Origin of the sequence: Micromonospora sp. A200 (assembly GCF_029893845.1) — a bacterium.
In the GTDB taxonomy this organism is placed as follows: domain Bacteria; phylum Actinomycetota; class Actinomycetes; order Mycobacteriales; family Micromonosporaceae; genus Micromonospora; species Micromonospora purpureochromogenes.
Genome location: NZ_JARXXY010000027.1, coordinates 1 through 56,969 on the forward strand (window position 1 = coordinate 1; position 56,969 = coordinate 56,969).

A 56,969-nucleotide genomic window follows, 5' to 3' on the forward strand; every position below is an offset into this window, starting at 1 on the left:
GGATCAACGGCGCCGCGATCTCCCACAGATCATCCGGCGCCCAGGTACGGATCATGGCCTCGTCCACGGAAGCAGATCATGCCCGAGCTGAACGACCATCCAAATGAGACGCGCCCTAAGTGACCGCGCGAAGGTTGCGGTCGGGGTGGCGGCGCAGCCGCTCCATGGCCCGCGCCGTAGCGTCATCGGCCGGCAGGAGAATGACCAGCTCCTGCGCGTCGGTGCTGGGCAACTCGAGCTTCTCCCGCTGCCACCGAAGCTCGTACGCGATGGGGTGGTTGAGCCGAAGCGGGACGTGCGGTGGGGGCAGGTGGCGGTTGAGCCGTCGGGTGAACTCCTCCCCGGCCAGGGGGGCGAGCTCGGCCCTGAACCATTCGGAGGTCTCCGCGGACGGCCCGAGCCACAGTTCGAAGGCTCGTTCGTCGGCCACCTGGTCCCAGTCCGGGAAGAAAGTCCGGGCGTGCGGATTGGTGAACACGTAGCGCGTCAGGTTCGGCGTCCCGCTCTCGAGCAGCCCAGTCCCACGCATCAGCAGCTCGAACTGACTCGTGTACGCGAGCACGTCTCCGAGGCGGTTGGTCACGAATGCGATGCCGGGCTCAAGAAGCTGGAGGGTCTCCAACACGGTGGGCCGGACATGGCGGTTGGGCGGCGCTGGCCGCCCGCGCCCTGCACACCCTCCGCTGGTGATCTTGGCGAGGTGGCGCAGGTGGTTGCGCTCGGCGGCATCGAGGCTCAAGGCGTCCGCAAGAGCAATGACCACGGCAGGGGACGGGTTGCGGTCTCGTCCTTGCTCGATCCGGGTCAGGTATTCGACGCTGATCCCAGCACGCGTGGCGAGGTCTGAGCGTCGTAGTCCAGGGGACCGGCGGCGGCCACGATCAGGCAGGCCGAACGACTCCGGCTGGATGCTGTCGCGCTTGGCACGGATGTAGTCGCCCAGCGGCGTGCTCATGCTCGAAGCCTATCTCCGCAGCACCTCGAACCCCGCAGGGTGGCCCCACGGGGGCCAGCCTAAGCCCGGTCTGGTTGCCATCGTCCGGACGATGGACCGTGGAGTGCATGAGTGAGAAGCACAAGTTGGTCGTGATCGTCGGGAGCGTTCGAGAGGGCCGGTTCGGGCCTGTCGTCGCCTCCTGGGTCGCCGACCAAGCGCGCGAGCACGGCGGGTTCGACATCGACGTCGTCGATCTGGCCGACGCCGAGATCCCGCTGTCGTTGCCGGCAGTACCACCGAAGTTCGCCGGCGACTCATACCCGCGCCCCGACGGAATGGCGTCCTTGACGTCCAGCCTGGCGGACGCGGACGCGTTCATCATGGTCACGCCGGAGTACAACCACAGCTACCCCGCGTCCCTGAAGGCCGCCATCGACTGGCATTACACCCATTGGACGGCCAAGCCCGTCGCTTTTGTCAGCTACGGCGGTCCAGCTGGGGGCCGCCACGCCGTCCTGCACCTGGAAAACGTGCTCACCGAACTGCACGCGGTGACAATTCGCGATGGTCTGGCGTTCCCGAACTACCGCGCAGCGTGGGAAGACGGTCGGCCGCTGGACCCTCAGGCGCCCGGATATGCCAAGACCCTGCTGGACCAGCTCGCCTGGTGGGCCGCCGCCCTGGGTGCGGCGCGCGACTCGGTCCCGTACCCGGCCTGAAGGGATCGCTCGAGGAGCAGACCAGACTCGCCCGGCCAGCTGTGATGCCCGCCTCAGATGACCGAATCCCATGGCAGGCGAGCCCCGGTCGATCGCTGGTGGATCGACCGGGGCTCGTCGGCTGGAGCCGGGTCAGGCGAGGTCGAACCGGTCGAGTTCCATGACCTTGGTCCAGGCTGCGACGAAGTCGCCCACGAACTTGTCGCGCGCGTCCTGGCTGGCGTAGACCTCCGCGAGGGCCCGTAGCTGGGAGTTGGAGCCGAAGATGAGGTCCACCGCGGTGGCGGTCCACTTCACCTCATCGGTGGCCAGGTCCCGGATCTCGTACACGTGCTCGTCGGACTCCGACGCCTTCCACCGGGTGCCCGGGGAGAGCAGGTTGGTGAAGAAGTCGTTGGTGAGCACGCCGGGCCGGTCGGTGAGGACGCCGTGCCGCGTGCCGCCGACGTTGGCCCCGAGGGAGCGCAGGCCGCCGATGAGGACGGTCATCTCGGGCGCGGTCAGGTTGAGCAGGTAGGCACGGTCGAGAAGCAACACCTCCGGCTGGGTCTTCTCGCCGGGACGCAGGTAGTTGCGGAACCCGTCGGCCCGAGGCTCGAGGACCCGGAAGGACTCGACGTCGGTCTGCTCCTGACTGGCGTCGGTGCGGCCCGGGCGGAACGGCACGGTCACCTCGACGCCGGCGTCGTGCGCCGCCTTCTCGACGGCGGCCGAGCCGGCCAGCACGATCAGGTCCGCGAGCGAGATCTTCGCGCCGCCGGCGGAGTTGAACTCCCGCTGGATGCCCTCGAGGGTCGCCAGGACCGTCGCGAGCTGCTCGGGCTGGTTGACCTCCCAGCTGCGCTGCGGCTCGAGACGGAGCCGGGCGCCGTTGGCGCCGCCGCGCTTGTCCGTGGACCGGTAGCTCGCGGCGGAGGCCCAGGCGGTGGAGACCAACTGGGCGGTCGTGAGGCCGGATTCCAGGACCTTCGCCTTGAGGGCGGCGACGTCGGTGTCACCCACGAGCTCGTGGTCGACGGCCGGCACCGGGTCCTGCCACAGCTGGGGCTCCGGGACCCACGGCCCGAGGAAGCGGCTGACCGGACCCATGTCGCGGTGCAGCAGCTTGTACCAGGCCTTGGCGAAGGCCAGTGCGAACTCGTCGGGGTTCTCCAGGAAGCGGCGCGAGATTTTTTCGTACGTCGGGTCGACGCGCAGCGCCAGGTCGGTCGTGAGCATCGTCGGCTTGTGCTTCTTCGACGGGTCGTGGGCGTCCGGGATGATCGCCTCGGCATCCTTGGCGACCCACTGCTTCGCACCGCCGGGGCTCGTGGTGAGTTCCCACTCGTTGCCGAAGAGGATCTCGAAGAAACGGTTGCTCCACTGCGTCGGCCGGTCGGTCCACGTCACCTCGAGACCGCTGGTGATCGTGTCCCCGCCCTTGCCGCTGCCGTAGGTGCTCAGCCAGCCCAGGCCCTGCGCCTCCAGCGGGGCGGCCTCGGGCTCGGGGCCCACGTGGTCGTCGGCGACGCCGGCGCCGTGGGTCTTGCCGAAAGTGTGGCCGCCGGCGATGAGGGCGACGGTCTCCTCGTCGTTCATCGCCATCCGGGCGAAGGTCTCGCGGATGAAGTGCGCCGCCGCGGCCGGGTCCGCGTTGCCGTTGGGACCCTCAGGATTGACGTAGATGAGACCCATCTCGGTCGCGCCGACGCCTTCGGCCATCTCCTTCTCGGAGACGTAGCGCTCGTCACCCAGCCAGGTGTCCTCCGGACCCCAGAAGATCTCCTCGGGCTCCCAGACGTCCTCCCGGCCGAAGCCGAAGCCGAAGGTCTTGAAGCCCATCGACTCCAGGGCGACGTTGCCGGCGAGCACGAGCAGGTCGGCCCACGAGATCTTCTGGCCGTGCTTCTGCTTGACCGGCCACAGCAGCCGGCGGGCCTTGTCGAGGTTGGCGTTGTCCGGCCAGCTGTTGAGCGGGGCGAACCGCTGACCACCGTCGCCGGCGCCGCCGCGACCGTCGTGGATGCGGTAGGTGCCTGCGGCGTGCCAGCTCATCCGGATCATCAGGCCGCCGTAGTGGCCGAAGTCGGCCGGCCACCAGTCCTGCGAGGTGGTGAGGACCTTGGTGATGTCCTGCTTGAGAGCCTCCACGTCGAGCTTGGCGAACTCCTTGGCGTAGCTGAAGCTCTCCCCCAGCGGGTTGCCCTTGGCCGAATGGGCATGCAGCACCGAGAGGTCGAGCTGGTTGGGCCACCAGTCCCGGTTGGTGCGCGGACGACCACCGGTCTTCGGGGTCGGCGAGTCGATCGCCGGGTTCTCGCTCTCGCTGCCGTGCGCGGTCACGGAGTCGTGCGCGACCGGACAGCCGGCCGCCTCCTTCTTGTCCACGCCCTGCGCGCTGGAGGGGGTGTAGTCCTGGGTGTCGCTCATCTACTTCCTTCCGAGCTGGCGGATCACTGGGAGGTGCGTTCGGTTGCACAGTCGGGGCAGGTGCCCCAATACACAACCTCCGCCTCGTCGACCACGAAACCGTGGTCATCCGAGGCGGTGAGACAGGGAGCATGGCCGACAGCGCAATCGACATCGGCGATCGCACCGCACGAGCGGCACACGACATGGTGGTGGTTGTCCCCCACCCGCGACTCGTACCGAGCGGTCGCACCGGCAGGCTGGATGCGTCGCACCAGACCGGCGTCGGTGAGCGCCCGAAGCACGTCGTACACCGCCTGGTGGGAGACCGTGGGCTGATCCGTCCGTACCAGCGCGATCACCGTGTCGGTGTCGACGTGCGGATGGTCGCGCAGCGCAGTGAGCACCGCCAACCGGGGCCGGGTCACGCGCAACGAGACCGCCCGCAGCTGGGTCTCGAAGTCGGACGTCACGTGACGAACATAGTCCAGTTTTCTGGAACGAATCAAGTTCTTCGCCGGACTCCACCCGCACGCCTTCGACGCAGAGCTGGTCACTCAACTGGTCGACCACTCGCCTCATGGGCCGCCTCGCAGGACTAGGACATTACCGCCCAGAAGGCGTCCACCGAGTGAATCGGTTCGATCACGTCCGAAACGGCCAGAGCCTTCGCCAAACCGATGATCAACAAGCCGGCGCCCAGCGGCATGGGGTCGACCCGGGGCGTACTTCAGGTTCCTAAGCCTCTAAAGCTGGCTGCCACCTGGCGTTCGCACTCCTGACCACCACGCCCGCGGTCAGGATCGCGGTCAAGGCCAGCAGGAGCAGGCGATAGGTGGGTCGGGGATCAACCGTGTCGGTGCCGACGATGTAGAAGCCGCTGAGGGCGAAGCTCGGATAGACCGCCTGCAGGAGTGCGAACACGGCTCCGGTCCGGGCGGCATCTCGTCGTGCCGCCTGGTCACTCTCCCAGGCCGTCTGGATCACCACACAGCCGAAGACGACGATGAAGGGCAGGTAGACCAGGAACATACCCGCGTTGAGTACGACCCCGGCAACGGAGGCCAATATGGCAATACCGCCGAGCGTAAAGATCGCGCCCTTGGCGGACCATCCAATGTGGTGGCCCTTATCGCGTTTGCGATAGTTGACGACCAGCGCGCCTACGACCACCCCGACACAGCCAAGCACCAGAGCCATGAATGCGGCGCCGGAGACGTCCAGGTACCACACCGTTGTCGGCCAGGCCGCGATGACGGCGGGGACCATCGCCGTACCGGCAAACGTCCACCGCCTGCGCTGCAGCATCGGGACGATCGCCACGCACGCGGCGACGGGTACGGCCGCGTAGTCGGCCTTCGTCCAGAGGTCCCAATCCGGGTGGGTGAACAAGATATAGGCGCACAACGCCGCGGCGAGCGCCAGGAACAGTGACGCCGTCACCATGGCGGCGGTATTGAACCCCGCTGCGCGGGCGACCGTCGTTGGTACGCGCTCGGACGGCGACGTGGTCCGGGGTCCGCCGGCACCGTCATCCGCCGGCTGGCTCCACCCCTGCTGGGCCACGGTTGCGACCACTGCGGAGACGGCGAGCAGCGCGGTTGCCGCCCAAAGCCACGGCTTCCACTCATCCGATGGCCGCACCGTGCCCGTGGCCAGGTTCCCGACCAGCCCCAACATGACGGGCAGAGCCGCGTAAAGGATGGCCGTCATCAGCGAAGGCCGCCGCACTCGTCCTCCCCCACCTGTGCCGTTCAGTGCCCCCCGCTGCCGACCGTACCGTGGCGTGACCAGGTCGTCACTGCGCGATTTGGCCCGGTCGGGAACCCTCACGACATCCGCTTGTCGCAGATCTGCGGGTCCGGCAGCTTGCGGCCGTCCCAGCAGTTCCACGGGACGGCGCGTACCTCCAATGCGGCGATTGGCGGACGCCACGGTCCGGGGCGGCGGCGGCACACAGCCACCGCCCCGGACCCGCCCTGGGTCAGGCGATCCGTTGGGCCCGTTGGATCGTCTGCGTCACCCGCTGTGTTCACCGTGATCCGGACTCGCCGCAGGTACCTCCGGACGAGTCTTCACGGACGCGGTGAGTCCCGCTCGACCAGGGTTTCGAGCGGAGCGCGACACGGTGCCGGTGCGGCGTCCATGAGTTGATCGAGGGTCATCGCGGCCTTGATCAGTGCGAGGTGGCTGAAGGCTTGGGGAAAGTTGCCGACCTGCTCGCCGGTCGGGCCGATCTCCTCTGCGAAGAGACCGAGGCGGGTGCTGTAGGTGAGCATCTTCTCGAAGGTGATCAGCGCGTCGTTCAGCCGTCCCGAGCGGGCCAGGGCTTCGACGTACCAGAAGGTGCACATGCTGAAGGTGCCTTCGTTGCCGGGCAGGCCGTCGGGCGATGCGGTGGGGTTGTACCGGTAGACGAGGCTGTCCGAGACGAGTTCGTCGTCCATCGCCCGCAGTGTGGACTGCCACATCGGATCATCGGGCGCGATGAACCCCACGCTCGGCATCGTGAGCAGCGCCGCGTCCAGGACGTCGCTGTCGTAGTGCTGTACGAACGCCCGGCGTGCGGGGTGGTAACCCCGGTTCATGATCTGGTGGTAGATCCGGCCGCGCTCGGTGCTCCAGCGGTCGATTTCGCCGGGTACCCCGTACCGCTGAGCGAGGCGAATGGCCCGGTCGACAGCCACCCAGGACATGAGGCGGCCAAAGGTGAAGTCCTGGCGGCCGCCCCGGGTCTCCCAGATCCCTTCATCGGGTCTCTCCCAGTTCTCGCAGAGCCAGTCGATGAGCTTCACGGTGTTGAGCCACGCCTGATAGGAGCTGCGCAGTCCGTACGCGTCGGCGAAGTGGATGGCGCTCAGCGCTTCGCCGTAGATATCAAGCTGGAGCTGGTCGGCAGCGGCGTTGCCGATCCGCACCGGACGGGAGCGTCGATAGCCCTCGAGGTGATCGAGGACATCCTCGTCGAGGGCGGTCGAGCCGTCGACGCGGTACATGTGGTGCAGCGGCGTCGCACGGTCGGCCGCCTCGCAGATCCGATCATTGACCCACAGCAGGTATCGGCGCGCTTCCTCGGTGAAGCCGAGACCGAGCAGGGCGTGGACCGAGGCTGAGCCGTCACGGATCCAGGCGTAGCGGTAGTCCCAGTTCCGCATCCCGCCGATCTGCTCCGGCAGGCCCGCGGTCGGAGCGGCGATCAGAGCGCCGGTCGGCGCGTACGTGAGGAGTTTCAACGTCAGGCCGGATCGCTCCACCGCTTCCCGCCACCGTCCGCGATAGCAGGAGCCGCTGAGCCAGGCCCGCCAATAGTCCCGGGTCTGCTCGTACATGGCCCGTATTTCCCCAGGCCCGATGAGCCGGGGTGGCTCACCCGAGCCGGTTTCGACGAGGAGCCCGCCGGTGGCACCCTCACGAAGGGTGGCGAAGGCGCGCACCCCGTCGCCGTCGCGTTCGATCTCGACTTCGTCCGGGGGCTGGTCGGCGTGGCGGACCCGGTGCACCGTCATACTGAGCGTCCGGCTGCGGAAAACGGTGCCGTCGGCGTACATGTCGATTTCGTGCCGGTCGCGCCCGTAGTTGAATCGCGGCTGGCAATCGATCCGGAACCGTACGGTGCCCCGAACCACACTGATGAGCCGAACGACGCGATGACGATCGGTCGGCGTATCGCCGGCGACCGGCATGAAGTCGATGACTTCACCCACGCCGTCGGACGTCAGGAAGCGAGTGATCAGGATCGGTGTCCCCGGCAGGTACAACTGCTCCTTTCTGACGTGGTCGGGGCCATCGGGTGCGATACGGAAATACCCGCCCCTCTTGTGGTCCAGCAGTCCGGCGAACACGCTTGGCGAGTCGAACCGCGGCGCGCAGAACCAGTCAAGGGTGCCGTCGTCCGCGATCAGCGCCGCTGTCTGCAGGTCCCCGATCAGGCCATGTGACTCGATGATCGGATACGAATCCACTCACCGGCCTCCTGCCAGGACTCCTGCAACTGCTTTCACCGTAGGTGCGGGCGGGAGCTCAGCGGCGCACATTGGTCAGGACCAGCGCCATGATCACGCCGCATGTCGTCCTCACACCTCGAGACTGACCTGTCGTGGAAGTCCCGAGGTCGGGTATCGGTCGTGATCCAGCTGCGCACCACAGCGAGTGACCTGCTCCGCGCGACCGGGTACGAGCCGGAGACGGCCAACCGGATGGTGCGCGAGGCGGCCACTGCCTAGAACCGGCGGGCAACCCCGCTCGGGCGGATGGACAGCGGTCTTACGGGCGGACAGCGTCGAGCGCGGGTAAGGGCCGCAGGCAGATCTCGTGCGCGTCGTCGGGCGGAAGGCCGAGCATGCGCAGCACGTCCTCGGTGACCTGGTCGGTGGCTGCGGCGTCGTCGCGCTCGGGGTGATCGTGCAGCAGTTGCCCGAGGACCAACGCGGCCCCGGCGATGATCACCGTCGCGAGTTCGGGGTCGCGCACGCTGAACCGCCCGGCACGGACGCCGTCTTCGATGTCGCGCCGGGCCCGCGGTGCGAGTCCCTTGTCGGAACCAGCCAGGGCCAGGCCGTTGCTGAGCAGCACCTTGCTCAGCTCGGGACTCCGGCGGTGGAGACGTCCGGTCAGCCGGAAGCTCTGCGCAAAGACGTGGGCCGGGTCGTCCAGGCCCACGGTCAGCTCGTCGAGCAGGGCGCCGTAGCGCTCGAGGGCGTCCTCCACCGCGGCCTGGTAGAGCTGCTCCCTGCTGTCGAAGTGGTTGTAGAACGACCCCATCCCCACATCCGCGGCCTGGGTGAGCTCGAGGATCGGGACGTTCTGCTTGCCGGCCGCGATGAAGGTCTGGGCCGCGCGAACGAGCGCCGATCGGGTGTGCGCCTTCCGCCGTTCCAGGCGGTTAGGAGCCTGCCTGGTCTGTTGCGCCATGCCTACTTGTCCACCTCTCCCAGGTCGGTCTGCGCCTACCTTAACCCCGGCGACCCTCAGATATGACGGAATCGTCATTCGCTCTTGACTGACGCTACACTCGTAAGTGACGATTTCGTCAGCGTCGTGGGAGGGAGCGGGACATGATCGAGCGGCACGACCCGCACACGGGTCTGCACAGCGAGCAGGGTGCGCTGCGGGGCGAGCACCTGGGGAGGGCGCGCAACCCGCTTGTCAAGGTGCACGACCTGGCCTGGCTGGAGTTCGAGAAGCCCGATCTTGAGCGGGCTGAGTTGTTCGCCCGGGCCTTCGGCTTCACCCCGTCGTCGCGTACCGCCGACGAGCTGCACCTGCGGGGCACGGACCCGGGTTCGCCCTGCGTGCTCATCCGCCGGGGCCCCCGGTCACGGTTCATCGGCCCCGCCTTTCAGGCTGCCGACCGGAAGGACGTGCTGCGCCTCGCGGACGCGACCGGCACCAAGGTCGCCCCGCTGCCGGAGAGCCTCGGCGGGGTGACGGTGGATCTGGTCGACCCGAGCGGGGCGCGGGTCCGCGTAGTGACGGACACGCACGAACTTCCCGCGCTGCCCACCCAGGTGCCCCTGACGTTCAACGTCGGGCACGACGTGGCGCGGACGAACGCCACCCAGCGGCCACCGCGGGAGCCGGCCAAGGTGCAGCGGCTCGGTCACGTCGTGCTGCAGACGACCCGATACCTGGAGACGCTCAACTGGTATCTCGAGCACCTGGGCCTGATCGTCAGCGACTTCCTCTACCACCAGGGGCAGCGTGAGCGGGGCCCGGTGATGAGCTTCATCCGCTGCGACCGCGGCAGCACGCCCACCGACCATCACACGCTCGCCATGACCCTCGGCCCGGCCAACCGGTACGTGCACTCGGCCTACCAGGTTCCGGACCTCGACTCGCTGGCCGCCGGCGGGGAGTACCTGCTCGACCGGGGCTACCAGCGGTCCTGGGGAATCGGCCGGCACATCCAGGGCAGCCAGATCTTCGACTACTGGCGCGACCCGGACGACTTCCTGGTCGAGCACTTCACCGACGGCGACCTGTTCGACTGCACGCTCGAGCCCGGCTGGACCCCGATGAGCGCCTCCGGGCTCGCCCAGTGGGGTCCGCCCGCCACCAAGGACTTTCTCGGCATGAGACCCGGCCGGGAATCGCTTCGCGAGCTGCGCGCAGTCATCGGCGCGCTGCGCGAGGACAACGAATTCGACCTCCACCGCCTGCGCGGCCTGATGAAAGCGTTCACCTCTTGACGTCCTCCCCGCCCTGGCGGGCCGGGGTTCTCACGGTCGCCCGTGAGGCTTCCTGTTTCATTGCCGACTGCCCTGCCGGGAGGTCTCCCTTGAGGTCTTACATCAGCTCCGCAGGCGTTTTACCTCTCCGCAAGCCCGGCGGCGAGGATGTTGCGCGCGGCGTTGACGTCCCGGTCGTGCTCGGCCTCGCAGCCGGGGCACGCCCAGGCGCGGACGCCGAGGGTGAGGGTGGTGTTGATTCGTCGGCACGCCGAGCAGGTCTTGGACGACGGATACCACCGGTCGACGGGGATCACGTTGCGCCCGTACCAGGCAGCCTTGTACTCCAGCATGCGCCGCAGGTCGGACCAGGCCGCGTCGGAGATGACGCGGGCGAGCCGGTGGTGGCGGAGCATGTTGCGCACGCTGAGGTCTTCGACCACGACCGTTTGGTTCTCGCGGACGAGTCGGGTGGTCAGCTTGTGCAGGTGGTCCCGCCGCCGGTCGGCGATGCGGGCGTGGATGCGGGCCACCTTCATTCGGGCCTTGGCCCGGTTGTTGGAGCCTTTCTCCTTGCGGGACAGGTCCCGCTGCGCCTTGGCGAGCCGGCGCCGGTCGGTGCGCTCGTACCGCGGGTTGGTGATCTTCTTTCCGGTGGAGAGGGTGAGCAGGCTGGTGATGCCGGCGTCCACGCCGATCTCGGCATCCACGGGCGGCAGCGGCTCCACCGTCGGGTCCTCGACCAGGATGGAGACGAACCAGCGGCCCGCGGCATCCCGGGACACGGTGACCGTGGAGGGTTCCGCTCCCTCGGGCAGGGGCCGGGACCAAACGATGTTCAGTGGGGTGCCCATCTTGGCCAGGGTGAGCCGCCCGTTACGCCAGCGGAACGCCGACCGGGTGAATTCCGCCGACGCCCGCGACTTGCGCTTGGACTTGAACCGCGGGTACCGGGACCGCTTGTCCCAGAACGCCGCGAACCCGGCGTGAAGGTGGCGCAGTGTCTGCTGCAACGGCACGCACGACACCTCGTTGAGGAACGCCAACTCCTGCGTGCGCTTCCACTCCGTCAGCCACGCCGAGGACTGCGCATACGTGGTGCGCCGCCGATCAACCGCCCACTCCCGGGTACGCGCCTCCAGCGCAAGGTTGTACACCTTCCGCGCACAACCGAACGTGCGGGCCAGCAGCTCAGCCTGCTCACGGGACGGATAGAAGCGGTATTTGTACGCCCGCTTCACCACCCCACCCACGCCTCACATCCTAGTCGCCGTCTATGTAAGACAGTCACTGAAGGGGGGAAGCGGCGTCTCCTCCCGGCTCTAAGCCGCCGGGTTACCACGCCGCAGTTCTGATGAGCACCTCTGTCCTGCGTACCGCCGATGCCTGGTGGGTGCTCACCCCCACCGGCGCCGCCAAGGTGCAAACCAGCGCCACCACCACCAGCGAGCTGCTGGCCGACCGGCCGGCGATCCTCGCGGCCGCGACGAGCAGCGACACGGTTCCGGTGGACGACCTCGCGCTGGTCTCCCCGGTGACGGCGCCCTGCCGCGTCGTCGCCCAGATGACGAACTTCGCCTCGCACGTCAAGGACACCAACGGCAATCCCGAGACCGTCCCCCTGACGTTCTTCCGAAAGACCTCGGGCTCGATCAGCGGCCCGTTCGCCGACGTGGTCCGCCCCGGCCACGTGACGTTGCTGGACTACGAGGTCGAGATCGGGCTCGTCTTCGGCCGCGAGATGCCCGTCGGCACCACCATCACCGCGGACAACCTCGCCGAGTACGTCGCGGGCCTGGTGGTCACCAACGACGTTTCCGCCCGTGACGTCCAGCTCCCCAAGACCCAGTTCTACGAGGCCAAGAGCTACCCGACCTTCACCCCGGTCGGCCCCGCGCTGGTGCTGCTCGACGCCGACGAGCTCAAGCGGTTCACCGACCTGCGGCTCACGTTGTGGGTCAACGGCGAACTCCGGCAGAACATGCTCGCCACCGACATGATCTACACGCCGGTCCAGGCGCTGCAGACGCTGACCCGCTTCCAGCGGATCGACCCGGGTGACCTGCTGCTGACCGGGACGCCCGTCGGGACGGCGCTGAGCGCGCCGCCGAAGCCGGTCATGTTCCTCGTCTCGCTGCTGCCGCCCGCGGTGAAGTGGAAGATGTTCTTCAAGGGCCAGGTTCAGAACCCCAAGTACCTCAAGGACGGCGACGTCGTCGAGGCCACCATCGCCACCGACGACGGCGCGATCGACCTGGGCCGGCAGCGCACGGTTGTGAGGTACGCCCAGTGAGCGGGCCCCTGCTGTGGCCGGACTACGCCACGCCCGCCGACCTCGCCGCGATCGAGGCCGTGCCGCTCGATGCGCGGGGCCTGCCCGAATCGACGTACGCGCTGCTCGCCCGAGCAGCCACGCGCTGGCCGGACGGCACGGCACTCACCGTCCTGCCCGACGCCGCCCGCTGGCGAGAGCCGTTGCGCCGCACCTTCGCCGAGTTCCTGGCCGACGTCCACCGGTACGCGAACCTGCTCCACGACCTCGGAGTGCGGCGGGGTGACGCAGTCGCCCTGATGTCACCCAACTGCGCTGAGCTGATCACCGCGACGCTGGCCGCGCAGCTCGCTGGCATCGCGGCCCCCCTGGGCAGTGGACTGTCGCGGCCGCACCTCACCGAACTCCTCCGACGCTCAGGCGCGCGCGTGCTGGTCACGGCCGGGCCCGACCTCGCGCCGGACACCTGGGACACCGCGCAGGCGCTCGCCTGCGACGGCCTGCTCGACGCGATCCTCGTGCTCCGATCCACCGGGGCGGCGGGCACCTCCGAGCCGCTGCCCGCCATCGACGGCGTCCGCATCGGCTATCTCGGCGAGCTCGCCGCCGCCATGGAACCGTCCGCCTTCCACGGTGAGCCGCCCGGCCCGGGCGACCTGGCCGCGTTGTTCCACACCGGCGGCACCACCGGCGCCCCGAAACTGGCCGCGCACACGCACGCCAACGAGGTCGCCGACGCGTGGATGCTGTCCGCCAGCAACCTGTTCGACGAACGGACCGTGGTCTTCGCGGCGCTTCCGCTGTTCCACGTGAACGCGCTCGTCGTCACGCTGCTGGCGCCCCTGTTCAAGGGGCAGGCCGTGGTGTGGGCCGGTCCGCTCGGCTACCGCGACGCCGCGCTGTACGGCGCATTCTGGAAGATCGTCGGGCACTACCGGATCGCCGCCATGAGCGCGGTGCCCACCGTGTACGCCACGCTCGCGCAGTGCCCGGTCGACGCCGACATCAGTAGCCTGCGGTTCCCGATGGTGGGCGCCTCACCGCTGCCCGCCGCGGTCCGGGACGCCTTCCACGCCCACACCGGGACAGCCCTGATTGAGGGCTACGGGCTGACCGAAGCCACCTGCGCCAGCGCGCGCAGCTTCCCCGACGTGTCGCGGCCGGGCTCGGTCGGGCAGCGCCTGCCCTACCAGCGGATGCGGGTGGTCCGCACGGACGGCACGTGGGAGGACGTACCCCCTGGTGGAACGGGCCTGCTGGCGATCAGCGGCCCGACCGTCTTCCCCGGCTACGTCACCGGCCGCGACGAGAACGGCCGCGTCCTGGACGGCCTCGGCAAGCTCGTCGACGGCTGGCTGGACACCGGCGACCTTGCGCGCATCGACGAGGAGGGCTTCGTCTGCCTCGCCGGCCGGGCCAAGGACCTCATCATCCGCGGCGGGCACAACATCGACCCCGCCGTCATCGAGGACGCCCTGCTGGCCCACCCGCAGGTCACCGAGGCCAGCGCGGTCGGGCGCCCCGACATCCACGCCGGCGAGGTACCCGTCGCCTACGTCACCCTCGCGCCCGGCGCCACGGTGACCGAGAACGACCTGCGCGACTGGGCGAGCGAACGGGTGCCCGACCGCACCGCCGCGCCCAGGACCGTGACGATCCTCGACGAACTGCCCGTCACCGCCGTGGGCAAGCTCTACAAGCCCGCGCTGCGCACCGACGCCATCCGTCGGGAAATCCGCGCGGCACTCGACAAGGTCCCGGAGGTCCACCACATCGGGACCACCACCGAGGGTAGCTCCATCGTGGCTACCGTCACCGTTTCTCCATCCGCCGACCAGGCGGCCATCAAGGCCCTCCTGGGCCGTTATGCCATCGAATGGCGATTGGTTGTTATTTCATGACGCTCGCTGCTGCCATCCTCGCGGTGCTGCTCGCCCTGATCTTCCTCGCCCTCGGCACGGCCAAGATCCTCGCCTTGCCGCGCATGCGTGAGCTGGCCACCGAGGCCGGTTTCTCCGTCGTCGCCTATCGCCGTCTCGGCGTGCTCGAGGTCGCCGGGGCGGTCGGGCTGCTCATCGGCCTGACCGAGCCGCTGATCGGCGCCCTCGCCGGCGCCGGGCTGCTGCTCCTGCTCGCCGGAGCTCTCGTCGTCCACCTGCGCAAGGGAGACAGCCCCCAGAAGTACGCCCCGGCCGCCGTCTGCGGACTCCTCGTCGCCGTCTACCTCGCCCTCCACTTCGTATCGGCCCGATGAGGACGGTTCCCGTGGTGATCGTCGGCGGGGGCCCCACCGGGCTCACCGCCGCGACGCTGCTCGCCCAGTACGGCGTCGAGTGCCTGGTCCTCGAGCGCTGGGAGTCGATCTATCCCCAGCCCCGCGCCGTCGCCCTCGACGACGAGGTCCACCGCATCCTGGCGCGGCTCGGGCTCCGGGACGAGTTCGCCGCGATCTCCCGGCCGCACCGGGGTCTGCGCCTCCTCGACCGGAACATGCGGGTGCTAGCCGAGTTTCGGCGGGACACGGGGCCCGGCCGGCACGGCTACCCCCAGGGGAGCATGTTCGACCAACCGGAACTGGAGACGATCCTCCGCCGAAATCTCAAGCGGCAGAGCACCGTCACGTTCCGGGGCAACGCCGAGGTCACCGCGCTGACCCAGGACGCCAGCGGGGTGCGGGTCGACGTCACCGACCCCGCCACGGGAGAGCACGAGTCCGTCCGGGCGGCGTACGTCCTGGGGTGCGACGGTGCAAACAGCCTGTCCAGGGCCTCGATTAGCGCCGCCATGCGGGACCTGGGCTTCACGCAAAGCTGGCTGGTCATCGACGTGGCGACGGAGGCCGACCTCGGCCAGTGGGAGGGCGTGCACCAGCTCTCGGACCCGGCGCGCGCCGGCACCTACATGCGGGTCGGGAAGACCCGCTACCGCTGGGAGTTCCAGCTGACGCCCGGCGAGACCGCCGACGACTACCGCGACATGGCCCGGCTGCATCCGTTGATCTCGCGGTGGACCGGGGACATCCCCGTCGCGGAGCTGGAGATCATCCGTGTCGCCGAGTACACCTTCCGCGCGCAGGTCGCCGACCGGTGGCGCGACCGGCGGGTGTTCCTGCTCGGCGACGCCGCCCACCTCACCCCACCGTTCATCGGCCAGGGCATGTGTGCCGGGCTGCGCGACGCGATGAACCTGGCCTGGAAGGTCGCCGGCGTGCTCGACGGGGCCCTGGCGGAGACCGTGCTCGACACGTACGAGATCGAACGCAAGCACCACGCCCGCGCCATGATCAAGCTGGCGAAGTTCATCGGTACGGCAATGACGGCCGGTGGCGAGTTCGGCAATGTCATCCGTCGCGCCGTGGCGCCGCGGCTGCACCTCGTGCCGGGCCTCACGGACCTGGCCACGGACAGCCGGACACCCCCGCTGCACCGCTCCGGCCTCGTGATGCGGCCACGGCTTCGCCGCGGCCTCGCGGGCAGGCTGTGCCCAAACGCGGTCATCGACGGCCAACGACGTTTCGACGACCTGGCCGCTGGCCGGTTCGCGATCGTGACGTCCATCGAGCCGTCCGCCGCCCAACGCGCCGACATCGAACGGCGTGGAGCGGTTCTGATCGTCGCCCACCCGGGCAGCGAACTGCATCGATGGTTGGGGACCGGCGCGGCTCGCGCAGCCGTCGTCCGCCCCGACGGCACCGTCCTCCATGCCGGCCGCCGGCTGCTTCCCCAGACGCTCGATGCTGTCCGCCCGGGTGGCGGGTGACCGAGCCTCCGCCGCTGTTGCTGTCAGAGTCGGCCGTGAGCAGTCCCGCACTGCTCGGACGACAGTCCGTCACGACCACTGAGACACCCCGGAGCTTCGCGGCCAGCAGGCCGCTCGTCATCCGGGCGGAGCATGGCGGTGGTCGAGGTAGGCGTCCAATGCGGCGGCGCCGGCGAGCAGGGCGCGGCTCCTGCCCGAGAGGCGGGCGCGCCAGTCGTGCAGCATCGACTCCAGCGGTGCGACGCCTCCCGCGGAGCGGACCTGGGCGATCAGCGGGGCGATCTGCTCCAGCAGGTAGCCACCCCGTCTGAGCTGGTGGGCCAGCAGGGCGTCGCGGACGTCCGCCTCGCTGTAGACCCGGTAGCCCGTCCGCGGGTCGCGGCGCGGCTGGACCAGGCCGGCGCGTTCCCATTTGCGCAGGGTGGCCGGTCGGATGCCGAGCCGCCGCGACAGCGGGCCGACGAACGTGTCACCGCGCTGCCGCGGTACCGGATCGAGGTCGCGAAGCGCGGCTTCGACGGCCTGGAGGGTGCGGCGGTCGTCGAGCAGCTGGGCGTGGCTCTCGTCGATGAGCCGGAGCGCGTCCTCGGTCGCGTCCCGATTGACCGCCTGCATGATCGACGTGGCCGTCTGGTGGCCGTGCCCGGGCACGAGCGCGAGAAACGTGCGGAGGGCCTGCGCGTGCAGCGGCGTGTAGGTGCGGTATCCGTGCAGGGTGCGTCCGGCGCCCGGAAGGATGCCGGCCGCCTCGTAGTTCCTGATCGCCTGGGTGGACAGACCGGGGCCGCGCGCGAGGTCGACCGGCCTGAGCCGCCCACCGTCTTGAAGGTTTCGCCCCACTGTCCTGCCAACATCGCGGAGAAGTTTCAACCGGAGGTTCAACGATACCGTTGAGGACATGACTGCTGGTACGAAGGACACCGCCCATGCTGTCGAGGCCGCGACCGTCGTGCGGCTGCTCCCGACCCGGCCGCGGCTGCTCGCCCTGGGCGAGCCCACCCACGGCGAGGACACTCTGCTCGAGGTGCGGAACGAGATCTTCCGGCAGCTCGTCGAGCAGGAGGGCTACCGGACGATCGCCATCGAGAGCGACTGCATGATGGGCCTGGTCGTGGACGACTACGTCACCTCGGGCACCGGCATCCTCGACGAGGTCATGGAGCGCGGCTTCAGCCACGAGTGGGGCGCCTTCGCCGCCAACCGCGAGTTGGTGCGCTGGATGCGCACGTACAACGACGGCCGGCCCGTGTCACAGCAGCTCCGCTTCGCCGGTTTCGACGGCCCGCTGGAGATCACCGCCGCCGCGAGCCCTCGGCAGGCCCTCACCGCACTCCACGGCTACCTCACCGCCTGGGTTGACGCCGACCTGCTTCCCTGCACCGCGGAAACGCTCGACCGCCTGCTTGGCGCTGACGACCGGTGGACCAATCCCGCCGCGATGATGGACCCGTCCCAGTCCGTCGGGCAGACGCCCGACGCCAAACAGCTGCGGCTGCTCGCCGATGATCTGGTGGCCCTGCTCGACGCGCAGACGCCACACCTGATCGCGGCGTCCTCACGGGAGGACTGGCACCGGGCACGCCTGTACGGCCGTACCGCCACCGGGCTGCTTCGCTACCACTTCTGGATGGCCGACACGTCACCGAGCCGCATGGCGCGGCTGCTCGGCGTGCGGGATTCGATGATGGCCGCCAACCTGCTCGCCATCGCCGAACGAGGGCCGGCGTTGGTGAACGCCCACAACGGCCACCTCCAGCGGAACAAGAGCACGATGCGGATGGGCGACCTGCCGCTGGAATGGTGGAGCGCCGGCGCGATCGTCAGCGCCCACCTGGGCGAGGGATACGCCTTCCTCGCCACAGCCCTCGGCACGATCCACCACCAGGGGGTGGACGCCCCGCCTCCGGACACCATCGAGGGGCTGCTGTACGCGCTCCCGGAGGAGCGGTACATCGTCGACGCCCACCGACTGGCCGCTATCCTCGCCAACGTGACGCCCGCTGCCCGGGTGTCCCCCTGGTTCGGTTACTCCCCGCTGGACCCGGCCCACGTGGCCAGCACCGACGGGATCGTGTTCGTCAAGGATGCCCGGCGGAGCTAGTCGGCCGGCCGCACCTCGGGCAATTTCATCATCGACCAACCCCCGCTGGCGATCACCGCCGGAGCAGGTTAATGGAACAGCGAAGGGACTGCCCGTCATGTGCCCGCTACCCAGGCTCATCCAAGAGAGCAAAAAAATTGGGACGGCCATGTCGAGAACTGGTGGCTGGCTCCGTCCCCGCGGTGAAGGTGACCAAGATGGGTCGCACCAGCAGAGGAGAAACACGATGGCGAAGTACTTGCTGCTCAAGCACTACCGCGGCGCTCCGACTCCGGTCAACGACGTGCCCATGGACCAGTGGACGCCGGAGGAGATCTCGGCGCACATGCAGTACATGCACGACTTCGCGGCCCGGCTCGAGGGGACCGGCGAGTTCGTCGACGGTCAGGCGCTCGCCCCCGAGGGGACGTTCGTCCGGTACGACGGCGAGGGCCGCCCGCCGGTCACCGACGGCCCATTCGCCGAGACCAAGGACCTCATCGCCGGCTGGATGGTGATCGATGTCGACAGCTACGAGCGCGCCATCGAGCTGGCCGGGGAACTGTCGGCCGCCCCTGGGGCGGGCGGGAAGCCGATCCACGAGTGGCTCGAGGTGCGCCCGTTCCTCACCGCACCGCCCACCATCACGGAGTGACCTCTCCGATGAACGAGGCCCTGCTCCGCAGCCTCACGCCGAGCGTGCTCGGGATCCTCGTCCGCCGCGGAGCCGACTTCGCGGCGGCCGAGGACGCCGTGCAGGACGCGCTGGTCGAGGCGGTCCGCGTCTGGCCGGCCGACCCGCCGCGGGATCCGAAGGGCTGGCTGGTCACCGTGGCCTGGCGCCGGTTCCTCGACGCGACCCGGGCGGACGCCGCCCGTCGCCGGCGTGAGGACCTCGTCGACGAGGAGCCGGCGCCCGGGCCCGCGCCCACGGTGGACGACACGCTCCAGCTCTACTTCCTGTGCGCCCACCCGTCGCTGACGCCGTCGTCCGCGGTCGCGCTCACGCTGCGCGCCGTCGGCGGGCTGACCACCCGCCAGATCGCCCACGCCTACCTGGTGCCCGAGGCGACCATGGCGCAGCGCATCAGCCGGGCCAAGCGCACCGTCTCCGGAGTGCGGTTCGACCAGCCCGGCGACGTCGCTACCGTGTTGCGCGTCCTCTACCTCGTCTTCAACGAGGGCTACTCCGGCGATGTCGACCTCGCCGCCGAGGCCATCCGACTCACCCGGCAACTCGCGGCCGCGATCGACCACCCCGAGGTGGCGGGGCTGCTCGCCCTCATGCTGCTGCACCACGCCCGGCGCACCACCCGGACCGCGCCCGACGGCAGCCTGGTGCCGCTCGCCGAGCAGGACCGCGCCCGATGGGACACCACGTCGATCGCCGAGGGCGTCGAGATCCTCCAGGCGGCCCTCGCCCGCGACCGGCTGGGCGAGTTCCAGGCTCAGGCCGCCATCGCGGCACTCCACGCTGACGCGCCCACCGCCGAGGAGACCGACTGGGTGCAGATCGTCGAGTGGTACGACGAGCTCGCGCGCCTGACCGACAGCCCGGTCGTCCGGCTCAACCGCGCAGTGGCCGTCGGCGAGGCCGACGGACCGCGCGCCGGGCTGGCGGCGCTCGCGGCGTTGAACGACTCACTGCCCCGCCACGCGGCGGTGGCGGCGTACCTCCACGAGCGCGACGGCGACCTGGCGACGGCGGCACGGCTGTACGCCGAGGCGGCCCACAAGGCCCCCAACCTCGCCGAACGCGACCACCTGACGCGCCAGGCCGCCCGGCTCAACGCCCGCCGGTGTCGCTGACTGGTCGCGTCGCGGGGCGCTTGCCTCCCCCGCACCCCGCCAGCGAAGGTTTGCCGGGAAGTCAGGCGTCGCGGAGCCGGCCCAGGTCAGGCGGCGGGATCGACGAGGACACCGGGGTTGAGGATCCAGGACGGGTCGAGCGCGCTCTTGGCGGCGCGCATGGCGAGCGCGACCGGGTCCGGACGCTGCTGGTCGTACCAGGGTCGGTGGTCGCGGCCGACGGCGTGGTGGTGGGTGATGGTGCCGCCGGCGGCGAGCAGCGCGTCGGAGACGGCATGCTTGATCTGGTCCCACTGGTCGACGGTGGCGCCCCAGCGGCCGGTGGCGTACACACCGAAGTAGGGGGCGGGGCCGTCCGGGTAGACATGGGTGAAGCGGCAGGTGACCACACCGGTCGCGTTGACGGCGCGGAGCGCGTCGCCGGCCGCGTCGAGCACGGCGGCGCGTAAGGCGGGGAACCGGTCCCAGGTGCAGGCGGTCTCGAACGTCTCCACGATCATCGACCGGGCGGCGAGTGCGTCGCGCTGGTACGGCATCCGCAGGAACGCTGACCGCCAGGCGTCGGCGGCGGTCCGCTGCCGTGGGCCGGACGAGTCGTCGCCACGGGACGCCTCCGGCAGGGTTCCCCCGTGGTCGCGGCACAGCTCGACGGCGCGGTCCAGCCACGGTGTGACCGGATGGTCGGCGGACTCGAATCCCAGGACGAGCACGCCGCCGGTGGTGGCGGCACCGGCGTTGAGGAGCGCCTCGGCAGGGTCGAGCAGCCGGCAGTTGCTCGGGTGCAGCGCGGACTGGGCGATGGCCCGGGTGGCTTCGACCGCCAGGTCGTAGTCGGTGAAGTGCACCGAGGCGCCCGCCCGCCAGCGCGGCCGGTCCTGCAGCCGCATCCACGCCTCGGTGATGACGCCCAGCGCGCCCTCCGAGCCGAGGAACAGCCGATCCGGGGATGGCCCGGCACCGGAGCCGGGCAGCCGGCGCGACTGGCTGGTGCCCGCCGGGGTGACCACCCGCAACGACTCCACCAGGTCGTCGATATGAGTTAGGACGGTGGCGTAGTGACCGCCGGCACGGGTGGCCAACCAGCCGCCCAGGGTGGAGAACTCGAACGACTGCGGGAAGTGCCGCAGCGTGAGGTCGTGCCGCCGGAGCTGGTCCTCCAGCGCCGGGCCGAACACGCCGGCCTGGATGCGGGCCGCCCGGCTGGTCGGGTCAACCTCCAGCACTCGGTCGAGGCGCCCGAGGTCGAGACTGACCGCCGCGGGATACGCGTCGTCCAGCCGCGGCTCCACGCCGCCGACCACTGACGAGCCGCCGCCGTAGGGGATCACCGCGATGTCCCGGCCCGCGCACCAGTCCAGCACGTCGACGACGTCCTGCTCGGTCGCCGGCCGGACCACCAGGTCCGGCGGGTCGTGAACCTCCCCGTGCAGGTTGCGGACGACGTCCCGGAACGCCTTGCCGTGGGTGTGCGCCGCCCGGTCGGCCGGGTCGGTCGAGCACAGCCGGGCGAGCGACGTCGGCGGATCGACCCGCGGCGGGCGCAGGTCGAGTTCGGCCACCGGCGGCGCGACATGCTCGGTCAGGTCGACGTCGGGCAGCAGGGTACGCACCCGGTCGGTCAACGCCGTGGCCTCCGCGCCGGTCACTGCGTCCTCGACGTGCCCCCAGCCCCACCACGAACGGTGTTTCCCGACCACGCGGCCTCCCCGCCGTCCACCATCGCCAGATCGACTCGCCGGTAACGTACTCGACGATGGGCACCCCGTCGATGCCGTCGTGGTTGGCGTGGACTGCCTGCGCCGCGACCCGGTGTGGGGTTGGCCTCCCCCGACGGTCACCGCCCACCGGTTGCGGTACCGCACGGAGCCGTGGTCTGAGAAAGGAGCGACCACTGCTCCAGCTCCCACGGGCCGACCGGCCTCAGCCGACCGGGTGCTCGACCGACGCCGGACGGTCTCCGACCCCGGTCGCGGGGCCGCGTCGTCCCACCGAGCGCTGCCGCGGTCGCGAAGCCGAGCGTTGCTCGGTGGCCCCTTCCACGACCTCGGGGGTCGCGACGGGTGGTGTGGTACGGCTCGCCGCGGTGTCTACCAGGTCCGGCAGGTCCCGCCCGGCCACAAGAGGTAGCTCTCGCGTGACTGCCGCGATCGGCCCCGGCTCGCCCGCCGGCTCGCCGGCTCGGGCGACACCTGCCCGTCCCGTCGCGGTCCGCGGCATCGCTGCCGCCCCGCGGGTCGTTGCCGGCGGCGCGGTGTCGGCCGGCTCCTCGACGGAGCCTGGCGCGTCCGTGGTCGACAGTGCCTCCGCCCGGCTGGTGGCCGACCGGCCTGCTGTGTTGCGCGGCGTTCGGCGCGGCGCGGCTGCTGGCAGGAGCGGGGCGATTTCCGCGTGCAGCGCCGCCCAGTCCGAGGCGCGGGGCGGGTCGGGCTGATCCGTGGTCGAGGTGAGCTGGCCCGTGCTCTCGGACCGCTCCAACTGCCGGTCGGTACGGTCCGGCGTTGCCCCCCGGGACCGCTCCGATCCCAGTTGCTCGGCACCGTCTCCGGGTTGCTCGGTAGCGCCCGCCTGCTGAACGGCGTCCCCGGCCGACTCTGGCCGCGCTGAGCCACCGGAGGCCCCGTCCGCCGCATCGGCTACGGGGGCCGCGTCCGTGACCGGGGCCGGCGCGTCGGCGAGCAGCCGCGCGGCCGAGGCTAGTGCGACGGGGTCGGGTTGGCCGGTCCGACGCCACCGCCGGCGGCGGCCGCCCGCCGGCAGGTTCCCGGCCAGCACGCGCGCAGGTGCCAGATCGGCGGCGATCAGCGCGGTGAGCCCGTCGTAGTCCGCCTGCTCGGCCAGCCGCCGGGCAATCTCGTCGAGGTCGTACACCGCCACGGCGATGTCCGCGGTGGTGGCGTCCAGCGCTCGGCTGATCTTGAGGTGCAACACCTTGCTCAGCGCCGCCTGCCGCCGCTCGGCGCGTATCTGCGCGCGGGCCGCGTCGAGCGAGCCGTACAGCCCGAGGCGGGGGTCAGCCTTGGCCAGCGAGCGTGCACGGCGTGTCAGCCACGGGTGTCGCAACCAGTGCCCGACCGGTTCGTACGCCGGCGTCGTGGGGGGCAGCTGCTGCGTGGCGCGCAGCCGGTCCCGCCGCTGGTTCTCGGCGTTCATCAGCCACACCAGATAACCGAGCAGGGACATGCCCGCGTAGAAGCCGCCTTCGAGGTGGTTGCTGTGCGCCAGCCAGTTGAAGGCGACCGCGGCGGTGGCGATACCGGCCGACAGCACACGGGACAGGATCGCCGGTTCGCCTAGTCGACGGCGTACGTCGGCGTTCGCCAGCACCACAACGCCGCCCAGCTCCAACGCCCCAACGGCCGGAAGGGCGACGTACCACGGCATGCCGAGCCGTTCCATCGCCCCGGACACCTGGCCGCCGAGCGCGATCAGCAGCACGACAACGTAGAACCCGGTGCGCAGCACGGCGACGTGCCGCACCGCCTTGGCCAGCTCCGCGTCCCATGCCCCCGGCGGTCCGGCGCCTGGCGCCCCGCCAATTGAGTTTCCGCCGGTCATCCGGGTCCGGTCCGGTTCCTGGAACACGCCGAGCAGGTTCCTCTCTCGCTCCGACCCCGGCCTGACCGGCGCCGCGGCCGCTCGACCCGGCAGTGCCACCCGCCGAGTCCTACCAGAGCCGCTCCGGCTGCCGGCCGTCGTCCGCCGCATGCTACAAGGTTGCGGACCGAATTGGAGATTTCAGATACCACGCTGGGCGCATCGGGTCGCCCCTCCCGCGCCACACCGCGGGTCATCGGCGCTCACCCGACCGGCACCGCCGTGGCCGGCGCCATGCCGAAGGAACGCGATCGTGGCGACTATCAGCAGCCTCAGCAAGGTGAACGACACGGGTGCCGCTCATAGTGGTCACGGCGATAGGCGCTCGTCGAGTCACGTGGGGCGGACCGACGGCGCGAGTTGGTGTTGGTCGCATAGCTGGCATAACCGATGAGGTACTGGCGCGCCTGGTCGCGGGTGACCGTGGTGCCGGCGATGATGTGATAGCCGTAGGCGCCCCGGAGGGCGACGAGGTTTCGGGCCGCCTCCGCCGCGGGCAGCGCCAGCGTGAACTGGCCGTCGCGGTGCGACGCAGACCGGCGTCGCTGGGTCGCCGGCGCGCCTGGGTGAGAATTCGTAGAGCAGACAGCACAGCTCATCGTCCGGACCGCTCGGCAGGCCGGTGTCGATTGCCGCCAGCAGTTTCGCCGCGGGGTCCTGCGCCAGTGCGGCGGCCTGCGCCCGTTGGCGGTGGAAGCGGTCGACGGCCTCCTCGTAGACCTGCTGAAAGAGGCCGTCGAGTTGCCGGTAGTAGTAGGTCACGGTGCCTGGGGACGTTCCGGCGGCCTCGGCGATGTCGCGGATGCGGACGTTGGCCAGGCCGTGGGTGATGATGGCGCGTCGCGCCGCTGCCGCCAGGTGTGCACGCTGCTGGTCCTGCAGCTTCGGGCGGGCCACGGCTCCCCCAGCCTTCATCGAGCGGTCCATGGACGCGCGTCACGCTACGAAGAAGACACCGGGCGGTGTAGGCGACCGGTATTGTTCGTCGTCGCGTACGAAGAATCCCCTGTGACGGAGGTGCCGGTGTCGGATGACCGCCGACGGCGCCGGTCGGTGAAGCCGGGCGCACGCGAGCTCGGGCTCCCGCTGCCCGGTGTGCCCGGAACGAACAACGCCATCACCGATGTGCCGGGTGTGGAGGTCGGTGCGGTCACTCTGGTCGAGGGCACCGGAGCGCTCACGGTGGGCGTCGGTCCGGTGCGCACCGGCGTGACGGTGGTCCTGCCTCGGGGCCGAGCGGGGGTCGGGTCGGCGTGCGCGGCAGGAACGTCGGTGCTCAACGGCAACGGGGAGATGACCGGAGCGGCATTCATCGAGGAAGCGGGTCTGCTGGACCTTCCCGTGGTGCTGACCAACTCACACGCGGTCGGCGCCGGGCACCGCGGTGTCATTGACTGGGTGGTCGCCAACGTCCCGCGGCGGGCCGATCGGTGGATGTTGCCGGTGGTGGCCGAGACTTACGACGGCTATCTCAACGACATCAATGGCGAGCATGTGCGCGCGGCTACGGTCGTGCGAGCGATCGAGGAGGCGGCCGGCGGGCCGGTGGCGCAGGGTTCGGTCGGAGGGGGTACCGGAATGTGCTGCTACGGCTTCAAGGGTGGCACCGGAACGGCTTCGCGGCTGGTAACCCTGGCGGACCGGAGCTACACGGTCGGCGTGCTGGTGCAGGCCAATTTCGGTGCCCGAGAGGAGCTGGTCGTAGCCGGGGTACCGGTGGGCCGGGCGCTGCCGGGCGAGGATCCCCGCGCCGGCGCGTCGGTGCCGGCCGGCGCGGGATCGGTCATCGCCGTGGTGGCGACCGACGCGCCACTGCTTCCCGGCCAGTGCAAGGCGCTGTCGCGGCGGGTGCCGCTCGGCCTGGCCCGCACCGGCACCAGCGGGTCGCACTTCTCCGGCGACGTCTTCCTCACCTTCTCCACCGGGAATGAAGGTGGGCTGGGCGCGGACTATCCGCAGCCCGGGACGGAACGGCTGGACACGCTCACCTACGTGCCCTGGGCTTTCGTCGACCGGTTCTTCGACGCGGTGGTGCAGGCCGTCGAGGAGGCGGTGCTCAACTCGTTGTTCGTCAACAACGAGATGAGCGGCCGCGATGGTCACTGGATGCCCGCCCTGCCGGTCGATCAGGTGCTGGACCTGGTGCGGGCCGGCCGGCGACCGTAGTTGATTGCCGGCCGGCACTGCAAGATTCGGTCAGTAGCCGTTGGGCGTGAGGACGTCGACGAAGATCGGGTCGGGTTCGGTGCCGCCGAGGGTGATCCCGCCCTGGCCGCGTGCTACCACCCCGACCGTGAGGGTCGGGCGGAGCCACCCCGAGTGGGTCACACACTCAGCCTCAGGTGTGAGCGGTGGTGGGTTGTGGCGCAGGGATTTTCGCTCGGGTGGTGATGCCGACGGCGGCGAGTGCGCAGCAAATGGCGACGGCGGTGAGCAGAGGTAGGTATCCGCCGGCGGTGTGCAGGAGGATCGCGGCCGCGAGGGGCGCGGTGGCTTTGGCGATGGTGACGGGGGCGGCGAGTCGTCCGGCGATGGTGGCGTAGGCGGTGGTGCCGTAGCGGTCGGCGAGCAGAGCTGGGGTGGCGAGGCTGGTTATGCCGAAGCCGAGTCCGAAGCCGACGACGGTGATGACGGCGCCGGTGCGGGTGCCGGCGAGTAGCGGCATCGCGAGGACAGCGCCGGCCTGGGTGGCGAAGACGGCGGCCACGATGGTGGTGATGGGCAGACGTCGGCGGGCGCCGGTGAGGATGAGTCTGCCGGTGACCGACAGGACGCCGAGCAGGCCGGTGGCGGTGGCGGCGAAGGTGGCGGGGTGGCCGCGGCTGGTCAGGTAGCCGACGAGGTGAACGGTCATGGTGCTTGTCGCCGCACCCTGGGCGACGAAGGTACCGGCCAGGATCCAGAACCTGGCATCGCGCATCGCGGCCTTGACGATCGCACGCCGCTGGGCGGGGCCCGGTGGTGTCGGCCCGGCAAGGGCCGTCGTCGCCGACGACGGGCGTCGGCGGATGGTGAGGGCATGCAGGGGCACGGTGACCACGCCGTGGATGACGGCGAGGACGAGCAGCGCACCGCGCCAGCCGAGGTGTTCGGCCAGCAGGCCGGTCAGCGGCATGAAGATGGTGCTGGCGAACCCGGCCACGATCGTGACAGCCAACAGGGCCGTGGCGCGTCGGTCCGGCGTGAACCAGGAGACGATGACAGCGAAGGCGGGCTCGTAGAGCACCATCGCGCCGGTGATCCCGATGCCGATCATGACGGCGTAGAGCTGGGCGATGGAGTGGACCTGCGACCAGGCCACGAGCAGCGCGGTGGCGGTGATCGAACCGGCGGTCATCAGCGCGCGTCCGCCGTGGTGGTCGAGCCACCGTCCCACCGGGATGGCCATGACCGCGCCCGCAAGGACCGAGGCGGTCAGCGCGCCGGTCACGGCGGTGGTGGACGCGCCGAGGGCGACGGCCATCGGGCGCAGCAGGACCGCGTAGGCGTAGTAGAGGGTGCCGTAGCCGACGGTGGAGGTGATGGCGAGGGCGGCGACGATCCGCCAGCCGTGGGCGTGGTGCCCGCCGACCGTGGGGTCGGCGGGCACCGTCGTGGTGGTGGGCATCAGCTGCCGCAGCAGCCACCGGTCTGGCCGCCTGCGGGGGCAGCGTCGAGGGTGACCAGGTTCAGCGGCGCGGACAGCAGGCCACCGGTGATGCCGGTGGCGAGCCCGCGCGCTGCCGGGTCGCCGGTCGGGGCCGGCCCGCAGCAGCTGTCGCCGGTCGCGGAGTCGGCAGGGTTGCTGTTGCAGACGCCGGTTTCGGGCAGGTCGAGCTGGACGTCGCGGGCGGCGTCCCAGTCGCCGGCGAGGGCGGCGACGACGGAGCGGACCTGCTCGTAGCCGGTGGCCATGAGGAACGTCGGCGCGCGGCCGTAGCTCTTCATGCCCACTGCGTAGTAGCCGACCTCCGGGTGGGACAGCTCGTCCACGCCGTGCGGGGGGACGGTGCCGCAGGAGTGCTCGTTGGGGTCGATCAGCGGGGCGAGGGCCCGGGTGGCCCCCATGACGGGGTCGAGGTCCAGGCGCAGCTCGGAGGCGATCGAGTGGTCCGGGCGGAAGCCGGTGGCCGCGACGATGCGGTCCACCGTGATCGACTCCTCGCCGCCGTCGGCGTGGCGCACGACCACCCTCACGCGGCCGTCGGTCGGGGCGAGGGTGTGCACGGAGAAGCCGGTGAGCAGCCGGATCCGGCCGGCGTCGACGTGCGCGCGCAGCCGGGAGCCGAGCGCGCCGCGCGCCGGCAGGGCGTCGGCGTCTCCGCCGCCGTAGGTGCGCGCCGGTGAGCCGGTCCGGATCGCCCAGGTCACCTCGGTGCCCGGCTCGCCGGCGGCCAGTTCCGCCAGGGACAGCAGGGTGTTCGCCGCCGAGTGGCCGGCGCCCACGACCAGGGTGCGCCGGCCGGCGAACCGGTCCCGGTCGGTGCCGAGCACGTCCGGCAGCGCGTGCTCCAGGAACGCGGCGACGGTGGCCTCGCCGCGGGCGGGCAGGCCGGCGGCGCCGAGAACGTTGGGGGTGCCCCAGGTGCCGGACGCGTCAATCACCGCCCGGGCCAGGACCTCGTCACCGCCGGCGAGGCGGATCAGGAACGGCGTGTGCTCGCGGCCGGCGGTGCGCAGCCGGTCCAGGCCGAGGCGGCTGATCGCCTCCACCCGCGCGCCGTAGCGCAGGTGCGGCTTGAGCTGCGGCAGTTCGGCCAGGGGCTGCAGGTAGTCGGCGGCGAGTTCCGCGCCGGTGGGCAGTGCCTCGAGGTCGGGGCCGACCCAGCCGGCGTCGTCCAGGAGGCGGCGGGCAGCGGGGTCGATGTTGTATCGCCACGGGGAGAACACCCGCACGTGTCCCCACTGCCGTACGGCGGCGCCGGCGGAGTCGCCGGCTTCCAGGACGGTGAAGGCGATGCCGCGTTCGTGCAGGTTCGCGGCGGCGGCCAGCCCCACCGGGCCGGCGCCGATGACCACGACGGGAAGGTTGTCCAGGGCCCTCATCGGATGACTCCTCTGGGTAGAGATCTGTCGAATCGAATGGGTAGACGGCGGCCCGTGTCGTCTGAGCCGGTGCTCGTCAGGTGATGGCGGGGCTGCGGCGCTCCAGCAGGACGACGTCCCGCCAGCGGCCGTGGTGCCGTCCGACCCGCTCCCGCACGCCGATGACGCGGAACCCGGCGCGCTCGTGCAGGGCGAGGCTGGCGGTGTTCTCCGGGAAGACGCCGGACTGGATCGTCCAGATGCCGGCGGCCTCGGTGGAGGCGATCAGGGTCTGCAGCAGCAGCCGGGCGACGCCCCGGCCCTGCGCGGACGGGTCCACGTAGACGGAGTGCTCCACCACCCCTGCGTAGACCGCCCGGTTCGAGGTCGGCGAGACCGCAATCCAGCCGAGCAGGGTGTCGTCGCCGTCGACGGCCACGAAGCGGTGCTCGGGCAGTTTCGCGACGTCGAACGCCGCCCACGTCGGCGTGGTGGTCTCGAAGCTGGCGTTGCCGGCGTCGAGTCCGGCCTGGTAGATCGCCAGGACCCGGTCGGCGTCGCTGCCGACCATGGGACGGACGGTGATGTCGGCCATCAGCAGACTCCGTTCGGACTGGGGGCGGGCCGGCCCATGACGACGTCGGCGGCGGAGGGAAAGCAGCCGACGCACGCGTCGTTGATCCGGTAGTGGCGGGCCGTTCCGGCCGGCTCCACCAGCACGAACCGCACCTCGGTGAGGATCTTGAGGTGCTGTGAGACGGTGGACTGGGCCAACCCGACCGCTGTGACGACCTCCCCCACGCTCATCGGCCGGGCATGGCGGGCCAGGTACTCCACGATCTGCACCCGGGTCGGGTCCGCGAGGGCCCGGAACCACGACGCATAGGTCTGCGCCGTCGTCCGATCCAGCAGCTCGTCCGCCATCACCACGTCCTTCATCGTTTATCGCCGATAGGCGATGAACCTAACAGCTACCGCTGGCGCATGGTCGCAAAGGCGGCGGTGCGGGCAGCGTCGTAGCGGCGCTGAGCGCGCTGCTCCGTGGTGGTGACCTCGGCGCAGGAGTCGCAGAACCGCACGCCGGCCGCCGGAGACTTCGGTCTACGCGTGAACCCGAACATGACGCTCCCCTTCCCTAGACGCCTGTCTTGACGTCCATCGAAGTAGAGACTTGCACGCTGATTAGATAGATGTCAACCTAGGAGCATGTCGAAGCAAGCGACGCCTCTCACTCTCGTCGACCTGACCGCCGACACCCCCTGCTGCCCTCCCCTGGCGCAGCGGCGCGTACCGGCCGAGACCGCCGCGGTGCTCGCGCCCGCGTTCAAAGCCCTGGGCGACCCGGTACGGCTGCGGCTGATGTCGATGATCGCTTCAGCCGAGGGCGGTGAGGCCTGCGTCTGCGACCTCACCCCCGCCTTCGATCTCACCGGCCCGACGATCTCGCATCACCTGAAGACGCTGCGCGAAGCAGGGCTGGTCGACGCCGAGCGCCGAGGCACCTGGGTGTACTACCGGGCCCGGCCGGCCATCCTGCGCCAGCTCGCCGCGCTGCTCTCCGTCGAACCGGCGGCCGCTCAGTAAGCCATCGCCGCCGCGGCGTTCCGCCGGACACCCGCTCGGCCAAGGCGGCGACGACGTGGGCGGCGTCGCGGCCGACGCACGAGTTGGCCGACCGGCTTCAGGAGAGCCCTCACCCGACTGCACCTTCCCGCCCGGCCCGGGCGCGTCGGCGGGCACCCATGACCGCTGACTTCTTCCGTTTGACGTTCCTCCAGTCGCTCAGTAATCATTGAGTCAATGGCTACTGAGCTTGTTTCTCTGCAGGGGCGTGCCCGGATTCACGCCGCGCTCGGCGACCCGGCGCGGCTGGCGATCGTGGACGCGCTCACCCTGGGTGACGCTTCCCCGGGCGAGATCGCCTCCGACCTGGGGATGCCGACGAATCTGGTTGCCCATCACGTCAAGGTCCTCACCGAGGCCGGCCTGGTGGTCCGTGGCCGGTCGGAGGGAGACCGTCGTCGTACCTACCTGCGGTTGCGACCGGCGGCCCTGGCGACACTGACCCCGTCGCCGCTGGCCAGGGTCGGTCGGGTGGTGTTTGTCTGCACCCGCAACTCCGCCCGCTCGCAGCTCGCCGCCGCCATCTGGTCCGACCGCACCCACACCTCGGCGGCGTCCGCAGGGACGAAGCCCGCAGACCGGGTTCATCCTCGTGCTGTGGCGGTGGCTCAGCGACATGGGCTGGAGCTGAACCCGACCGGCACCTCTCACGTCGCGGACATCGTGCGCGATGACGACCTCGTCATCGCCGTCTGCGACAACGCCCACGAGGAACTCACCGGACCGGTCCGACCTCGGCTGCACTGGTCAGTGCCCGACCCGGTCCGGCTGGACACCGATGCCGCGTTCGAGGCGGCGTTCGCCGACCTGGCCGCACGCGTCGAGCGGGTCGCCCCCGTCGTCACCCCCGCCATGAGTTCGGGAGATCGCCATGACTGATACCAGCGCGTACCTGCGCGAGGACCTCTCCGTCGACCAGCAGCTCGCCCTGCGCACCGCCGCCACCCGCCTCGCGGCCGAGTTCGACGGCACCTACGGCACGGCGACGGTGCAACAGTTCCTGCACGCCAGCTACGACCAGTTCGCCACCGTTGGCAGCGTCCCGGTCGCGGCGATGGCCGAACGCGGCATCGACATCTCCAAGGAGTTCCCCAAGCCCTGGACCGACGAGGTCGTCCGCGCCGCGGACGTGGTCGTCACCATGGGCTGCGGCGACGCCTGCCCGGTCTTTCCCGGCACCCAATACGAGAACTGGGACCTTGACGACCCCGCCGGCCTGAGCCTTGCCGAGGTCCGGCCGATCCGCGACGAGATCGAACGCCGCGTGCGCCGGCTCCTCGACGAGCTGCACGTCCCCGCCAGCCGATAACCCTCGCCCCGGGCCGACAAGCGGCTCGGGACCTCACTGCAACGGGAGAGTTCAGACTGATGACTATCGCACTTTGGCGGCGCCTGCTGGCAGAGTTCACCGGCACCGCCCTGCTGGTCACCGCCGTGGTCGGCTCCGGCATCATGGCCACCGCGCTCTCCCCCGGCGACGTCGGCCTCCAACTGCTGGAGAACTCGATCGCCACCGCATTCGCTCTCGGCGCGCTGATCCTGATCTTCGGACCGGTGTCCGGGGCCCACTTCAACCCGGTCGTCTCCGCCGCCGACTGGTTCCTCGGCCGGCGCGCCGGCACCGGACTGACCGGCCGGCACCTCGGCGGCTACGTCGCCGCGCAGGTCGCCGGAGCGATCGGCGGGTCGATCCTGGCGAACCTGATGTTCGACCTGGCCGCCGTCGACTTCTCCGCCAAGGACCGCACCGCCGGGCACCTCTGGCTCGGCGAGGTCGTCGCCACCGCCGGCCTGATCCTGCTGATCTTCGCCCTGGCCCGCTCCGGGCGTGCCCCCGTCGCCCCCGCCGCGGTCGGCGCCTACATCGGCGCCGCGTACTGGTTCACCTCGTCGACCTCGTTCGCCAACCCGGCGGTCACGATCGGGCGGGCGTTCACCGACACCTTCGCCGGCATCGCCCCCACCTCCGTACCCGGCTTCATCATCGCCCAACTCGTCGGCCTCACCGTGGGCATCGGTCTCCTGGCCGCGCTCTACCCCGACGCCGGGCAGGCCGCAGACCAGGTGGTCGTGCCTACCGACGAGCGCGACCGGGCGCTCGACCACCCATGAGCACCAACCCGGCGCACGGTGGCGCGGACGACTCGTATCGCGCCCTGGTCAATCCGCCGCGTCCGGCCGGCCGTTACCGGCTGCTCGACCGCAACAGCGACCCCGACCGGTCCCTGCCCACAGCCCAGACGAAGGCGCCGGTGAACCGGCCCTGCGACCCGTACTGCAAGGAAGGCTCCTGATGTCCGACAAGCCCAGCGTCCTTTTCGTGTGCGTGCACAACGCCGGCCGCTCCCAGATGGCCGCCGGCTGGCTGCGCCACCTCGCCGGCGAGGCCGTCGAGGTTCGCTCCGCCGGCTCCGCCCCCGCCGAGACGGTCAACCCCGCCGCCGTGCAGGCCATGCGGGAGGTCGGCATCGACATCACCGATCAGACCCCCAAGCTCCTCGAGTACGCCACGGCCGAATCCTCGGACGTCATCGTGACCATGGGCTGCGGTGACGCCTGCCCGATCTTCCCCGGCAAGCGGTACGAGGACTGGAAGCTCGAGGACCCGGCCGGCAAGGGCATCGAGGCCGTGCGCCCCATCCGCGACGAGATCCGCAGCCGAGTGGAGCAGCTGCTCACCGAGCTGCGCCGCACCGCCTGACCCCCGTCCCCCTCCCGCCCGCCGACCACCGTCGGCGGGCGGGAGGAGATGGTTTGCGGTTGCACTGCCAGCTCGATGGAGGCACATCTCGATCCGCCTCATCAGCTTGAGCGAGTAACGCTCCGGACATTACCGGCGCTGAGCCCTCCGGTAGATCATTACGGAGGGACTCAGCTGTGAGATTGACGGGGATCCGCTGGAGCCGCCGGACGGCCGGCGTCGGGGCCGGCCTGGTGGCCACCGCTGTGGCCGGAACGGTCGGCCTGGTCGTGGTCGGCCTCGGCGAGGACGGGGCCGAGTGGGCAGCCGCGGAGGGGACGGTCACCACGGCGCTGCACACCGTGGACTTCCCGGCCGCCGACGACCGGGAGGTGGCCATCGCGCAACGAGAGACCGACCGCTTCGCCATGGTCGGGGTGACCTGGGCGAACCCGAAGATCGACTTCGAGGGCACCATCTCCGTCCGAACTCGGGCGGTCGGCGGCGGCTGGTCCGGCTGGCTGCCGCTGGAGGTGCACAACCACTTCGGCCCGGAGCCCGGTGCCGAAGCGACCTCCGGCAAGGCGCGCGGCAGCACCGACCCGCTGTGGGTCGGTCCCTCCGACGCGGTCGAGGTGCGCGCCAAGACCGCTGGCGGCCGCGGCAGCGACCGGCTTCCTGCCGGACTGCGCCTGGAACTGATCGACCCGGGCCAGCCGAAGCGCCGCAAGGCCACCGCGGCCGGTGCCGCGCAGGTCCGCCCGCAGCGCCTCCAGCCGGTCGCCGAGGTGCAGGCACTGGAACCCACCTCCACCGACCCGGCGCCGACCGACACCACGACGACCGAGCCGGCGCCGACCGACACCACGACAACCGCGCCCGCGCCCACCGACACCGCCACCACGACGGCGCCGGTCGAGACCACCGCCCCGGCGCCGGCCGACACCACCGCGCCCGCGCCGACCACCACCTCCGCCCCGGCGCCCACCACCAGCTCACCCACCGTGTCGCCCAGCCCCAGCACGCCCCCGAACCCGATCCCCGCGCCGAAGGTGGTCACCCGCGCGGGGTGGAAGGCCGACGAGTCGATCGTGCTGGACCCACCGACGTACGGGACCACGGTCAACGCGTTCTTCGTGCACCACACCGCCGGCACCAACACCTACAGCTGCACCGACTCGGCCGCCATCGTCCGCGGCATCGAGGTCTACCACGTCAAGAGCAACGGCTGGAACGACATCGGCTACAACTTCCTCGTCGACAAGTGCGGCGTGATCTTCGAGGGCCGCAAGGGCGGCATCGACAAGCCGGTGACCGGAGCGCACACCTACGGCTTCAACACGAACACCGCCGCGATCGCCGTGCTCGGGACGTACATCACCTCCGGCGCGCCCACCGTCGTCCAGGACGCCGTCGCGCACGTCGCGGCGTACAAGCTCGGCCAGTACGGAAACGACCCGTACGGCAAGGTGACCCTGGTGTCCGGGGTCGACGGCAAGTACGACCAGGGCGAGTCCGTGGTGATGAACCGCATCTCCGGTCACCGCGACGCGGTGGCGACGGAGTGCCCGGGCGACTCGCTCTACGCCCAGCTGAGCGGAATCCGGACCAGGGCGGCCAAGGTTTCCGGGTTGGCACTCGCCGGCCTCACCGGCCGCAAGTCCGGCACCACCTACCACACCCGGGGCACGTTCACCGCCTCCTGGTCGGTGGGCACGGCGAGTCACCTCATCAAGAGCTTCGAGGTGCTGGTGGACGGGAAGGTGCTGCTCACCACGGCCGGCACCGCCCGCTCGGCCACGGTCACGGTCACGCCCGGCGCGCACACCCTGCAGATCCGTGCCGTGCACCGGCTGGGGTGGACCGACACCACCACCGCACAGTCCGTCATCGGCGACACCGCCCAGCCGACCATCGGGACGGAGAGGAAGACTCGCTGACCGACGCGTGGGCGACGTCGGCGACGAGTTGGCACCGGCACGCTCACCTCTCGCGCGTCGGGCGCGAGAGGTGAGCGTGCCGACAGGTGGCCGGCTTTTCGTCGTAGGCTGCATCCCGCACGCGATCGACAGGAGGCTGAGGTGGCCGAGACGACGCCGACCGAGGCGATGGTGGCCGAGGTGATGGCCGAGCTGGCCGAGCTGGAGGACCCGAAGATACGCGCGGTGAACGAGAGACACGGTGACGATCACGGGGTGAACCTCAGCAAGCTGCGCGCGCTCGCGAAGCGGCTGAAGACGCAGCAGGAACTCGCGTGCCAGCTCTGGGCGACGGGTGACACCGCGGCGAGACTGCTGGCGATCCTGATCTGCCGCCCGAAGGCGTTCGAGCGTGCCGAGTTGGACGTCATGTTGCGCGAGGCGCGCGCACCCAAGGTGCACGACTGGCTCGTGAACTACGTGGTGAAGAAGAACCCGCACTCCGAAGAGCTGCGCCTGGCCTGGTCCGCCGATCCGGATCCGGTGGTCGCGAGTGCCGGCTGGGCGCTGACCACCGAACGCGTGGCGAAGAAGCCCGAGGGCCTGGACCTCGCAGGACTGCTCGACGTCATCGAGGCGGAGATGAAAGACGCCCCGGATCGCCTGCAGTGGGCGATGAACCACTGCCTCGCTCAGATCGGGATCGAGCACGCCGAGCACCGTGCCCGTGCAATCGACATCGGTGAGCGCCTGGAGGTGCTCAAGGACTACCCGACTTCCCCGGGCTGCACCTCTCCGTTCGCGCCCACCTGGATCACCGAGATGGTGCGCCGACAGCACGACAAGTAGGAAGGTCTCCCCCACTCGTGCCGCTACTCCCCCAGAACGCGGCACCCGATCCGAGCCACCTTGGTTCGTAGCGCCCTACCTGCGCTGTTGGCGCTGACGGCGGGGTCAGGCCGGCAGCGGCGCCCGGGCGCGCAGCAGCGCCGCGGCCTGCTCGCACCACTCGCGGTTCTCCTGCTCGAACCGGCGGCCGCGCAGACACGTCAGGTACGGCCCGATCCGGTCGCCTTCGCGCAGGAACGTCTCCTCGTCCAGCTCGCCACGCAACCGCCGGAGCATCCGGTCGAAGATCTCCACCTTCGCCGCGGCCGCGACCGCCCGCTCCTCGAGCTGGGCGATGACCGGGGCCGGGTCCAGCCGGTCGACGGCCTGGACCATGACGAGCAGGTCCTCCCGGATGGACGTCGGCCTCGACGGCGTCGCGGTGAACGCGGCCAGCTCCGCGAGGCCGGCGTCGGTGACCGTGAACAGTCGCTTGTTGGGCCGGTCGTGCTGGATGACCTTCCGGCCGGCGATCAGCCCCTCGCGCTCCAGCTTGGCCAGTTCGCCGTAGAGCTGCTGGGGCACCGCGTACCAGAAGTTCGCCAGCGACACGTCGAAGACCTTGGCCAGCTGATACCCGCTGTACTCGCCGTCGAGCAGTGCCGCCAGCACCGCGTGGCGCAGCGCCATCGGGGCAACCTCCCGCTTCCCTCGTCGCATAGTCAGTGATATGACTACTCCTATCGTTGACTATAGGGGAGGCAGCCGTGACGACCGTCGAGCGGTTCCGTGCCGCCGTGGAGGACCGGGACCTGGCCGCGCTCGACGGGCTGTTCAGCCCGGACGTGCGCTTCTACAGCCCGGTGAAGTTCACGCCGTTTCAGGGGGCACAGGCCGTTCACGGGCTCCTCGGCGTCCTCCTGCGCACCTTCGAGGACTTTCGGTACGTCGGGCAGCTGGCCGGCGAGGCCGAGATCGGCACGGCGGGCCGGCCCGTCGAGTCGCACATCCTCATCTTCCGCGCGACCGTGCGCGGCAAGCAGATCCACGGCCTCGACCTGCTCCAGCTCGGCGACGACGGTCTGATCGAGGAGTTCACGGTCATGGTCCGCCCCCTGTCCGCCGTCACCACGTTGAGCGAGGCGGTCGTCGCCGGTCTCGCCGCCGACGGCATCGCCCCGTGACACGGAAGGTCGCGCGATGAAACTCGGATACACCACCGGCTACTGGTCCTCCGGCCCACCGGCCGGCGTCGCGGAGGCCATCGCGGAGGCCGACCGCCTCGGCTTCGACTCGGTCTGGGCCGCCGAGGCGTACGGGTCGGACTGCCTGACCCCGCTCGCCTGGTGGGGCGCCAGCACCTCCCGCGTGCGGCTGGGTACCAACATCATGCAGATCTCGGCCCGTACGCCGACCGCCGCCGCGATGGCGGCGCTCACCCTCGACCACCTGTCGGGCGGCCGTTTCATCCTCGGGCTCGGCGCCTCCGGCCCGCAGGTCGTGGAGGGATGGTACGGCCAGCCGTACCCGCGGCCGCTGGCCCGCACCCGGGAGTACATCGAGATCATCCGCAGCGTCCTCGCCCGCACCGGCCCGGTCCAGTACGACGGTGACTTCTACCAGCTGCCGCAGCGCGTCGGCACCGGCCTCGGCAAGCCACTGAAGTCCACCGTCCACCCGCTGCGCACCGACATCCCCATCTTCCTCGCCGCCGAAGGGCCGAAGAACGTGGCGCTGGCCGCCGAGATCGCCGACGGCTGGCTGCCGTTGTTCTTCTCTCCCAAGGCGGACGGCTTCTACCGCAACGCGCTGGCCGAGGGCTTCGCGCGACCGGGCGCCCGCCGCGGCCCGGACGAGTTCGAGATCGCCGCGACAGTGCCGATCGTCGTCGACGACGACGTGGAGCGGGCGGCCGACCGGATCCGGCCGTTCGTCGCGCTGTACGTCGGCGGCATGGGTGCCAAGTCGGCCAACTTCCACCGGGACGTCATCGCCCGCCTCGGCTATGAGCGGGAGTGCGACGTCATCACCGAGGCGTACCTTGCGGGCAACAAGCAGGAGGCGGTCGTCGCCGTGCCGACCGCACTGGTCGAGGACATCGCGCTGATCGGGCCGACCGCAAAGATCAAGGACGAGCTGCAGCGGTGGCGCGAGAGCGTGATCACCACTCTGCTGGTCTCGGGCGGCCCACGGCAGCTGCGCCAGATCGCCGAGCTGGTCGACTGACGACACGGGTCGACCTTGGAAGGCACCTCCCCTGCGCGGGCCCCCTTGACGAGAACCAATCTTCCGAGGTCTCTTCTTCTCTCTCCATTGCCGGGGCCCGAGACGACTATGGTGTGATCATGGCTGGCGACGAGGTTGACGGGGCCGCCTCGGAAGCACTGTGCCCGACGCTGTGGAGCCGGCGCACCGGTGAGGAGTCATTCTTCGACCGCCGTCCGGGCCATGCACGGCTCTCCGGCGGCCGCCCGTACGCGGAGGTCGACCGGGTGTGAGGAGATCGGCACGGGACCTGATCGAACTGGTCATCGACCCCGGCACGTGGGTGTCCTGGGATGAGGCGGTTGCCGATCCGGCCCCGCTCGACGCCGACTATGCGGCTGCCCTGGCCGCCGCGCGCCGGACCACCGGCGTCGACGAGGCGGTCATCACCGGCGTGGGCCGGCTCGGCGGGCGGCGGGTCGCCGTCATCGCCGGCGAGTTCGCATTTCTCGGCGGCTCGATCGGCGTCGCGGCGGCCGAGCGGCTCACCCGGGCCGTCGAGCGGGCGACCGCCGAGCGGATTCCGTTGCTTGCCGCGCCCGCGAGCGGCGGCACCCGGATGCAGGAAGGCACGATCGCGTTCCTGCAGATGGTGAAGATCAGCCAGGCGATCACCGCGCACAAGGCCGCGGGGTTGCCATACCTCGTCTATCTGCGGCACCCGACAACCGGCGGCGTGTACGCGTCGTGGGGGTCCCTCGGGCACCTGACAGTCGCCGAGCCGGGCGCGCTGATCGGCTTCCTCGGGCCGAAGGTGCACGAGGCGCTGACCGGCTCGCCGTTCCCGGCCGGCGTGCAGGTCGCCGAGAACCTCCACAAACACGGTCTGATCGACGCGGTCGTTGCGCCGGAGCAGGTGGCGCCGCTGGCCGACCGAGCGCTGGCCACTCTCAGCGCGCCGCGCCGTCTCCCCCGTCCGCCGAGCCCGGTGGAGGACCCGCCCGGCGAACGCACCGCCTGGGACGCCGTCCGGCGATCCCGCCGGGCAGACCGTCCCGGAATCCGCCGACTGCTGAGACACGCCGGCCGGGATGTCGTGCCGTTGCACGGCACGCAGAGCGGCGAAACCGGAGCCGGTGTGATCGTGGCGCTGGCCCGCTTCGGGGAAGCCCCCGCCGTGGTCGTCGGACACGACCGGCGCGACAGCCCGCCAGACCCCGCCGGCCTGCGGGCCGTCCGGCGGGGGTTCAAGCTCGCCGCAGAGTTGGGGCTGCCCGTCGTCACCGTTGTCGACACGCCGGGCGCCGCCCTGTCGCCACAGGCCGAGGAGGGCGGCCTGGCCGGAGAGATCGCCCAGTGCCTTGCCGATCTCGTCACCCTGCCGGTGCCGACCCTGTGCGTGTTGTTGGGTCAGGGCAGCGGCGGCGCCGCCTTGGCCCTGCTGCCGGCCGACCGGGTCATCGCCGCAGCGCACGGCTGGCTCTCGCCGCTGCCGCCGGAGGGCGCCTCGGCGATCCTCCATCGCACCGTCGAGCGGGCGCCGCAGGTCGCCGCCGCGCAGGGCATCCGCGCGCAGGACCTGCGGGCAAGGGGCATTGTGGACCGGATCGTGGCCGAGCGACCCGACGCCGCCGACGAGCCCGCGGCGTTCCTCGACCGGCTGGGGGCGGTACTGGCGCACGAGCTGGCCACCCTGCTCGACGTCGACCCGGCGGACCGCCTCCAGAGCCGCCGGGTCCGTTACCGTCAACTCTGACCGCCTACTCTCGCCGCCCCGCGCCGCGCGGGATCCCGGGCGCTCTGTCAGCAGCAGAAAAGGATGGCGAAGCCGGGCGGGCATCGCGAACGTGGATCGGCGTCGTGGCGTGCGACGTGCGTACGGTAAGGACCTGGGCCTCTACTTGTCCGGCCGTACCATCTCCCGGTGATCTCCCCCCGCCGACGGCTGGTCGCCGCGTCCATCCTGTTGGTGTTGGAGGCGGTGGCGTTCGCGCTATTCGTCACCGAGTCCGTGACGGGTGCGATCGCCGCCGTTTGCTTCACCTGCGTGTCGTTGTGGGTGCACGTCGTCCTGCACGAGTGCGGGCACCTCGTCGTGGCGAAGCTGCTGCGTCTGCCGGTCATCGCGGTCCGTATCGCACCCTTTTCCCGGTGGCGGAGCGAGGTGTCGGTCCGGCCGGCGCCGTCGGCGACCGCGTTGCCGCTGCGGATGGTGCTGTTCTTCCTCGGCGGCCCGATGGCGAACCTGTGCACTGCGACGGTGCTCGGTACCGCAACGGCGTTGACGAGCACGCCGTTGACACGCCTCGCACTGCTCGGCGCAGCGCTATGTGCGGCGCTGCTCGGGGCGGTCAATCTCATTCCCGGGACATCGCCCCGCAGTGACGGCCGCAACCTGCTTCGCTGGCTCTTGGCGCCCACAGCCACCCGCGCCGCGCTACGGGCGGGCTACTACCAGGAGGAGGTAAGCAGGACGTTGCGGGCGATTGCCCGAGGGGAATTTGACGACGATCGTCTGGGAGATGCGGTTCACGACGGCAACGACCCGCGACTCGCGCTCGCTGCCTTCCAACGGCGCTGGAGCACGGGACACGCGCAGTCGGCGGCGGACTTCATCGCCGACGCGGAGCGGCTCGCGGCGCTGGCTCACGCCGACAGCACCGATCCCATGGCCGCCGCCGCCATCGGGCAGGTGCTCACCGTCCAGTTCGGGTTGTGGTACCTGTACGCCGCAGTGGTGAACGGCGCACCGGTCGAACACCGAGAGGTGTTGGAGATCTCGGAACTGGCCCAGCTCGCCTTCCACGTGCAGCCGCACCTGTTGTCCGCTCGTGTCGCGATGAGCCTGGCTCACCTGCTCAACCAGCGACCGGAGCATGCCCGGTCGCTGCTTCTCGACATTCGGCCGGGTGTTGACCCGCCGGACCTGTGCAGCGTCGCGTTTCTGCTGCGGGCCATCGCCGAGTGTCACCTCGGCAACCGCGCCGATACGGACACCCTCATCAGGGCGGCCGGCGGCGACTACCAGCAGCTGACAGAGGTCGTTGCCGCGATCCAGGCAGCCGACCCGGTGCCGCCCTTGTTCGCCCTGGCACCGATGGCCAATACCTGACCGGCGTGCCTGCGCCAGCAGACGCGGACCGTGCCAGGCTTGGTCGCGGTGAACGGCGGGAGGGTCGGCGGCATGCGTCCTGCCGGTCACCCTGGCGGGGACAGGCTCAGTGCTTGGGTGACCTCTTCGGGGCCGCCGAAGAGGCCACCACGCAAGACCCGCTGACCCGCCGGAGCCCGCTCAGGCTGCCATGGCCGCCGCCGGCACCACGTCGGGCGTGCCCAGCCGGACGGCGTCGGCCCCCGCGTCGTCGGGCTGCTCGTGCGCGGCCCGCTCGGCCCGGACGCGCGCGACGTAGTGCGCCACCTCCCGATCGACCCGCTCGTCGTCCCAGCCAAGGACCGGCGCCATCAGTGTCGCCGCAGGCCGAGCGGCCAGCAGGCCACGGTCGAAGGTCTCGATCGAGATGTGGGTGCGCCGGGTGAGCACGTCCTCCAGGTGCAGCGCCCCCTCGGCGGACGCCGCGTAGACGACCTCCACCCGCAGGTAGTCCTCCGCGCCGTCGAGCGGCTCACCGAGCGTGGGATCCTCCCGCAGCAGCGCCAGAACCTCGTCGACGGCGGCGCCGTAGCGCCGCAGCAGGTGCTCCATGCGCTCGGTGTGCATGCCGAACTGCTGCGCCAGCCGGCGCCGCTGGTTCCACCGGGCGACGTAACCCTCGGCGCCGAGCAGCGGCATCCGGTCGGTGCAGGAGGCGGGTACGGCAGCGCCGAAGCCGCGCACCGCCTCGTCGACCGCGTCGCGCGCCATCACCCGGTACGTCGTGTACTTGCCGCCGGCCACCACCACGAGCCCGGGCGCCGGGCTGACCACGGTGTGCTCCCGCGACAGCTTGGCGGTCGCCTCGGACTCCCCGGACAACAGCGGGCGCAGGCCGGCGTACACGCCCTCGACGTCGTCGCGGGTCAGCGGGGTGGCCAGCACCGCGTTGACGTGCTCCAACAGGTAGTCGATGTCCCGGCTGGTCGCCGCCGGATGCGCCTTGTCCAGGTCCCAGTCGGTGTCGGTGGTGCCGATCAGCCAGTGCCGGCCCCACGGGATCACGAACAGGACGCTGGACTCGGTACGCAGGATCAGGCCGGTGCTGGACCGGATCCGGTCGCGCGGGACCACCAGGTGGATGCCCTTGGAGGCGCGCACCTGGAACTGGCCCCGCTCGCCGACGAGGGCCTGGGTGTCGTCGGTCCACACCCCGGTGGCGTTGATGACCTGCCGGGCGCGCACCTCGAACACCTGGTCGGTTTCCAGGTCGTGCACCCGCGCGCCGGTGACCCGGGCGCCCTCGCGCAGCAGGCCCACGACGCGAGCCCGCGACAGCGGGTGCGCCCCGTGCCCGGCGGCGGTGCGGACGAGGCAGGTCACCAGCCGGGCGTCGTCGACCTGCGCGTCGTGGTACTGCAGGGCGCCGACCAGCGCCTCCGGCCGCAGCGACGGGCAGGCGCGCAGCGCCCCGCGGCGGCTGAGGTGCCGGTGGGCCGGCACGCCACGCGCATGGGTGCCGGAGAGGCTCATCGCGTCGTAGAGCAGCACGCCGGCGCCGGCATACAGGCGTTCCCAGCCCCGGTGACGCAGCGGGTAGAGGAACGGCACCGGGCGGACCAGGTGCGGCGCGAGCCGCTGCAGGAGCAGACCCCGCTCGCGCAGAGCCTCGCGGACCAGCCCGAAGTCCAGCATCTCGAGGTAGCGCAGGCCACCGTGGATGAGCTTGCTGGACCGGCTCGACGTGCCGCTGGCCCAGTCGCGGGCCTCGATGATACCGACCGACAGGCCGCGGGTGACGGCGTCGAGAGCGCAGCCGGCGCCGGTGACGCCGCCGCCGATCACCAGGACGTCCAGTTCCTGACCGCTGTTGAGGGCGGCCAGGGACCGCTCACGGGCGGCCGGTGACAGTGTCGCGGAGTGCATCCGTCTTCTCTCTCCTGGGAGGGGTGGGGGCGGCCGGCGACGGGCGCCGGCCGCCCGGATCCTTGAGGGGTGGGGCCGGCGGTCAGTCGACGTCGACCCAGTCGAGGGTGCGCTGGACCGCCTTCTTCCACCGGGTGTAGCCGGTCTCGCGCTGCTCCGGCGACCAGTTGGGCTGCCAGCGGTGGCTCTCGTTCCAGTTCTCGCGCAGCTCGTCGGTGTTCTTCCAGAAGCCGACGGCAAGGCCGGCGGCATACGCGGCGCCGAGCGCGGTGGTCTCGGCGACCACCGGCCGGCTCACCGGCACGCCGAGGATGTCCGCCTGCAGCTGCATGCACAGGTCGTTGACGGTGACGCCGCCGTCAACCTTGAGGACCTCGAGGTGCACCCCGGAGTCCTGCTCCATGGCCTCGGCCACATCCCGGCTCTGGTAACAGATGGACTCGAGGGTGGCCCGGGCGATGTGGGCGTCGGTGTTGAACCGGGAGAGGCCGACGATCGCGCCGCGGGCGTCGGAGCGCCAGTACGGGGCGAACAGGCCGGAGAACGCCGGCACGAAGTACACGCCGCCGTTGTCCGCCACCTGGCGGGCCAGGATCTCGCTCTGCCCGGCGTTACTGATGATCTTGAGCTGGTCGCGCAGCCACTGCACGGCCGAGCCGGTGACCGCGATCGAGCCTTCGAGCGCGTACACCGGGGCGTCGTCACCGAACTGGTAGCACACCGTGGTGAGCAGCCCCGCCTCCGACCGTACGATCTCCGTGCCGGTGTTGAGCAGCATGAAGTTTCCGGTGCCGTAGGTGTTCTTCGCCTCGCCCGGGGCGAAGCAGACCTGCCCGACCGTGGCGGCCTGCTGGTCGCCCAGGTCGCCGGTGAGCGGGACCGGGCCGTTGAACGGGCCGTTCACGGTGCTGCCGTACGAGCGCGGGTCGGACGACGGCCGGATCTGCGGCAGCATGGCCCTGGGGATGTCGAAGAACGACAGCAGTTCGTCGTCCCAGTCCAGCGTCTCCAGGTTCATCAGCATCGTGCGGCTGGCGTTGGTGGGGTCGGTGACGTGCACCCCGCCCTCCGTGCCGCCGGTGAGGTTCCACAGCAACCACGTGTCGGTGTTGCCGAAGAGCGCCTCGCCGCGCTCGGCGGCCTCGCGGACCCCGTCGACGTTCTCGAGGATCCACTGGATCTTGCCGCCGGAGAAGTACGTCGCCGGCGGAAGGCCGGCCTTGCGCCGGATGACGTCACCCTTGCCGTCACGTTCCAGGGCCGAGGCGATCCGGTCGGTACGGGTGTCCTGCCAGACGATGGCGTTGTAGTAGGGCCGCCCGGTGCGGCGGTTCCACACGACCGTGGTCTCGCGCTGGTTGGTGATGCCGAGCGCGGCCAGGTCGGAGGCGGTCAGGCCGCGCTCGTTCATGGCGGTCTGGATGACCGTCTGGGTCCGCTCCCAGATCTCGAGGGGGTTGTGCTCCACCCAGCCGGCCTGCGGCAGGATCTGCTGGTGCTCGAGCTGGTGGCGGCCGACCTCGTTGCCGCCGTGATCAAAGATCATGAATCGGGTGCTGGTGGTGCCCTGGTCGACCGCGCCGACGAAGTCAGCCATTCGGGTGTCTCCTTCTGTGTTCGTCGTGAGGATTCAGGTCGGCGATGTCAGATGCGGGCGAGCTCGTCCTCGGCCGGGGCCTTCTCGGTGGCCAGGGCGCCCGGCTCCAGCTCGTCCTCGCTGGGCAGGAAGCGGCCGATGATCAACTCGTAGAGGCCGGCGCCGATGACGCCACCGACGAGCGGCCCGACGATGGGCACCCAGAAGTACGGATATCCGCTGGTGTCCTGGAAGGCCGTTTCGTACCCGGTCAGGAACGAGGCGAGGCGGGGGCCGAAGTCGCGGGCGGGGTTGATGGCGTAGCCGGCGTTGACGGCGAAGGCCATGCCGATCGCCACCACGATCAGGCCGACGATCAGCGGGGCGAGGTTGCCGGCGGGCAGCGAGTTACGCGCGTCGGTGACCGCCAGGACGAGGAACAGCAGGATGGCCGTGCCGATGATCTGGTCGCGCAGCGCGCCCCACTCGGTCACACCGGCGCCCGGCAGGGTGGAGAAGACGCCCTGGCTCTTGCTGGTCAGGCCCGGGTCGAACCGGGACAGCACCTCGCTGTAGTTCCAGCGGATGATCAGGGCCGCGACGAACGCGCCGGCGGTCTGGGCCAGCGCGTACGGCATCACCTTGCGCCAGGAGAAGCCCTTGAAGACCGCCAGGGCGAGGGTGACCGCGGGGTTGAGGTGCGCGCCGCTGATCCGGCCCGCCACGTACACGCCGAGCGTGACGCCGAGGCCCCAGGCCCAGGCGATGCTGTCGAACTCTCCGGTTCCCGCCGCGGCCACCTGGGCGACCACGCCCACGCCGAACAGGATGAGGATCGCGGTGCCGGCGAACTCGGCGGCCAACTCGCCGACGAGCCCGGGGACTTTCAACCGTTGAGCCATGGGTGCCTCCAGAGGTGGTGGGGGGTGACGGCTGTCTCCGTTCGGGGGAAGCGGAGGGCCGGTCGGTTACGCCGAGGCGTCGGACGTGACCGTGTGGTGAACCGTAGGAAATCCTCGAGGCCAGGTCAACGAACCCCGGTCGACAATGTCGAACACTGTTGCGGCGGCCGGAATGCCGTTAGCATTCCGGCCCATGCCGGGTCAGGTGCAGTCCATCGCGCGGGCCGCGGCGATCCTCCGCCTGCTCGCCGCCAGTTCCGGCCGGCTCGGCATCGGGGAGATCGCCCGGTCCCTCGACCTGCCCAAGGGCACCGCGCACGGCATCGTCCGCACCCTGCAGGACGTCGGCTTCGTGGAACAGGACAAGACCTCCGGCAAGTACCAGCTCGGGGCGGCGCTGCTGCACCTGGGCACCAGTTACCTCGACGTCAACGAACTGCGCTCACGCTCGATCAACTGGGCCGACCCGCTGGCCGCGCGCAGCGGCGAGGCCGTCCGCATCGGCACCCTGCTGGACGGCAAGGTGCTGGTGGTCCACCACGTCTTCCGACCCGACGACACCCTCCAGACCCTCGACGTCGGGTCCCTGCTGCCCCCGCACGCCACCGCACTCGGCAAGGTCCTGCTCGCCTACGACGTCGGCGCCGCCAACGCCGTCATGCAGGCCGAACCCGAGCCGTACACCCGGCGCACCGTGGTCACCGCCCGGACCCTCAGCCAGGCATTGACCAAGATCCGGGACAACGGCTGGGGCGCCGAGATCGAGGAGATGACCCTCGGCGAGGCCGGTATCGCCGCACCCATCCGCGGCTACGGCGGCCTCGTCGTGGGTGCGATCGGGCTCTCCGGCCCGGTCGACCGCGTCTGCGACGGGCAGGGCCAACCCCGCCCGACGCTCGTCGCGTACGTCCGTGACGCCGCCCGCGCGGTCTCCCGGGATCTCGGCGCCGCACGCTGGTGATCCGTCCACCTGCTCCCCGCCAGGCCAGAGAGGACGAGGAATGACTGACAGCTACGTCGTCTCCATCGACCAGGGCACCACCTCGACCCGCTGCATCGTGTTCGACCGCCGGGGCAACCTCGTCTCGGTGGCGCAGCGGGAGCACCAGCAGCACTTCCCCCGGCCCGGCTGGGTGGAACACGACGCGCTGGAGATCTGGCGCAACGTCGGCAAGGTGGTGCCGAGGGCCCTCGCCGAGGCCGGCATCGTCGCCGGCCAGGTCGCCGCGATCGGCATCGCCAACCAGCGGGAGAGCACGGTGGTGTGGGACCGGCGCACCGGCGTCCCGGTGGCGCCGGCGATCATCTGGCAGGACACCCGCACCGACGCGCTGGTGGACACGCTGGCCCAGGCGCCCGGCGCCGAGGACGTCCGGCAGCGCTGCGGGCTGCCCCTGACCACGTACTTCTCCGGACCGAAGCTGCGCTGGCTGCTCGACCACACGCCCGGGCTGTACGAGCGCGCCGAGCGCGGCGAGGTGCTCTTCGGGACGATGGAGAGCTGGTTGATCTGGAACCTCACCGGCGGCCCCGACGGCGGTCTGCACCTGACCGACGTGACCAACGCCAGCCGGACCATGCTGATGGACCTGCGCACGCTCGCTTGGCACCCGGACCTGCTGGCCTTCTTCGACATTCCGGCCGCCATGCTGCCCGAGATCCGCTCCTCGTCCGAGGTGTACGGCACCGCGACCGCCGTCCTGCCCGGCGTGCGGATCGCGGCGGCGCTCGGCGACCAGCAGGCCGCCCTGTTCGGCCAGACCTGTTTCGCGCCGGGCGACGCCAAGTGCACCTACGGCACGGGCAGCTTCCTGCTGCTCAACACCGGCACGGAACCGGTGCACTCCAGCCACGGGCTGCTCACCACCGTCGGCTACCAGATCGGCGGCCAGCCGGCGGTCTACGCCCTCGAAGGCTCCATCGCGATCACCGGCTCCCTGGTGCAGTGGTTCCGCGACCGGCTGGAGCTGATCAGTACCGCGCCGGAGATCGAGACCCTCGCCCGCACCGTGGACGACAACGGGGGCTGCTACATCGTGCCGGCCTTCTCCGGGCTGTTCGCGCCGCACTGGCGCAGCGAGGCGCGCGGGCTCATCGTCGGGCTCACGTCGTACATCACCAAGGGGCACCTGGCCCGCGCGGTGCTGGAGGCCACCGGCTGGCAGACCCGCGAGGTGGTCGACGCGATGAACGCCGACTCCGGCCTGGCGCTGACGGCGCTGCGGGTGGACGGCGGGATGACCGCCAACAACCTGCTGATGCAGTTCGTCGCCGACGTGCTCGCGGTGCCGGTGGTGCGCCCGATGGTCGCCGAGACGGTCTCCCTCGGCGCCGCGTACGCCGCCGGGCTGGCGGTCGGCTACTGGCCCGACCTGGAGGGACTGCGCAGCAACTGGCACCTCGCCTCCCGGTGGGTGCCCCAGATGGACGACGCCGTCCGGGCCGAGGAGCGGGACAACTGGCAGCGCGCGGTCGAGCGCACCTTCGACTGGATCAAGCCGGAGGCCCGAACCGGCAACGGATGACCCAGCACGCAGATCTCCACCTGGGCTCGATCGCCGCGCTTGCGAGCCTCGTTGCTCACCAGTACGTGTTGAGCTCCCGGATCAGGTCCCAGGTCGCTCCACCCTCGGGCTTCTGGTAGAAGTCCACCGCGACGTAGTTGGGCTTGCGTCGCGCCGATGGGCCACAGATGTGCCGCACCCGGTCCGACAGCTTCGCGCCGTTGTCGGCGGTGGCCGCCCACTCGGTCGGGATGTTGCGATAGTGATTCATCACGTGCAACCGCCGGAATCCCGGTTCCTCCTTCGGCAGCGGGACCTCGTCCCACCGGCTGTAGCAGTCCAGCGCGCCGCCACCCTCCAGGGACCAGTAGTTCTCGGCGGTCCAGTCCCGGTCATACATCACGCCGAAGCCGTCCCGCCCCGGACGCTGGGAGAAGATGAGCAGCCGGCGGTTGCTCGACACCAGGTCGGACAGGCGCGGCCAACCGTGGTCGCGGACGCCGGACCGGTCCGGATGAAAGAGCAGGCCCGGCAGGCCGGGTACCCGCTCGACGGCCGAGCGCAGCTCGTCCACGCTCGTGTAGTCCTCGAGGAAGACGGTGACCACCGCGTCCCGGTTTCCGTCGAGAAAGCCCACCACATCCCGCAGTCCGTCGCTCAGCGTCCGCTCGTTGCCCCAGCACGTCCCGTGACACATCCGCACGTCGCCGCGGTAGGCGTGCACGTCCAGTTGCAGCCCTCGGATGCCGTGGTAGAGCTGGTCGCGCAGCCGGTACGACTGGTTCGGAAAGCGCCCCCAGAACCCCTCGTCGCTGTTGGCCATCGCGTTGTGCGCCACGAGGAAGCTCAGCTGGTCCAGGCGGGGGTCGGCGGGCATCGCGCGGCGCGGCACCGCCAGGTCGGTGAGGTACCACTGCGCGCCGGTCTCACCATTGACGCTCACCACCAGTTCCCGCCCGTTCGTCGGCACCTCGTTCCACACGTGCAGGTGCAGATCCCCGGCCGGGTTCGTGATCCGGTAGCGCTCGCCGCCCAGCGCCTGGAAGGCCCAGTCGGTCAGTCCGTCGGCGCAGCGGCGCAGGACGACCCGAGCCAGGTCGCCGCCGTGCTCCCGGCCGAGGCAGAACGCCGGGTCGGTGACGGCTTCGATCTGGTGATGGCTGCCGGCCCGGCGCAGGCGCCACCGCTGGGCACCGGAGCCGTTGTACGTCCACTCCTGGATCTTCCGGCCGTCCCGCATCTCGCCGCCGTCGACGTCGACCATGCGCCCGTTCGGGACGCTCTGGATCGTCAACGGCCCGGCGATGTGCGGGTCGTCCGACGCCGCCGAGGCCACCCCGGGCACCGCGTTCAGCCCGACGGCACCGACGACTCCCACCAGCAGACCGGCCAGTGCCCTGCGCATGCGCCCTCCACCCGGCCAGCCACCGCACCCCCGGCCCCGGTGGGGCTGCGTGAGACATCGGGGTATCGGAGCATATCCATGTAGGAGGTCGCCCGAAAGGGGGAGCTCGGATGTCGGCTCCGCCCGGATCGCCGCGCTGTGCCCGGAACCGCCAGGCGGGACCGAGGGCCGACGGCCCGACCCTGCCAGGCGGCACCGCGGTCCACGGGCATCGTGAGGTAGCCCACTGCTGTGCTTTTTAAGGACTGTCGGTACCGGGGGTGTCTTCGACTGACTGGCACGTCGTGGTACGACAACACCCACCACCTGGGCGTGGCCCTGGCCGGTGACGGCGCCGTCGCGTTCGAGCTGCGCGCGGCCGAGCCGCGCGGTCGATGAGTACCAATGTGGAAGCGAAGACGGGCCGCGCACCGAACCGCGGCAGATGGGCGCACATGATCATGAGGATGCCGATTGCGGCGAGTTCGGAGGCTTGGCCTTCTGCGGGTAGATCGTCTCGTGACGGGCCAGCATGGCAACGAACTCGCTGATCTTCCGCTCGCGGGTCTGCGCCCGTTTGACGGCATTGACGCGGTAGATGAGAGCGAACCGGTTGGTTTTGGTGAGTGCGTCGAACATGGCCTGGGCGGCGGGGTCGGCAGCGATGGCGGCGAGGAGGTCGGCCGGCACCTCGGCTTCCGACGGCGGGGCGTAGGCGGCCGCCCACCGCCCGTCCGCCTTCGCGGCTTCTACCGCGACGCGGCCTGGGGGCAGCATTCGCCCCTGCGCCTCCAGCCGGGCCACGTGGGCGACGTTGCGTTGTGACCAGGAACTGCGGGGCCTGCGAGGGGTGAACCGGATCCAGGAGGTTTCCTGATCCCGTTTACGGGCCTGCCCGTCGATCCAGCCGAAACACAGGGCCTCGTCGACCGCCTGCTGCCAGGTCAGCGTCGTGACCGTGCCGCCCTTCTTGGTCAGGGCGAGCCAGACACCGGGCGACGTGGCGTGGTTGGCCGACAACCACGCGCGCAGCGCGTCGGCGTCCGCGACGATCAACTCATCCAGTTCAGCGCTCGCCATGACGGCAGGCTATCGCTGCGCCGTTGCCGCAGCCTCCGCCTCTGGGCCAGCCCGACTCGCCGGGCTGCCGGCGCCGGTGGCTCGGCGGACCTTCGGGGCAGGACCTCGATGCTCAGGACGGTCTCGACGTCGGGCCGGCATGTCGGACTCCTCGTGCACGTGCCGGTTGCGGCGAGCGTCGTCCACGACCACGGGCCGGAGCCCTGACCAGCACTCTCGCACCGGACTCATCGCCGCCGTGGCGGCAGCCCAGATTGCCGCCCTGCTGATACTCGTGCCCGTCCTCGCGGGCAGCCGCGCGGCTCACCGACACTGAAAGGACCCGCCAGCTCGTTCACCGGCCTCGGCTGGTGTGCGCGCCTGATGGGCAGCTGCCGCCAGGCTCACAGCCTCGCGTTCGGCAACGGTTCACCGGACCGGGTCGAGGTATCGCACCACGGGCGGCTGGTGCATGAGGAAGTTCTGGTGGCTGATGTTCCAGGCGTAGGCGCCGGCCATGGCGAAGACGACCACATCGCCGATCGCGAGGCGGACCGGGGCACGTCGGGCGAGGACGTCCTTGGGCGTGCACAGTTGGCCGACAACGGTGACCGGGCCGCCGTCGGTGGCGGGGCTGGTGCCGTCGATGGGTAGAGCGACGAAGGGCTGGTCGTGGCCCTTGGCAGCGGGAGTACGCAGGTGGTGGGTGCCGCCGGCGACGACGGCGAACCACTCGCCCTGGCTGCGTTTCACGTCGAGCACGCGGGTGGCGTACCAGCCGGAGTAGGCGGCGACCGCCCGGCCGGGCTCGATCCGCAGGGTTAGCGTGGGATGCGCGGCGAGGAGCGGGCGCAGCGCGCTGCCGTAGGCCGACCAGTCGAATCGGGTGTCCGGCTCGGTGTAGTCGACGACCATGCCGCCGCCGACGTTGACCTCGGTGGCGGTCGGGTCGTTTCGGGCGGCGAAGCGCAGTGCCCAGTCGACGATCCCGTTGGCGGTGGCGGCCGCGTCGGCGGCGGTCAGCCCGCTGGCAAGATGCGCGTGTACCCCACGCAACCGCAGCCCGGGCAGGTGGTGCATCTGGCGGACGCAGTCGTCGGCGTCGGTGGGGTCCATGCCGAACGGCGACGGCGCTCCGCCCATGACCAGGGCCGGGCCGTCGCGGGCGGTGATGGGCAGGTTCACCCGCAGCAGTACGTCCGCGACGCGTCCGGTCGCCCGGGCGAGTCCGTCGAGGCGGTGCAGTTCCTGCGGGCTCTCGACGTGGAAGCGGTGCACACGGGCGGCGAGCGCGGCGCTGATCTCCGTGTCGGTCTTGCCCGGGCCGCCGAACGCCGCGACCGGAACGCCGGGCAGGGCGCTGGTCAGGTGGGCCAGTTCGCCGCCGCTGGCGACCTCGATGCCAGTGGTGTGCTGGGCGATGACGGCGAGCAGCCTTGCGTCGGGGTTGGCTTTCATCGCGTACAGCAGCTCGACCCGCTTGGGCAGGGCGACGCGGATGGACGCCAGGTGGGTGTCGAGGTGGGCCAGGTCGTACAGGTACGTGGGGCCGTCGACGGCGGTGGCGGCGGCGCGCACGGTGGGGGTGATCATCGGGGCTCCAGTGGAGCGGCGAGCGGGTTGGGGAAGGGAAGGTACCCGCAGTGCCGGTCGGCGCGGCGTTGCCAGCGCAGCAGCAGGTTCGCCTTGGCCGGTAGCGGTACGCCGGCCAGCAGAGCATCCAGTGGCGGTGGCGCGCCGAGGTCGGCGGCGGTGGTGGCGACGATGTCTCGGGCGATCTCCCACAGCAGCGGCTCGATGCCGGGTCGGGTGTCGGCGAGGGCTCCGGCCAGCTCGGTGAGGTGGTTGACGAACAGGCAGTACGCCACCCGGTGCCAGGCGCGTTCCGGATCGTAGCCGACGGCGGTGGCCACCTGTGGCGGCAGCGTGGCGAGCGTCGCCGCGTGCCGGTCGGTGACGAGTTTGGTGCCTTCGAGGTCGCGCAGCAGGACGCGGACCGGCCGGCCGGTGGCGTCGACGACGACGAGCACGTTCTGCAGATGAGGTTCGAGTACGACGCCGTGCTCGGCCCACAGTCGCAGCACGGTCGGTACGAGCAACGTCAGGTAGGCGTGCCACCAGCCGGCCGGGTCGCCCTGACCCAGCACCGCGCCGACGCCCGTGCGCGGGTCGGCGCTGGCCAGCGCGCCGGCCAGCAGGGGCGTCTGCCCGGGCTGGAGATGCCGGCGGAGGCCGGTGCGCACGATGACGCCGAGCGCCTCGGCCGTGTCGGTGTCGAGACCGACGGTGCGGTACGCCGGTTCCGGCAGCAGCGCGAACGTGTCCGGAAGGCCGGCGGCGCACCGGGCAGCCAGCGGTGCGAGCAGCCGGGTCAGATGAACCGCGCCGGACAGTTCAGAGCGGGAGTTCTTGCGCAGGCAGTTGGTGATCCGTACGTGCAGGCTGGTCTTGACGAAGACATCGGCGTCCGGGGCGTACAGGGTCCGGACGCTCGCGGTGGGCACGATGGGTGGGCCGGCCTCGCCGAGGTCGACCAGGGTGCGGTCGGCCAGTGCGCGGGCGACTCGGGGGGCGATCTCGGCGCGGGTCAGCATTCGCCACTGCCAGGGGTGGACCGGCAGCGCGAGGTGGCCGGGTGGCAGCTCGGGTGGCGTGAGCCGCAGGTGCGCGTCGAAGCCGGCGCCGTCGGCGCTGTCCTCCTCGACGAGTTCCCGTGGCACGCCGAGCCAGCGCATCGGGAACGCGGCGCGGAGTTCCGGGGCGTAGGTGTCCCAGGCGTCCTCGTCGCCGGTGCGCCACTTCGGCGCGGGGTGGCGCGGGTGGCCGTACACGAGGGCCTGTTCCGAGGCGACGTAACGGGCGATTGCCGGGTCCGCGATGCGGTGCGGGTCGTCGACCGGCCGCTGGCGCAGTACCCGGGCCAGCGCGTCGCGGCTAATGGTGACCTGGGTGATGAACTCCTCGTTGGGCACTCCCGTGCGCCGCTCGAGCTCGGCGGCGACGAGGGCGGCCAGCGCCGGCGTGTCGATGGCCTGCCAGCCCTCGACGGTGAGCTGGTGCACCGGGCCCGTGAAGCGGTGAGCTCCGACGACCGAGCGACGGGCGACCCGGACCCGGAGCAGCTCGCCCCGGCACGGGAGGTGGACCATCATCTGCCCGTCGTCGGTGAGCGCGAGCTGCCCCTCGGGACCGGCGACTTCGCGGGTGAGACAGCCGAGCAGGGTATGGCTGGCGGCCTCGTCCGCCAGCACCACTGGGCCGTCCATCGTGGGTGTTGACGTCATGACCGCTCCAGGAGAGGCGACCTCGGAAAGCAGGATGCCGGCCGTGGTCGCAATTGCACCGCCGAGCGCGGTCGGCGCTGTCGGACCGCGAGCAGGAAGGCGATCCGGCCCGCGGCGACAACGCCGCTGGCTCGAAGGTACGGTCACCGCCGCGCCCCGACCAGGTAGTTGGGTCCGGTACGCCGGTAGTACTTGTTGATGTCGGCGCAGCCCAGGCGCTGCTTGGGAAGCAGTGTGCCGGCGGTGACCATTGCCTTGATCGGCAGTCGCGGGGCTTGCAGGACGTGCTCGACGAGCAGCCTGGCGGCAGCCACGCTGCCCGGGTCGGCCGGATCTGTCCACCGGTCCAGCGCGGTCAGCAGTCGCGATCTCAGGGCGGTCGCCGGATCGGCGACGTCCATGCCGCGTTCCCGCAGCGCGTACAGGGGTGCCGCCGCGCACAGGTGCAGGGTGATGGTGGTGAACATGTCCGCCAGCTCGATCGGGTCACTGACGGCGATCCGACGGTCGGCGAAGGCGTCCGCGGTGAGCGGCTGCCCCAAGGCGGAGGCCAGCCGCGGAAGGTCGATGCGTGCGGCGTCGTTGTCCTTGTACAGCAGCGACACGCCACCGTCGGCGGCGATCACGAGGCTGATGTTCTGTTGATGCGCCTCCAGCGCCACGCCGTAGCCCAGCCAGAGCGCGACGTGCCAGTCGATGAGCAGGTCGAGATAGGCGTCCAGGACGCCGGCCGGTAGCAGCGCGGCGAGCGGGCCGGCCGGGCCGTCGGCAGTGAGTGCGGCGACCGGCAGCACAGTTGCGTCAGCGGGATGCGACGGATACCGCCGCAGCAGCCAGGCGAGGTTCTCGTCGCCGGCATGCCCGTAGCTGGACTCGTCCGCGTGCCGGATCCGCCCGCTGAACGACGGCTCCCGCGCGGCAATCTCCTCCAGCAACCGCTGAGCGGCGGCCCCGTCGGCGAGCGTGCCGGGTGCGATGGTGCGTCTGTTACGGGCGCCGAGAGTAGCTGTCGGTAGCGGCAGCTTGAGGTGCGCGGTGGGGTCGGCGAGCACCGCTACGGTGCGCATGGACAGGGTCGGCGTGACGTCCAGGTACGGCTCGGGTGCCAGCGGCAGGTCCAGTCGCGCGGCGGTCAGCGGGTGCACCGGCAGCAACGGGCCGGCGTCGTCGGCTAGTCCGACCATGGCCGGCGTGGGCCACCAGTCGGGCAAGGTACCGACCACGGTCGCGCCGGGCACTGCGGCCCACCGCAGCGCGAAGCGCGGAGCGAACTCCGGCGCGTACGCGCGCAGTTCGTCATGGCTCAGCCCATGACGGCAGCGGCTGGTCGGGTGCACGGGGTGATCGGTGTGCGCGGCGAGCGCCTCCACCAGCAGGCTGCCGTGCGGGCCCTGCGGTAGCTGGTCGCCCATTGCCTGCCGCAGTGACGCGACGACGACGGCCGCCAACCGGCGGGCGGCGAGATCACGTTGGCATTCGTCGGTGAACGCGGCCCAGCCGGCCTCGGCTTCCTCGTCATCAGGTGGGGAAAGGGCCGCGAGGACGGCCGACAACCGGTCGAGCGTGACGTCGCCGTCGGGGCGGCGCACCCGCAGCGACGCGGCGGCGACCCGCAGATCGGCGAGGAAACCGTCCGGGCGTACCGCAAGCAGCAGGCTCGCGCCCGGCGCCGGCAGGTCGGGCACCTCCCAGCAGCCCTCGCCGGCCATCCGGCCCCGGCTGCTCAGGCCGAGGTAATCCTCGCGCAGCAGCGCGTCGAGGACCCGCGCTATGACCTGCCGTTCGTACCGATCGCTCATGCGATCACCCACCGGCGGGTCGCCCGGAACTCCGCGATGGCCGCGTCGACCGCGCACCGGTCCGGCCCGATCGCCTCGACCGCCGCCAGATAGTCGCGGTTCGTGCCGCGCAGCGGTGCGCTGGTACCCACGGTACGAAGCGGACGGGCGCTCAGCCGCACCTCCCCGACGGTGAGGTCGACGCGGCCGGGTGCCTCGCGCAGGGTTCCGGCACGGTCGGCGCAGACGTACTCCACGGCGGCGTGCCGTGGCACCGCCACCGGATCGGGCAGCGCCAGTGCGTCGAGCGGCTCGCCGAGATGCAGTCGGATGACGTGCTCAAACAGCGGCACGTCCAGCAGCCGGGCGAGGACGAGATCCATCCGGTCGCCGATCAACCGGTAGTTGACCTCGATGATGCGCGGCCGGCCGTCGCAGAGCACGAACTCGGTGTGGCAGGCGCCCAGCCCCACGCCGAGCGCGCGCAACTGCGCCAGCAACGACTCCCGTACGGCCGGGTCGAGAGCCGGCGACCAGTCCAGCCGCTGCTCCACGAACGTCGGTGGGGACGCCAGCGTGGTCTGCCAGGACCCGACCACGGCCAGGTCCGCGGCGTCGCCGAGCGTGTCGAAGGTGTACAGCTCGCCGCTGAGGTACTCCTCCACGACGAGCGCGACATCCGGACGCCGGCGGCGGATCTCCTCGATGCGGGTGGCCAACTCGTCGGCATCTACGACCAGGTATACATCCTCACTGGCCACCCCCTGCCGGGGTTTGACCACGGCTGGGTACACCATCGCGGCCGGAGGGCCCTCCCCGGGCGCAAGCACCGCCGCCGCGGTCCGGTCGAGCCCGCAGTCGGCCAGCGCCCTCCGGGTCAGCGCCTTGTCCTTGCAGCGCAGCGCGGCTCGCCAGTCCTTGCCCGGTAACCCGAGAAAGTGGGCGGCCTGGGCGGTGGGCACCTGGAGGTGATCACTGTTGGTGAGCAGGCCGGTCGCAGGACCGGCACGGTGCACCGCGTCGATCACCTCGCGCCCATCCCGGACTGCGCAGGCGACCACCGCCTCGGGAGGGTACGCATGGTCCGAGTACGCGGCGATGTGCGGGTCGGGTTGGTCGGTGAGGATCACGACCGGTAGCCCCAGCCGCGCGGCGGCCGGCAGGAACCCTTCGGTGACCGCATCGGTCGCATTCAGCGCAGTGAGGAACAGCAACACCAACCCCGAGTCGATTAGGTTAGGGCTACCTAACATCGAGGACCGTGGTGCCGTCAAGCGTGAGTGACGGACAGCCACGAGGCGCCCCCCACTCCGCCCCAGGCGAACGCGGGTAAGGCTGGCACCTCGGCCGTCGAGCCTGACGCTTCGAAAGGTCACCGTGAGGCCATGAGGTGGGTTTCGTGGCTGACCAGTGCCAGGCCACATGGTGCGCGGTGCGCGGCCAATGCAGTAAGTCCATGATCCTGGTTGCGGTATCGCAAA

At 70.9% G+C, this 56,969-nt stretch carries 52 protein-coding genes; 25 read left to right on the forward strand and 27 right to left on the reverse strand.

All coding sequences use genetic code 11. The annotated features are described in order from the left end of the window. Positions 1–115: 115 nt before the first annotated feature. On the reverse strand, positions 116–955 hold the full coding sequence (locus M2302_RS23680) for a helix-turn-helix transcriptional regulator (RefSeq protein ID WP_280840036.1): 840 nt from the start codon (positions 953–955) through the stop codon (positions 116–118). Between the two features lie 107 nt (positions 956–1,062). Between M2302_RS23680 and M2302_RS23685 the strand changes: the two genes are divergently transcribed. Then, positions 1,063–1,656 carry an NAD(P)H-dependent oxidoreductase gene (locus M2302_RS23685; protein ID WP_280840037.1) on the forward strand — a complete coding sequence of 198 codons (594 nt, stop codon included), beginning with the start codon at positions 1,063–1,065 and terminating at the stop codon, positions 1,654–1,656. Positions 1,657–1,788: 132 nt separating this feature from the next. On the opposite strand, the gene katG is transcribed toward M2302_RS23685, so the two are convergent. The 5 genes from katG to M2302_RS23710 all read right to left on the reverse strand — a co-directional run bounded on the left by katG (position 1,789) and on the right by M2302_RS23710 (position 8,955). Beyond that, positions 1,789–4,065, reverse strand: a complete 2,277-nt coding sequence (katG, locus tag M2302_RS23690) for a catalase/peroxidase HPI (protein WP_280840038.1) — start codon at positions 4,063–4,065, stop codon at positions 1,789–1,791. 23 nt (positions 4,066–4,088) lie between these two features. Beyond that, positions 4,089–4,517: a Fur family transcriptional regulator gene (locus M2302_RS23695; protein ID WP_280840039.1), complete on the reverse strand. Its 429-nt coding sequence runs from the start codon at positions 4,515–4,517 to the stop codon at positions 4,089–4,091. 265 nt (positions 4,518–4,782) lie between these two features. After that, positions 4,783–5,757 carry a hypothetical protein gene (locus M2302_RS23700; RefSeq protein ID WP_280840040.1) on the reverse strand — a complete coding sequence of 325 codons (975 nt, stop codon included), beginning with the start codon at positions 5,755–5,757 and terminating at the stop codon, positions 4,783–4,785. Positions 5,758–6,119: 362 nt separating this feature from the next. Beyond that, entirely contained in the window at positions 6,120–8,006 is a 1,887-nt protein-coding gene (locus tag M2302_RS23705; protein WP_280840041.1) for a glycoside hydrolase family 15 protein, read from the reverse strand. 301 nt (positions 8,007–8,307) lie between these two features. Further along, positions 8,308–8,955: a TetR/AcrR family transcriptional regulator gene (locus tag M2302_RS23710; protein ID WP_280840042.1), complete on the reverse strand. Its 648-nt coding sequence runs from the start codon at positions 8,953–8,955 to the stop codon at positions 8,308–8,310. A gap of 143 nt (positions 8,956–9,098) precedes the next feature. Here M2302_RS23710 and M2302_RS23715 point away from each other — a divergent pair, with 143 nt between their 5' ends. Then, complete coding sequence (locus M2302_RS23715) at positions 9,099–10,232, forward strand: VOC family protein (protein ID WP_280840043.1); 1,134 nt, start codon at positions 9,099–9,101, stop codon at positions 10,230–10,232. Between the two features lie 119 nt (positions 10,233–10,351). Here the strand turns inward: M2302_RS23715 and M2302_RS23720 are convergent, their stop codons facing one another. Further along, positions 10,352–11,464 carry an RNA-guided endonuclease TnpB family protein gene (locus M2302_RS23720; RefSeq protein WP_280840044.1) on the reverse strand — a complete coding sequence of 371 codons (1,113 nt, stop codon included), beginning with the start codon at positions 11,462–11,464 and terminating at the stop codon, positions 10,352–10,354. A gap of 101 nt (positions 11,465–11,565) precedes the next feature. Here M2302_RS23720 and M2302_RS23725 point away from each other — a divergent pair, with 101 nt between their 5' ends. The 4 genes from M2302_RS23725 to M2302_RS23740 are packed head-to-tail and all read left to right on the forward strand — an operon-like array spanning position 11,566 to position 16,242. Further along, positions 11,566–12,504 carry a fumarylacetoacetate hydrolase family protein gene (locus M2302_RS23725; protein ID WP_280840045.1) on the forward strand — a complete coding sequence of 313 codons (939 nt, stop codon included), beginning with the start codon at positions 11,566–11,568 and terminating at the stop codon, positions 12,502–12,504. Continuing rightward, positions 12,501–14,384: an acyl-CoA synthetase gene (locus M2302_RS23730; protein ID WP_280840046.1), complete on the forward strand. Its 1,884-nt coding sequence runs from the start codon at positions 12,501–12,503 to the stop codon at positions 14,382–14,384. Before M2302_RS23725 ends, M2302_RS23730 begins: the two co-directional genes overlap by 4 nt. Then, complete coding sequence (locus tag M2302_RS23735; RefSeq protein WP_280840047.1) at positions 14,381–14,737, forward strand: DoxX family protein; 357 nt, start codon at positions 14,381–14,383, stop codon at positions 14,735–14,737. Before M2302_RS23730 ends, M2302_RS23735 begins: the two co-directional genes overlap by 4 nt. Beyond that, a complete protein-coding gene (locus tag M2302_RS23740; RefSeq protein ID WP_280840048.1) occupies positions 14,734–16,242 on the forward strand; it encodes a bifunctional 3-(3-hydroxy-phenyl)propionate/3-hydroxycinnamic acid hydroxylase in 1,509 nt (502 codons plus the stop codon). Before M2302_RS23735 ends, M2302_RS23740 begins: the two co-directional genes overlap by 4 nt. A gap of 117 nt (positions 16,243–16,359) precedes the next feature. On the opposite strand, the gene M2302_RS23745 is transcribed toward M2302_RS23740, so the two are convergent. Then, positions 16,360–17,082 carry a MerR family transcriptional regulator gene (locus tag M2302_RS23745; protein ID WP_280840049.1) on the reverse strand — a complete coding sequence of 241 codons (723 nt, stop codon included), beginning with the start codon at positions 17,080–17,082 and terminating at the stop codon, positions 16,360–16,362. A 58-nt stretch (positions 17,083–17,140) separates the two neighbouring features. Here M2302_RS23745 and M2302_RS23750 point away from each other — a divergent pair, with 58 nt between their 5' ends. The 3 genes from M2302_RS23750 (at position 17,141) to M2302_RS23760 (ending at position 20,131) form a co-directional block, all read left to right on the forward strand. Beyond that, positions 17,141–18,343: an erythromycin esterase family protein gene (locus M2302_RS23750; RefSeq protein WP_280840050.1), complete on the forward strand. Its 1,203-nt coding sequence runs from the start codon at positions 17,141–17,143 to the stop codon at positions 18,341–18,343. A 226-nt stretch (positions 18,344–18,569) separates the two neighbouring features. Beyond that, positions 18,570–18,977, forward strand: a complete 408-nt coding sequence (locus M2302_RS23755; RefSeq protein ID WP_280840051.1) for a YciI family protein — start codon at positions 18,570–18,572, stop codon at positions 18,975–18,977. An 8-nt stretch (positions 18,978–18,985) separates the two neighbouring features. Next, entirely contained in the window at positions 18,986–20,131 is a 1,146-nt protein-coding gene (locus tag M2302_RS23760) for a DUF6596 domain-containing protein (RefSeq protein WP_280840104.1), read from the forward strand. 86 nt (positions 20,132–20,217) lie between these two features. Here the strand turns inward: M2302_RS23760 and M2302_RS23765 are convergent, their stop codons facing one another. From M2302_RS23765 to M2302_RS23775, 3 genes are all read right to left on the reverse strand, one after another. Beyond that, complete coding sequence (locus tag M2302_RS23765; RefSeq protein ID WP_280840052.1) at positions 20,218–21,828, reverse strand: FAD-binding oxidoreductase; 1,611 nt, start codon at positions 21,826–21,828, stop codon at positions 20,218–20,220. A gap of 223 nt (positions 21,829–22,051) precedes the next feature. Beyond that, the gene (locus M2302_RS23770; protein ID WP_280840053.1) at positions 22,052–23,608 is read right to left on the reverse strand and encodes a hypothetical protein; all 1,557 of its coding nucleotides are present in this window, start codon (positions 23,606–23,608) and stop codon (positions 22,052–22,054) included. A 450-nt stretch (positions 23,609–24,058) separates the two neighbouring features. Next, entirely contained in the window at positions 24,059–24,529 is a 471-nt protein-coding gene (locus M2302_RS23775) for a TetR/AcrR family transcriptional regulator (RefSeq protein ID WP_280840105.1), read from the reverse strand. On the opposite strand from M2302_RS23775, the gene M2302_RS23780 reads away from it, so the two are divergent. Next, positions 24,416–25,891, forward strand: coding sequence for a P1 family peptidase (locus M2302_RS23780; protein ID WP_280840054.1), 1,476 nt, complete (start codon positions 24,416–24,418; stop codon positions 25,889–25,891). The two genes, M2302_RS23775 and M2302_RS23780, sit on opposite strands and share 114 nt — an antisense overlap. 30 nt (positions 25,892–25,921) lie before the next feature. Here the strand turns inward: M2302_RS23780 and M2302_RS23785 are convergent, their stop codons facing one another. The 6 genes from M2302_RS23785 to M2302_RS23810 all read right to left on the reverse strand — a co-directional run bounded on the left by M2302_RS23785 (position 25,922) and on the right by M2302_RS23810 (position 29,850). Further along, positions 25,922–26,053 carry a hypothetical protein gene (locus tag M2302_RS23785; protein WP_280840055.1) on the reverse strand — a complete coding sequence of 44 codons (132 nt, stop codon included), beginning with the start codon at positions 26,051–26,053 and terminating at the stop codon, positions 25,922–25,924. A gap of 10 nt (positions 26,054–26,063) precedes the next feature. Next, positions 26,064–27,332, reverse strand: a complete 1,269-nt coding sequence (locus tag M2302_RS23790) for an MFS transporter (RefSeq protein WP_280840056.1) — start codon at positions 27,330–27,332, stop codon at positions 26,064–26,066. Then, a complete protein-coding gene (locus tag M2302_RS23795) occupies positions 27,332–28,750 on the reverse strand; it encodes an FAD-dependent oxidoreductase (RefSeq protein WP_280840057.1) in 1,419 nt (472 codons plus the stop codon). The genes M2302_RS23790 and M2302_RS23795 overlap by 1 nt, the downstream gene beginning before the upstream one ends. A gap of 76 nt (positions 28,751–28,826) precedes the next feature. After that, positions 28,827–29,324, reverse strand: a complete 498-nt coding sequence (locus tag M2302_RS23800) for an N-acetyltransferase family protein (protein WP_280840058.1) — start codon at positions 29,322–29,324, stop codon at positions 28,827–28,829. Next, positions 29,324–29,653: a metalloregulator ArsR/SmtB family transcription factor gene (locus tag M2302_RS23805; RefSeq protein ID WP_280840106.1), complete on the reverse strand. Its 330-nt coding sequence runs from the start codon at positions 29,651–29,653 to the stop codon at positions 29,324–29,326. Before M2302_RS23805 ends, M2302_RS23800 begins: the two co-directional genes overlap by 1 nt. Positions 29,654–29,700: 47 nt before the next feature. Next, on the reverse strand, positions 29,701–29,850 hold the full coding sequence (locus M2302_RS23810; protein WP_280840059.1) for a hypothetical protein: 150 nt from the start codon (positions 29,848–29,850) through the stop codon (positions 29,701–29,703). Between the two features lie 85 nt (positions 29,851–29,935). Here M2302_RS23810 and M2302_RS23815 point away from each other — a divergent pair, with 85 nt between their 5' ends. The 8 genes from M2302_RS23815 (at position 29,936) to M2302_RS23850 (ending at position 35,800) form a co-directional block, all read left to right on the forward strand. Then, positions 29,936–30,313: a metalloregulator ArsR/SmtB family transcription factor gene (locus tag M2302_RS23815; protein WP_280840060.1), complete on the forward strand. Its 378-nt coding sequence runs from the start codon at positions 29,936–29,938 to the stop codon at positions 30,311–30,313. A gap of 216 nt (positions 30,314–30,529) precedes the next feature. Next, entirely contained in the window at positions 30,530–31,231 is a 702-nt protein-coding gene (locus M2302_RS23820; RefSeq protein ID WP_280840061.1) for a helix-turn-helix domain-containing protein, read from the forward strand. Continuing rightward, complete coding sequence (locus M2302_RS23825; protein WP_280840062.1) at positions 31,224–31,661, forward strand: hypothetical protein; 438 nt, start codon at positions 31,224–31,226, stop codon at positions 31,659–31,661. The genes M2302_RS23820 and M2302_RS23825 overlap by 8 nt, the downstream gene beginning before the upstream one ends. Before the next feature lie 59 nt (positions 31,662–31,720). Beyond that, the gene (locus tag M2302_RS23830) at positions 31,721–32,464 is read left to right on the forward strand and encodes an MIP/aquaporin family protein (RefSeq protein WP_280840063.1); all 744 of its coding nucleotides are present in this window, start codon (positions 31,721–31,723) and stop codon (positions 32,462–32,464) included. Further along, positions 32,461–32,646: a hypothetical protein gene (locus M2302_RS23835; RefSeq protein ID WP_280840064.1), complete on the forward strand. Its 186-nt coding sequence runs from the start codon at positions 32,461–32,463 to the stop codon at positions 32,644–32,646. Before M2302_RS23830 ends, M2302_RS23835 begins: the two co-directional genes overlap by 4 nt. Further along, on the forward strand, positions 32,646–33,053 hold the full coding sequence (locus M2302_RS23840; protein ID WP_280840065.1) for an arsenate reductase ArsC: 408 nt from the start codon (positions 32,646–32,648) through the stop codon (positions 33,051–33,053). Before M2302_RS23835 ends, M2302_RS23840 begins: the two co-directional genes overlap by 1 nt. 176 nt (positions 33,054–33,229) lie before the next feature. Next, entirely contained in the window at positions 33,230–34,972 is a 1,743-nt protein-coding gene (locus M2302_RS23845; RefSeq protein WP_280840066.1) for a peptidoglycan recognition protein, read from the forward strand. Positions 34,973–35,113: 141 nt separating this feature from the next. Further along, positions 35,114–35,800, forward strand: a complete 687-nt coding sequence (locus M2302_RS23850) for a DNA alkylation repair protein (RefSeq protein WP_280840067.1) — start codon at positions 35,114–35,116, stop codon at positions 35,798–35,800. A 105-nt stretch (positions 35,801–35,905) separates the two neighbouring features. Here M2302_RS23850 and M2302_RS23855 read toward each other — a convergent pair whose 3' ends face one another. After that, positions 35,906–36,469, reverse strand: a complete 564-nt coding sequence (locus tag M2302_RS23855) for a helix-turn-helix transcriptional regulator (protein ID WP_280840068.1) — start codon at positions 36,467–36,469, stop codon at positions 35,906–35,908. A 77-nt stretch (positions 36,470–36,546) separates the two neighbouring features. On the opposite strand from M2302_RS23855, the gene M2302_RS23860 reads away from it, so the two are divergent. The 5 genes from M2302_RS23860 (at position 36,547) to M2302_RS23880 (ending at position 41,096) form a co-directional block, all read left to right on the forward strand. Next, entirely contained in the window at positions 36,547–36,963 is a 417-nt protein-coding gene (locus M2302_RS23860) for a nuclear transport factor 2 family protein (RefSeq protein WP_280840069.1), read from the forward strand. A gap of 16 nt (positions 36,964–36,979) precedes the next feature. Continuing rightward, positions 36,980–38,005, forward strand: a complete 1,026-nt coding sequence (locus M2302_RS23865; RefSeq protein ID WP_280840070.1) for an LLM class F420-dependent oxidoreductase — start codon at positions 36,980–36,982, stop codon at positions 38,003–38,005. Between the two features lie 119 nt (positions 38,006–38,124). Further along, on the forward strand, positions 38,125–38,277 hold the full coding sequence (locus M2302_RS23870) for a hypothetical protein (RefSeq protein ID WP_280840071.1): 153 nt from the start codon (positions 38,125–38,127) through the stop codon (positions 38,275–38,277). Beyond that, entirely contained in the window at positions 38,274–39,740 is a 1,467-nt protein-coding gene (locus M2302_RS23875; RefSeq protein WP_280840072.1) for a carboxyl transferase domain-containing protein, read from the forward strand. Before M2302_RS23870 ends, M2302_RS23875 begins: the two co-directional genes overlap by 4 nt. Before the next feature lie 168 nt (positions 39,741–39,908). Beyond that, a complete protein-coding gene (locus M2302_RS23880) occupies positions 39,909–41,096 on the forward strand; it encodes a hypothetical protein (RefSeq protein ID WP_280840073.1) in 1,188 nt (395 codons plus the stop codon). Between the two features lie 180 nt (positions 41,097–41,276). Here M2302_RS23880 and M2302_RS23885 read toward each other — a convergent pair whose 3' ends face one another. From M2302_RS23885 to M2302_RS23895, 3 genes are all read right to left on the reverse strand, one after another. Further along, a complete protein-coding gene (locus M2302_RS23885; RefSeq protein WP_280840074.1) occupies positions 41,277–43,001 on the reverse strand; it encodes a glycerol-3-phosphate dehydrogenase/oxidase in 1,725 nt (574 codons plus the stop codon). An 82-nt stretch (positions 43,002–43,083) separates the two neighbouring features. Continuing rightward, positions 43,084–44,598, reverse strand: coding sequence for a glycerol kinase GlpK (gene glpK / locus M2302_RS23890; RefSeq protein ID WP_280840075.1), 1,515 nt, complete (start codon positions 44,596–44,598; stop codon positions 43,084–43,086). A 47-nt stretch (positions 44,599–44,645) separates the two neighbouring features. Next, positions 44,646–45,479, reverse strand: a complete 834-nt coding sequence (locus tag M2302_RS23895) for an MIP/aquaporin family protein (protein ID WP_280840076.1) — start codon at positions 45,477–45,479, stop codon at positions 44,646–44,648. Between the two features lie 193 nt (positions 45,480–45,672). Here M2302_RS23895 and M2302_RS23900 point away from each other — a divergent pair, with 193 nt between their 5' ends. Further along, positions 45,673–46,440, forward strand: coding sequence for an IclR family transcriptional regulator (locus tag M2302_RS23900; protein WP_280840077.1), 768 nt, complete (start codon positions 45,673–45,675; stop codon positions 46,438–46,440). 40 nt (positions 46,441–46,480) lie between these two features. After that, a complete protein-coding gene (gene glpK, locus M2302_RS23905) occupies positions 46,481–48,004 on the forward strand; it encodes a glycerol kinase GlpK (protein WP_280840078.1) in 1,524 nt (507 codons plus the stop codon). Positions 48,005–48,059: 55 nt separating this feature from the next. Here the strand turns inward: glpK (M2302_RS23905) and M2302_RS23910 are convergent, their stop codons facing one another. From M2302_RS23910 to M2302_RS23935, 6 genes are all read right to left on the reverse strand, one after another. Beyond that, the gene (locus tag M2302_RS23910; RefSeq protein ID WP_280840079.1) at positions 48,060–49,388 is read right to left on the reverse strand and encodes an RICIN domain-containing protein; all 1,329 of its coding nucleotides are present in this window, start codon (positions 49,386–49,388) and stop codon (positions 48,060–48,062) included. A gap of 438 nt (positions 49,389–49,826) precedes the next feature. Next, positions 49,827–50,447 carry a YdeI/OmpD-associated family protein gene (locus tag M2302_RS23915; protein WP_280840080.1) on the reverse strand — a complete coding sequence of 207 codons (621 nt, stop codon included), beginning with the start codon at positions 50,445–50,447 and terminating at the stop codon, positions 49,827–49,829. Between the two features lie 408 nt (positions 50,448–50,855). Then, positions 50,856–52,019: an alanine racemase gene (locus M2302_RS23920; RefSeq protein ID WP_280840081.1), complete on the reverse strand. Its 1,164-nt coding sequence runs from the start codon at positions 52,017–52,019 to the stop codon at positions 50,856–50,858. After that, a complete protein-coding gene (locus tag M2302_RS23925) occupies positions 52,016–53,710 on the reverse strand; it encodes an IucA/IucC family protein (protein WP_280840082.1) in 1,695 nt (564 codons plus the stop codon). Before M2302_RS23925 ends, M2302_RS23920 begins: the two co-directional genes overlap by 4 nt. Positions 53,711–53,853: 143 nt before the next feature. Continuing rightward, positions 53,854–55,509, reverse strand: a complete 1,656-nt coding sequence (locus tag M2302_RS23930) for an IucA/IucC family protein (RefSeq protein ID WP_280840083.1) — start codon at positions 55,507–55,509, stop codon at positions 53,854–53,856. Continuing rightward, positions 55,506–56,705: an ATP-grasp domain-containing protein gene (locus M2302_RS23935; RefSeq protein ID WP_280840084.1), complete on the reverse strand. Its 1,200-nt coding sequence runs from the start codon at positions 56,703–56,705 to the stop codon at positions 55,506–55,508. Before M2302_RS23935 ends, M2302_RS23930 begins: the two co-directional genes overlap by 4 nt. Positions 56,706–56,969: the final 264 nt, after the last annotated feature.

What these genes read in the sequence shown, in the direction of transcription:
- katG (WP_280840038.1), bottom strand. Translation starts at nt 4,065, where the DNA reads ATGAGCGACACCCAGGACTACACCCCCTCCAGCGCGCAGGGCGTGGAC.
- glpK (WP_280840078.1), top strand. Translation starts at nt 46,481, where the DNA reads ATGACTGACAGCTACGTCGTCTCCATCGACCAGGGCACCACCTCGACC.
- M2302_RS23755 (WP_280840051.1), top strand. Translation starts at nt 18,570, where the DNA reads ATGGCGAAGTACTTGCTGCTCAAGCACTACCGCGGCGCTCCGACTCCG.
- M2302_RS23865 (WP_280840070.1), top strand. Translation starts at nt 36,980, where the DNA reads ATGAAACTCGGATACACCACCGGCTACTGGTCCTCCGGCCCACCGGCC.
- M2302_RS23925 (WP_280840082.1), bottom strand. Translation starts at nt 53,710, where the DNA reads ATGACGTCAACACCCACGATGGACGGCCCAGTGGTGCTGGCGGACGAG.
- M2302_RS23680 (WP_280840036.1), bottom strand. Translation starts at nt 955, where the DNA reads ATGAGCACGCCGCTGGGCGACTACATCCGTGCCAAGCGCGACAGCATC.
- M2302_RS23740 (WP_280840048.1), top strand. Translation starts at nt 14,734, where the DNA reads ATGAGGACGGTTCCCGTGGTGATCGTCGGCGGGGGCCCCACCGGGCTC.
- M2302_RS23805 (WP_280840106.1), bottom strand. Translation starts at nt 29,653, where the DNA reads ATGGCGGACGAGCTGCTGGATCGGACGACGGCGCAGACCTATGCGTCG.
- M2302_RS23815 (WP_280840060.1), top strand. Translation starts at nt 29,936, where the DNA reads ATGTCGAAGCAAGCGACGCCTCTCACTCTCGTCGACCTGACCGCCGAC.
- M2302_RS23895 (WP_280840076.1), bottom strand. Translation starts at nt 45,479, where the DNA reads ATGGCTCAACGGTTGAAAGTCCCCGGGCTCGTCGGCGAGTTGGCCGCC.
- M2302_RS23900 (WP_280840077.1), top strand. Translation starts at nt 45,673, where the DNA reads ATGCCGGGTCAGGTGCAGTCCATCGCGCGGGCCGCGGCGATCCTCCGC.
- M2302_RS23710 (WP_280840042.1), bottom strand. Translation starts at nt 8,955, where the DNA reads ATGGCGCAACAGACCAGGCAGGCTCCTAACCGCCTGGAACGGCGGAAG.
- M2302_RS23825 (WP_280840062.1), top strand. Translation starts at nt 31,224, where the DNA reads ATGACTGATACCAGCGCGTACCTGCGCGAGGACCTCTCCGTCGACCAG.
- M2302_RS23790 (WP_280840056.1), bottom strand. Translation starts at nt 27,332, where the DNA reads ATGCCCACCACCACGACGGTGCCCGCCGACCCCACGGTCGGCGGGCAC.
- M2302_RS23795 (WP_280840057.1), bottom strand. Translation starts at nt 28,750, where the DNA reads ATGAGGGCCCTGGACAACCTTCCCGTCGTGGTCATCGGCGCCGGCCCG.
- M2302_RS23760 (WP_280840104.1), top strand. Translation starts at nt 18,986, where the DNA reads ATGAACGAGGCCCTGCTCCGCAGCCTCACGCCGAGCGTGCTCGGGATC.
- M2302_RS23835 (WP_280840064.1), top strand. Translation starts at nt 32,461, where the DNA reads ATGAGCACCAACCCGGCGCACGGTGGCGCGGACGACTCGTATCGCGCC.
- glpK (WP_280840075.1), bottom strand. Translation starts at nt 44,598, where the DNA reads ATGGCTGACTTCGTCGGCGCGGTCGACCAGGGCACCACCAGCACCCGA.
- M2302_RS23920 (WP_280840081.1), bottom strand. Translation starts at nt 52,019, where the DNA reads ATGATCACCCCCACCGTGCGCGCCGCCGCCACCGCCGTCGACGGCCCC.
- M2302_RS23910 (WP_280840079.1), bottom strand. Translation starts at nt 49,388, where the DNA reads ATGCGCAGGGCACTGGCCGGTCTGCTGGTGGGAGTCGTCGGTGCCGTC.
- M2302_RS23855 (WP_280840068.1), bottom strand. Translation starts at nt 36,469, where the DNA reads ATGGCGCTGCGCCACGCGGTGCTGGCGGCACTGCTCGACGGCGAGTAC.
- M2302_RS23885 (WP_280840074.1), bottom strand. Translation starts at nt 43,001, where the DNA reads ATGCACTCCGCGACACTGTCACCGGCCGCCCGTGAGCGGTCCCTGGCC.
- M2302_RS23870 (WP_280840071.1), top strand. Translation starts at nt 38,125, where the DNA reads ATGGCTGGCGACGAGGTTGACGGGGCCGCCTCGGAAGCACTGTGCCCG.
- M2302_RS23685 (WP_280840037.1), top strand. Translation starts at nt 1,063, where the DNA reads ATGAGTGAGAAGCACAAGTTGGTCGTGATCGTCGGGAGCGTTCGAGAG.
- M2302_RS23725 (WP_280840045.1), top strand. Translation starts at nt 11,566, where the DNA reads ATGAGCACCTCTGTCCTGCGTACCGCCGATGCCTGGTGGGTGCTCACC.
- M2302_RS23820 (WP_280840061.1), top strand. Translation starts at nt 30,530, where the DNA reads ATGGCTACTGAGCTTGTTTCTCTGCAGGGGCGTGCCCGGATTCACGCC.
- M2302_RS23735 (WP_280840047.1), top strand. Translation starts at nt 14,381, where the DNA reads ATGACGCTCGCTGCTGCCATCCTCGCGGTGCTGCTCGCCCTGATCTTC.
- M2302_RS23915 (WP_280840080.1), bottom strand. Translation starts at nt 50,447, where the DNA reads ATGGCGAGCGCTGAACTGGATGAGTTGATCGTCGCGGACGCCGACGCG.
- M2302_RS23700 (WP_280840040.1), bottom strand. Translation starts at nt 5,757, where the DNA reads ATGACGGCCATCCTTTACGCGGCTCTGCCCGTCATGTTGGGGCTGGTC.
- M2302_RS23750 (WP_280840050.1), top strand. Translation starts at nt 17,141, where the DNA reads ATGACTGCTGGTACGAAGGACACCGCCCATGCTGTCGAGGCCGCGACC.
- M2302_RS23930 (WP_280840083.1), bottom strand. Translation starts at nt 55,509, where the DNA reads ATGAGCGATCGGTACGAACGGCAGGTCATAGCGCGGGTCCTCGACGCG.
- M2302_RS23715 (WP_280840043.1), top strand. Translation starts at nt 9,099, where the DNA reads ATGATCGAGCGGCACGACCCGCACACGGGTCTGCACAGCGAGCAGGGT.
- M2302_RS23830 (WP_280840063.1), top strand. Translation starts at nt 31,721, where the DNA reads ATGACTATCGCACTTTGGCGGCGCCTGCTGGCAGAGTTCACCGGCACC.
- M2302_RS23840 (WP_280840065.1), top strand. Translation starts at nt 32,646, where the DNA reads ATGTCCGACAAGCCCAGCGTCCTTTTCGTGTGCGTGCACAACGCCGGC.
- M2302_RS23800 (WP_280840058.1), bottom strand. Translation starts at nt 29,324, where the DNA reads ATGGCCGACATCACCGTCCGTCCCATGGTCGGCAGCGACGCCGACCGG.
- M2302_RS23810 (WP_280840059.1), bottom strand. Translation starts at nt 29,850, where the DNA reads ATGTTCGGGTTCACGCGTAGACCGAAGTCTCCGGCGGCCGGCGTGCGG.